At 40.8% G+C, this 57,671-nt stretch carries 52 protein-coding genes and 1 pseudogene (1 of these 53 running past the window's edge); 25 read left to right on the top strand and 28 right to left on the bottom strand.

Annotated elements, in window-relative coordinates; all coding sequences use genetic code 11:
* Window positions 1-64: 64 nt before the first annotated feature.
* Window positions 65-127 (top strand): annotated as a pseudogene (locus PNIG_RS20385) (Mobile element protein); the annotation flags it as partial.
* A gap of 73 nt (window positions 128-200) precedes the next feature.
* Here the strand turns inward: PNIG_RS20385 and PNIG_RS08385 are convergent.
* The 4 genes from PNIG_RS08385 to PNIG_RS08370 form a co-directional block, all read right to left on the bottom strand.
* Entirely contained in the window at window positions 201-407 is a 207-nt protein-coding gene (locus PNIG_RS08385; protein ID WP_089368250.1) for a hypothetical protein, read from the bottom strand.
* 139 nt (window positions 408-546) lie between these two features.
* Entirely contained in the window at window positions 547-834 is a 288-nt protein-coding gene (locus PNIG_RS08380; RefSeq protein ID WP_089368249.1) for a hypothetical protein, read from the bottom strand.
* Between the two features lie 39 nt (window positions 835-873).
* A complete protein-coding gene (locus PNIG_RS08375; protein ID WP_089368248.1) occupies window positions 874-1,209 on the bottom strand; it encodes a hypothetical protein in 336 nt (111 codons plus the stop codon).
* A gap of 76 nt (window positions 1,210-1,285) precedes the next feature.
* Entirely contained in the window at window positions 1,286-2,086 is an 801-nt protein-coding gene (locus PNIG_RS08370) for a DODA-type extradiol aromatic ring-opening family dioxygenase (protein WP_086994183.1), read from the bottom strand.
* Window positions 2,087-2,746: 660 nt separating this feature from the next.
* On the opposite strand from PNIG_RS08370, the gene PNIG_RS20160 reads away from it, so the two are divergent.
* Both PNIG_RS20160 and PNIG_RS08365 read left to right on the top strand, forming a co-directional pair.
* Window positions 2,747-3,097, top strand: a complete 351-nt coding sequence (locus tag PNIG_RS20160) for a reverse transcriptase family protein (RefSeq protein ID WP_244181028.1) — start codon at window positions 2,747-2,749, stop codon at window positions 3,095-3,097.
* Window positions 3,094-4,101: a reverse transcriptase domain-containing protein gene (locus PNIG_RS08365; protein WP_244181029.1), complete on the top strand. Its 1,008-nt coding sequence runs from the start codon at window positions 3,094-3,096 to the stop codon at window positions 4,099-4,101. Before PNIG_RS20160 ends, PNIG_RS08365 begins: the two co-directional genes overlap by 4 nt.
* 68 nt (window positions 4,102-4,169) lie before the next feature.
* Here the strand turns inward: PNIG_RS08365 and PNIG_RS08360 are convergent, their stop codons facing one another.
* Complete coding sequence (locus tag PNIG_RS08360; RefSeq protein ID WP_089368247.1) at window positions 4,170-4,556, bottom strand: hypothetical protein; 387 nt, start codon at window positions 4,554-4,556, stop codon at window positions 4,170-4,172.
* 245 nt (window positions 4,557-4,801) lie between these two features.
* Between PNIG_RS08360 and PNIG_RS08355 the strand changes: the two genes are divergently transcribed.
* A complete protein-coding gene (locus PNIG_RS08355) occupies window positions 4,802-5,764 on the top strand; it encodes an integron integrase (protein ID WP_089368246.1) in 963 nt (320 codons plus the stop codon).
* Between the two features lie 74 nt (window positions 5,765-5,838).
* Here PNIG_RS08355 and PNIG_RS08350 read toward each other — a convergent pair whose 3' ends face one another.
* The 7 genes from PNIG_RS08350 to PNIG_RS08320 form a co-directional block, all read right to left on the bottom strand.
* The gene (locus tag PNIG_RS08350) at window positions 5,839-6,609 is read right to left on the bottom strand and encodes an SDR family oxidoreductase (protein WP_089368245.1); all 771 of its coding nucleotides are present in this window, start codon (window positions 6,607-6,609) and stop codon (window positions 5,839-5,841) included.
* A 9-nt stretch (window positions 6,610-6,618) separates the two neighbouring features.
* Window positions 6,619-7,509 carry a 3-hydroxyisobutyrate dehydrogenase gene (gene mmsB / locus PNIG_RS08345; protein WP_086996141.1) on the bottom strand — a complete coding sequence of 297 codons (891 nt, stop codon included), beginning with the start codon at window positions 7,507-7,509 and terminating at the stop codon, window positions 6,619-6,621.
* Window positions 7,510-7,513: 4 nt separating this feature from the next.
* The gene (locus PNIG_RS08340) at window positions 7,514-8,656 is read right to left on the bottom strand and encodes an enoyl-CoA hydratase/isomerase family protein (RefSeq protein WP_089368244.1); all 1,143 of its coding nucleotides are present in this window, start codon (window positions 8,654-8,656) and stop codon (window positions 7,514-7,516) included.
* Window positions 8,656-9,453 carry an enoyl-CoA hydratase gene (locus PNIG_RS08335; protein ID WP_011328137.1) on the bottom strand — a complete coding sequence of 266 codons (798 nt, stop codon included), beginning with the start codon at window positions 9,451-9,453 and terminating at the stop codon, window positions 8,656-8,658. The genes PNIG_RS08340 and PNIG_RS08335 overlap by 1 nt, the downstream gene beginning before the upstream one ends.
* 10 nt (window positions 9,454-9,463) lie before the next feature.
* A complete protein-coding gene (locus PNIG_RS08330) occupies window positions 9,464-10,621 on the bottom strand; it encodes an acyl-CoA dehydrogenase family protein (RefSeq protein ID WP_011328136.1) in 1,158 nt (385 codons plus the stop codon).
* 127 nt (window positions 10,622-10,748) lie between these two features.
* Window positions 10,749-12,239 carry a CoA-acylating methylmalonate-semialdehyde dehydrogenase gene (locus PNIG_RS08325; RefSeq protein WP_011328135.1) on the bottom strand — a complete coding sequence of 497 codons (1,491 nt, stop codon included), beginning with the start codon at window positions 12,237-12,239 and terminating at the stop codon, window positions 10,749-10,751.
* Window positions 12,240-12,323: 84 nt separating this feature from the next.
* Window positions 12,324-13,505: a thiolase family protein gene (locus PNIG_RS08320; protein ID WP_089368243.1), complete on the bottom strand. Its 1,182-nt coding sequence runs from the start codon at window positions 13,503-13,505 to the stop codon at window positions 12,324-12,326.
* 330 nt (window positions 13,506-13,835) lie between these two features.
* Between PNIG_RS08320 and PNIG_RS08315 the strand changes: the two genes are divergently transcribed.
* The 9 genes from PNIG_RS08315 (at window position 13,836) to PNIG_RS08275 (ending at window position 23,446) form a co-directional block, all read left to right on the top strand.
* On the top strand, window positions 13,836-14,270 hold the full coding sequence (locus PNIG_RS08315; RefSeq protein WP_086996125.1) for a MerR family transcriptional regulator: 435 nt from the start codon (window positions 13,836-13,838) through the stop codon (window positions 14,268-14,270).
* Between the two features lie 39 nt (window positions 14,271-14,309).
* Complete coding sequence (locus PNIG_RS08310; protein ID WP_011328132.1) at window positions 14,310-15,485, top strand: isovaleryl-CoA dehydrogenase; 1,176 nt, start codon at window positions 14,310-14,312, stop codon at window positions 15,483-15,485.
* A 10-nt stretch (window positions 15,486-15,495) separates the two neighbouring features.
* On the top strand, window positions 15,496-17,103 hold the full coding sequence (locus PNIG_RS08305) for a carboxyl transferase domain-containing protein (protein ID WP_086996122.1): 1,608 nt from the start codon (window positions 15,496-15,498) through the stop codon (window positions 17,101-17,103).
* Between the two features lie 12 nt (window positions 17,104-17,115).
* On the top strand, window positions 17,116-17,886 hold the full coding sequence (locus PNIG_RS08300) for an enoyl-CoA hydratase/isomerase family protein (RefSeq protein ID WP_011328130.1): 771 nt from the start codon (window positions 17,116-17,118) through the stop codon (window positions 17,884-17,886).
* Between the two features lie 8 nt (window positions 17,887-17,894).
* Window positions 17,895-19,898 carry an acetyl/propionyl/methylcrotonyl-CoA carboxylase subunit alpha gene (locus PNIG_RS08295; RefSeq protein ID WP_089368242.1) on the top strand — a complete coding sequence of 668 codons (2,004 nt, stop codon included), beginning with the start codon at window positions 17,895-17,897 and terminating at the stop codon, window positions 19,896-19,898.
* Window positions 19,898-20,794, top strand: coding sequence for a hydroxymethylglutaryl-CoA lyase (locus tag PNIG_RS08290; RefSeq protein ID WP_089368241.1), 897 nt, complete (start codon window positions 19,898-19,900; stop codon window positions 20,792-20,794). The genes PNIG_RS08295 and PNIG_RS08290 overlap by 1 nt, the downstream gene beginning before the upstream one ends.
* 88 nt (window positions 20,795-20,882) lie before the next feature.
* Entirely contained in the window at window positions 20,883-21,581 is a 699-nt protein-coding gene (locus PNIG_RS08285; RefSeq protein WP_011328127.1) for a CoA transferase subunit A, read from the top strand.
* 17 nt (window positions 21,582-21,598) lie between these two features.
* Window positions 21,599-22,255, top strand: a complete 657-nt coding sequence (locus PNIG_RS08280) for a 3-oxoacid CoA-transferase subunit B (protein WP_089368240.1) — start codon at window positions 21,599-21,601, stop codon at window positions 22,253-22,255.
* A 297-nt stretch (window positions 22,256-22,552) separates the two neighbouring features.
* Window positions 22,553-23,446, top strand: coding sequence for a LysR substrate-binding domain-containing protein (locus PNIG_RS08275; protein ID WP_089368239.1), 894 nt, complete (start codon window positions 22,553-22,555; stop codon window positions 23,444-23,446).
* Window positions 23,447-23,773: 327 nt separating this feature from the next.
* On the opposite strand, the gene msrA is transcribed toward PNIG_RS08275, so the two are convergent.
* The gene (gene msrA / locus PNIG_RS08270) at window positions 23,774-25,057 is read right to left on the bottom strand and encodes a peptide-methionine (S)-S-oxide reductase MsrA (RefSeq protein ID WP_089368238.1); all 1,284 of its coding nucleotides are present in this window, start codon (window positions 25,055-25,057) and stop codon (window positions 23,774-23,776) included.
* 251 nt (window positions 25,058-25,308) lie between these two features.
* Between msrA and pxpB the strand changes: the two genes are divergently transcribed.
* The 5 genes from pxpB to PNIG_RS08245 all read left to right on the top strand — a co-directional run bounded on the left by pxpB (window position 25,309) and on the right by PNIG_RS08245 (window position 30,337).
* The gene (gene pxpB, locus PNIG_RS08265) at window positions 25,309-25,971 is read left to right on the top strand and encodes a 5-oxoprolinase subunit PxpB (RefSeq protein ID WP_086996106.1); all 663 of its coding nucleotides are present in this window, start codon (window positions 25,309-25,311) and stop codon (window positions 25,969-25,971) included.
* A complete protein-coding gene (locus PNIG_RS08260) occupies window positions 25,968-26,906 on the top strand; it encodes a 5-oxoprolinase subunit C family protein (RefSeq protein ID WP_089368237.1) in 939 nt (312 codons plus the stop codon). The genes pxpB and PNIG_RS08260 overlap by 4 nt, the downstream gene beginning before the upstream one ends.
* A gap of 108 nt (window positions 26,907-27,014) precedes the next feature.
* Window positions 27,015-27,683, top strand: a complete 669-nt coding sequence (gene pcp, locus PNIG_RS08255; protein ID WP_089368236.1) for a pyroglutamyl-peptidase I — start codon at window positions 27,015-27,017, stop codon at window positions 27,681-27,683.
* A 157-nt stretch (window positions 27,684-27,840) separates the two neighbouring features.
* Window positions 27,841-29,514 carry an asparagine synthase B gene (gene asnB / locus PNIG_RS08250; RefSeq protein ID WP_089368235.1) on the top strand — a complete coding sequence of 558 codons (1,674 nt, stop codon included), beginning with the start codon at window positions 27,841-27,843 and terminating at the stop codon, window positions 29,512-29,514.
* The gene (locus PNIG_RS08245) at window positions 29,498-30,337 is read left to right on the top strand and encodes a PhzF family phenazine biosynthesis protein (protein WP_089368957.1); all 840 of its coding nucleotides are present in this window, start codon (window positions 29,498-29,500) and stop codon (window positions 30,335-30,337) included. The genes asnB and PNIG_RS08245 overlap by 17 nt, the downstream gene beginning before the upstream one ends.
* 4 nt (window positions 30,338-30,341) lie before the next feature.
* Here the strand turns inward: PNIG_RS08245 and egtD are convergent, their stop codons facing one another.
* Together egtD and egtB are read right to left on the bottom strand one after the other, a co-directional pair.
* Window positions 30,342-31,328 carry an L-histidine N(alpha)-methyltransferase gene (gene egtD, locus PNIG_RS08240; protein WP_086996097.1) on the bottom strand — a complete coding sequence of 329 codons (987 nt, stop codon included), beginning with the start codon at window positions 31,326-31,328 and terminating at the stop codon, window positions 30,342-30,344.
* Window positions 31,325-32,599 (bottom strand): ergothioneine biosynthesis protein EgtB, encoded by a 1,275-nt coding sequence (gene egtB, locus PNIG_RS08235; protein WP_089368234.1) that lies wholly within the window; start codon window positions 32,597-32,599, stop codon window positions 31,325-31,327. The genes egtD and egtB overlap by 4 nt, the downstream gene beginning before the upstream one ends.
* Window positions 32,600-33,095: 496 nt before the next feature.
* Between egtB and PNIG_RS08230 the strand changes: the two genes are divergently transcribed.
* The gene (locus PNIG_RS08230; protein WP_011328116.1) at window positions 33,096-34,676 is read left to right on the top strand and encodes a BCCT family transporter; all 1,581 of its coding nucleotides are present in this window, start codon (window positions 33,096-33,098) and stop codon (window positions 34,674-34,676) included.
* Between the two features lie 90 nt (window positions 34,677-34,766).
* Here PNIG_RS08230 and PNIG_RS08225 read toward each other — a convergent pair whose 3' ends face one another.
* The 3 genes from PNIG_RS08225 to trhO all read right to left on the bottom strand — a co-directional run bounded on the left by PNIG_RS08225 (window position 34,767) and on the right by trhO (window position 38,545).
* Entirely contained in the window at window positions 34,767-35,477 is a 711-nt protein-coding gene (locus PNIG_RS08225; RefSeq protein ID WP_011328115.1) for a 3'-5' exonuclease, read from the bottom strand.
* 7 nt (window positions 35,478-35,484) lie between these two features.
* The gene (locus PNIG_RS08220) at window positions 35,485-37,380 is read right to left on the bottom strand and encodes a putative nucleotidyltransferase substrate binding domain-containing protein (RefSeq protein ID WP_011328114.1); all 1,896 of its coding nucleotides are present in this window, start codon (window positions 37,378-37,380) and stop codon (window positions 35,485-35,487) included.
* Window positions 37,381-37,537: 157 nt separating this feature from the next.
* Complete coding sequence (gene trhO / locus PNIG_RS08215) at window positions 37,538-38,545, bottom strand: oxygen-dependent tRNA uridine(34) hydroxylase TrhO (RefSeq protein WP_089368233.1); 1,008 nt, start codon at window positions 38,543-38,545, stop codon at window positions 37,538-37,540.
* A gap of 196 nt (window positions 38,546-38,741) precedes the next feature.
* Here trhO and PNIG_RS08210 point away from each other — a divergent pair, with 196 nt between their 5' ends.
* Together PNIG_RS08210 and PNIG_RS08205 are read left to right on the top strand one after the other, a co-directional pair.
* Window positions 38,742-40,064 (top strand): DEAD/DEAH box helicase, encoded by a 1,323-nt coding sequence (locus PNIG_RS08210; RefSeq protein WP_011328112.1) that lies wholly within the window; start codon window positions 38,742-38,744, stop codon window positions 40,062-40,064.
* Between the two features lie 2 nt (window positions 40,065-40,066).
* Window positions 40,067-40,897: a CvfB family protein gene (locus tag PNIG_RS08205; protein ID WP_058373336.1), complete on the top strand. Its 831-nt coding sequence runs from the start codon at window positions 40,067-40,069 to the stop codon at window positions 40,895-40,897.
* A gap of 65 nt (window positions 40,898-40,962) precedes the next feature.
* Here the strand turns inward: PNIG_RS08205 and PNIG_RS08200 are convergent, their stop codons facing one another.
* From PNIG_RS08200 to gyrA, 10 genes are all read right to left on the bottom strand, one after another.
* A complete protein-coding gene (locus PNIG_RS08200) occupies window positions 40,963-41,337 on the bottom strand; it encodes a hypothetical protein (protein WP_172459228.1) in 375 nt (124 codons plus the stop codon).
* Window positions 41,338-41,430: 93 nt separating this feature from the next.
* Window positions 41,431-42,135, bottom strand: a complete 705-nt coding sequence (gene pyrF / locus PNIG_RS08195) for an orotidine-5'-phosphate decarboxylase (protein ID WP_011328109.1) — start codon at window positions 42,133-42,135, stop codon at window positions 41,431-41,433.
* Window positions 42,136-42,180: 45 nt separating this feature from the next.
* Window positions 42,181-43,317, bottom strand: a complete 1,137-nt coding sequence (lapB, locus tag PNIG_RS08190) for a lipopolysaccharide assembly protein LapB (protein ID WP_086996072.1) — start codon at window positions 43,315-43,317, stop codon at window positions 42,181-42,183.
* A gap of 2 nt (window positions 43,318-43,319) precedes the next feature.
* On the bottom strand, window positions 43,320-43,601 hold the full coding sequence (locus PNIG_RS08185; protein WP_011328107.1) for a lipopolysaccharide assembly protein LapA domain-containing protein: 282 nt from the start codon (window positions 43,599-43,601) through the stop codon (window positions 43,320-43,322).
* A gap of 22 nt (window positions 43,602-43,623) precedes the next feature.
* A complete protein-coding gene (gene ihfB, locus PNIG_RS08180) occupies window positions 43,624-43,911 on the bottom strand; it encodes an integration host factor subunit beta (protein ID WP_011328106.1) in 288 nt (95 codons plus the stop codon).
* A gap of 63 nt (window positions 43,912-43,974) precedes the next feature.
* Entirely contained in the window at window positions 43,975-45,642 is a 1,668-nt protein-coding gene (gene rpsA, locus PNIG_RS08175) for a 30S ribosomal protein S1 (RefSeq protein WP_011328105.1), read from the bottom strand.
* A 95-nt stretch (window positions 45,643-45,737) separates the two neighbouring features.
* The gene (gene cmk, locus PNIG_RS08170; protein ID WP_011328104.1) at window positions 45,738-46,448 is read right to left on the bottom strand and encodes a (d)CMP kinase; all 711 of its coding nucleotides are present in this window, start codon (window positions 46,446-46,448) and stop codon (window positions 45,738-45,740) included.
* A gap of 105 nt (window positions 46,449-46,553) precedes the next feature.
* Complete coding sequence (gene aroA / locus PNIG_RS08165; protein WP_011328103.1) at window positions 46,554-47,831, bottom strand: 3-phosphoshikimate 1-carboxyvinyltransferase; 1,278 nt, start codon at window positions 47,829-47,831, stop codon at window positions 46,554-46,556.
* A complete protein-coding gene (gene serC, locus PNIG_RS08160; RefSeq protein ID WP_011328102.1) occupies window positions 47,831-48,913 on the bottom strand; it encodes a 3-phosphoserine/phosphohydroxythreonine transaminase in 1,083 nt (360 codons plus the stop codon). The genes aroA and serC overlap by 1 nt, the downstream gene beginning before the upstream one ends.
* Before the next feature lie 324 nt (window positions 48,914-49,237).
* A complete protein-coding gene (gene gyrA / locus PNIG_RS08155) occupies window positions 49,238-51,937 on the bottom strand; it encodes a DNA topoisomerase (ATP-hydrolyzing) subunit A (protein ID WP_011328101.1) in 2,700 nt (899 codons plus the stop codon).
* A gap of 177 nt (window positions 51,938-52,114) precedes the next feature.
* Here gyrA and ubiG point away from each other — a divergent pair, with 177 nt between their 5' ends.
* The 4 genes from ubiG to nrdB form a co-directional block, all read left to right on the top strand.
* Window positions 52,115-52,825 (top strand): bifunctional 2-polyprenyl-6-hydroxyphenol methylase/3-demethylubiquinol 3-O-methyltransferase UbiG, encoded by a 711-nt coding sequence (ubiG, locus tag PNIG_RS08150; RefSeq protein ID WP_086996055.1) that lies wholly within the window; start codon window positions 52,115-52,117, stop codon window positions 52,823-52,825.
* A complete protein-coding gene (locus tag PNIG_RS08145; protein ID WP_089368232.1) occupies window positions 52,825-53,505 on the top strand; it encodes an HAD family hydrolase in 681 nt (226 codons plus the stop codon). Before ubiG ends, PNIG_RS08145 begins: the two co-directional genes overlap by 1 nt.
* Window positions 53,506-54,579: 1,074 nt before the next feature.
* Entirely contained in the window at window positions 54,580-56,862 is a 2,283-nt protein-coding gene (gene nrdA / locus PNIG_RS08140; RefSeq protein WP_011328098.1) for a class 1a ribonucleoside-diphosphate reductase subunit alpha, read from the top strand.
* Window positions 56,863-56,929: 67 nt separating this feature from the next.
* On the top strand, window positions 56,930-57,671 hold the 5' portion of the coding sequence (gene nrdB, locus PNIG_RS08135) for a class Ia ribonucleoside-diphosphate reductase subunit beta (RefSeq protein ID WP_011328097.1). 389 nt of this gene lie beyond the right edge of the window; only the first 742 of its 1,131 coding nucleotides appear in the window; it begins with the start codon at window positions 56,930-56,932; the stop codon falls past the right edge of the window.

Raw genomic sequence — 57,671 nt, 5'->3', positions numbered from 1 at the left:
ACTGTTATTTAACGATAACCACCAGCGAATGGCAAGAGCTAAATAGTGAGAAATAGACCGAAGGAAACCGCATAACAGCATTATTAGATCACAGGCATTTAAATGGATAAGGATCGTGTTTAAGTGTTGAAAAACGAATACACCCTACGATGAATCGACGTATTTAGCAGCTTCAGGGCGTGTTGTTAGCACCGATGTTGCTAATCATCGTTTATTTTATTCTCACGTTTTACGCGCCATTTATCAAATTCCTCTTGACTAGATGAACCCGATTTTGCGGCATAAAATCTAGCAACTGATACCACTATTAAAATAAAACCTATTCCAATATTGAGAATAGATTTTTCAACAATACCTAAATAGAAAAGAAATACAGCCAAAATAGCTAAGAAAATTTGAGCAAACATAAAAATCCTTTTTAATTAATCAATACAGGCTAATAAAACTCTAATGATTTAAGCCTGCTAACGCTTGCAAGCACAGGCGAGCGAAGAATGAGCGAGTCCGGCACAGTTTGCTGTGCGGTTGTGCCTTGCTTTGTTATGCCTAAATATCACTAAGCTCTCGCCTCATTTGATTTAATAGCTCTTTTGAATTCTTCTGAATCTCAGCGCCAAGCTCTGCTGCCTTCACTTTAAAAGCTTCTGTTTTTTCATTTTGTTGGTTAAAAATAATTTCTGTAAAATTATTCATGTATTCATTAGTACAATCCATTGACTCTTGAGTTAATGCCTCAAGTCGGTCAAATGTTTCAAGCATTTCATCAGTAGCAATCAGTTTGAGTCGATTAGATTCAGATTTCAGTATTAGGACATCTTTCAAACCTTCTTGCATTAACCCGGATATTTGCGAACTAAGCCAACCAATTACTATTCACTCCTGTTCTTTATCCTCAGCTTCGGCAGCAGCTAGATAGCGCTGAAGATACTCGTCAAAAATAGGCTGCATTCGCTCAGGCATCTCAATTTCATTTTTTCTACCAAAGGCATCCAAGTCTGTAACGTACTTACCGTATTCAGACGCTTTTAGATCAAATATTTTTAGCCTCCTGCCTGCTCTGTAGCGTAAGTCTTGTTCTAGTTGTTTAAGATTCTTTTCATGGGTTTGTTTATTGAAATAAACAAAACCTAGCCACAACGCATTAATCACCCCGAATACCCATATGTAATATTCAGGGTTTTCCTGTATTAGATCGTATATGAATTGCATAGATTCCTTTTAGGCATAACGCCCGGGTAATAGGCAAGAGCTTGCGAGCGTCCTAATTGACGCGTTTGTTAGCATTTTATGACCAGATGTACATGCTCGATTTTTTATTTAGAATCTTTAGCTCAAACGACTTAGTGCAAACACTATTAGCTATTCCATAGCAAACGTGCAACGGCAATAAATGCTCTTCTCTTGGGTGACAGTAACGAGCACCGGGGGCTTTTTCCCATTGGATAAATCTTTGTTCTCTTTCTTCTTCAGTAATACTACTGTTAGTGCAAGTCTCTAGCAGCCACGCTTCAAAAGATTCATTTAAAGTTTTTGATTCACTGGTTTCAGATGAAAAAAATGCTTTCATATTATGAAAGGAGAAACCAGAACCAATTATAAGTAAATTTTCATACTCCAAGTCTTGGATTGCTCGCCCTATCCCGACATGAGCTGCTGGACTGAGATTATCGACAAGAGAGAGCTGAATGCACGGAATATCTGCCTCCGGGTACATGATTTTCAGAGGAATAAATAGACCGTGGTCAAAACCGCGCTGCTCATCAAGTTTTGCGGAAATACCTGAATGCTCCAGCCGCTTATAGGTCTGCTCCGCCAGTGATGGCTCTCCCTGACAAGGATAGGTAATACTATAAGACTTTTCTGGAAATCCATAGTAATCGTAAATAAGGGAAGGGTTGGCGCCCGAAGTAATGGTTGGGATTTTTTCTTCCCAGTGCGCACTTACCACTAAAATGGCTGATGGCTTACGCAAAATAGATGAGATTTTTTGCAAGCAATCAATCATTTCTTTATGCCCAACATCACCTAGAAGTGGCATCGGCCCGCCGCCATGAGACAAAAATAATATTTGAGGTTTAGTGTTCATCACGATCCTCTTAATAGGAGAATGCTAACGCCCTGTTAACAGGCAATAAAATAGTTTGCTAAAATGTTGAGGAACGAAAACAGCAAACTGTTTTTTGTCCTTGTTTAACAGCTTGTGTACGCCCGACATGGGCATTGACTTATGGGGTGAAAGTCCTCTGTAGGAAGATCACCGTTTAAATAACACACTGTTATTAAACGATAACTACTAGCGAATGGCAAGGGCTAAATCGCGAGAGATAGTCTAGAGGAAGCCGCTAGCAAATCTGTGAGCTGATGAACAAAAACATCATATGAGGCGTAGGCTGGAGACGAGCTAGCACAAGATAGCGAAGTCATGTGATCTAACGGCCACCGTAAATGATGCAGTTGTGCAGAGAAAGTCGATGCACCTTATTCGGGGAGATCTGATAAACACGCATCCGCGCTAACGCTTGGAGATTACCAGTTAGGGACTGGTTGTTCAACCCTTGGCGCTTTGGTTGCTGCGACCTACAGCGAGCGAAATAGCAGTAAACAAGCGTTAGTTTCGACGCGCTTTATCGAGTAATCGCTAGAGTGATTTATCAGAAGTCAGCAGACGGCATAGTAGCCAAACGCCCATCGTAATGGAGGGGACACGGTGAAGGCCTGAACATCTTAACCAGAGGAGATACTACAAATGAACTTGAATTCACATAGATCACCGTGTTGTGATAGTGATGAACAGCGTTCGACTGTGAATAATACCTCGAATGAATACAACCAAACAGATCGTGACCTGATGGCAAGGGTACTGAGCAACCACAATATTGGTGCAGCATGGCAACATGTTAAGCGCAATAAAGGGGCTGCGGGTATTGATAATATGAGTATTGAGGAATTTAATCACTTCGCTAAGTTACATTGGCTGGGTATTAAACAACAATTACTTAGCGGCACTTATCAACCCTTGCCAGTCAAACGCGTGATGATACCCAAACCCGATGGCGGTGAGCGAATGCTTGGATCCCTTCTGTTATCGACAGAGTGATCCAACAAGCTATTGCTCAAGTGATTAGCCCTTACTTTGAGCCTCTATTTTCACCACATAGTTATGGTTATCGCCCTCATAAAAGAGCCAGCCAAGCAGTAAATCATGTTCAATCTTGTGTTAAACAAGGTTATAAAACAGCAGTTGATATTGACTTGTCTAAGTTCTTTGATGAAGTAAACCATGACATGCTGATGAATCGTGTTGGTCGTAAAGTCAAAGACAAAGCACTCATGCGCCTACTTGGTAAATACCTCCGAGCGGGGATCGCAGAGCGCGAAACGGGTCTGTGGTTTGAGTCAACCAAAGGAGTCCCTCAAGGTGGGCCATTATCCCCTTTACTTTCCAATATTTTACTCGATGAATTAGATAAGAAGCTAACCTACAAACACCTTAAGTTTGCACGTTACGCTGATGACATAATCATTTTAGTAAAAACGAAAAGCGAAGGACTCATAATCCAACGGGAAATTACTGCGTTTATCACTCAGCGATTAAAACTCAAAGTGAATGAATCGAAAAGTCGAGTCGGTCCCGTATCAGGCTCGAAATTTCTCGGGTTCACATTCCGTTACGCTCAAGTGCAGATCCACGAACAGGCGCTAAAGAAATTTAAAGCAAATGTAAGAGAACTCACTAACCGCAACTGGGGGATCTCAATGACCCTACAAATTCATAAACTCACGCAGTATTTACGCGGCTGGGGACACTACTACCTAATAGCCAACGCTTATCAACTAACAGTGGATTTAGATCATTGGATCCGTCGTAGGATAAGAATGTGCTACTGGCGGCAATGGCGTAAACCTCGCACCAAAGTACGCAGTTTAATGAAATTGGGTGTTAGCGAGCGACTCGCCATAGCCTGTGGTATCACCAGTAAAGGCCCTTGTAGAAGCTCAAAAACAAAAGGAATTAACATTGCGCTAGGTAATGACTATTTAGCATCACAAGGTTTAGTGTCATTGAAAGATATTTGGATCAATATTCATTACGGGAGATGAACCGCCCATTGCGGACCCGCATGATGGGTGGTGTGGGGGCTGGAGGTTAGAGACCTCCGGCTACCCGATTATGTGCACTTGTTGACTGTTGCTAAACCTAAATCAATATTTGCAACAATATAGCCATACTCTTTCTTAGTTAACTTTTTAGACTGATATTGTTGCTTAGCTAATTCGTGAGTCCAAGCTTTTTCACATGGAGCTAAGGGAATAGCTGTATCAACCATTAAAAGGTGTTCTTCCTGAATCACACCGCCTTTTTTGACAATGCTTTTAGCGCAAAGGCTTAAAGCATATTCAACAGCAAATTTATCGACACTTGGCATACCTACAAATTCTGCTTTACAACCAAGTTTCTCATTACCTTTAGCATCAACATAATAAAGCTGACCTGACGTAGTACAACCAGAGATAAATAAGATAATAACGAGTAATAAAAAATGTCTGATGTTCACTTTGTCTCCTTGTGCACATAACAGCTTATTGAACACCACTTTGGGGGTTTATAACACCCCAAAACGGCGTATATTACATGGCTCAATAGTTCCACTAAATAACTACAATGTAAACAAGTAATTACGTATGTTATAAAGTTACCGTAGTTAAAATACCCCAAAACGACTTTTAATAATGTTATTGGACAAAATACAAATAACTGTCTATATATACAGTGTCGAGTTTAAATAATTGAATATCATTTATGAAATCTCTCTTTCTAACCATGATTAAAGATCATATGTATAGCAAGCGTTATGCAAAGAGCACTATTGAAGCTTATTTGTTTTGGATAGCTGCCTATATCCGCTTTAATAATATGCAACACCCAAGCTCTATGGGGGATACTCAAGTGGAATTATATTTAAATCATTTAGTAAACTCGCAAAATGTAGCGCAAGGCACACAAGCCCAGGCATTGAATGCGCTAAGTTTTCTATATAAGGAAATAATTAAAAGTCCTCTCTCATTATCATTAGATTTTGTAAAAAGTGAACGCCCTAGAAAATTACCTGTTGTGCTTACACAAACAGAAGTTTCAGCGTTATTTAAACACTGTATTACAAAGCATTATTTAGCGTGTGCACTACTTTATGGTAGCGGTATGCGGTTAATGGAGGTACTACGTTTGCGGACACAAGATATTGATTTTGATTATAACTGTGTTCGAATTTGGGATGGTAAAGGGGGCAAAAATCGTGTTGTAACGCTTGCAGGAGAACTGATACCACAAATACGAACACAAATTCAATTAGTCGATAATTATTTACAATTAGACCTAAATAACCCGCTGTTTTGTGGCGTGTATATGCCGCATTTATTACGTAAAAAATATCCAAATCATAACAAACAGCTGGGTTGGCAATATTTATTTCCATCTTATAAACTCAGTATTGATCCTGAGAGTAAACAGCTAAGGCGCCATCATATTGATGAAAAGCAATTACAGCGCGCTGTAAAAAAAGCGGCTTTTAATGCACACATTAATAAACACGTTACGCCACATACTTTGCGCCACTCATTCGCTACGCACTTACTGCAAAGCGGCGCTGATATACGCACAGTACAAACACAACTCGGGCACAGTGACGTTCGTACTACACAAATATATACCCATGTTTTACAGCAAGGTGCTAATGGTGTTATTAGCCCTTTTTCAAGATTATAAACTTCTCTATTTAAAACAAAAAAGCACAACCCACACGAGTTATGCTTTTTTAATTAATCTTAAACCAACTCATTTTACAAACGAATGCCGCCGTCTATTTCTACTACGCGACCGGTAAAAAAATCGTTTTCGATAATATATTGTGCGGTATGGGCTATTTCTGCAGTTTCACCTAAACGCCCTACTGGGGTTACGCTAAGCATGCGCTCTTTAGCTTCTGGTTTCATTACGTCGGTCATTGCGGTGCTTATAACACCTGGTGCAATTGCGCCTACGCGAATACCAAAACGGCCAAGCTCTTTAGCCCATGTAGTAGTAAGCGCTACAACGCCTGCTTTAGAGGCTGCGTAGTTTGTTTGCCCTATGTTTCCGGCGCGCGCTACGCTCGACATATTTACAATAACGCCACCTTTGCCCGACTCAATCATATGGCTGGCAGCTTCTCGGCCTGCCAAAAACACGCCAGTAAGGTTTACGTCTATTACTGATTGAAATTGCTCAAGCGACATTTTTTTAACTACTATGCCGTCTTTAGCTTTAATAAACATGCCATCGCGTAAAATACCGGCGTTGTTGATCAATACACCAATATGGCCAAAGTCGCTATTAATGGTGTTAAATACCGCTTCCATTTCGCTCTCGTTGGTAACGTTGGCAGCGTAGCCTTGAATACGCGTAGTTACGCCGTCAAGTTGACTTAATTGCTCAGTTGCTGTGTTAAGTGCATCTTGCGCCATATCGATTAGGGCAATGTTTGCGCCCATTTTTGCAAACTTTTGCGCCATGGCAAAACCCAAGCCTTGTGCGCCACCGGTTATTACTACCGTGTTATTTTTAATTTCCACGCGTTACCCCTACTTCGAAAATAATTTAAATATGGCACTAAAATCTTCAGTACCCGCACCTTGGTGCTGCAATGTAGCGTATAAGTCGTTGGCCATTGAACCCATTGGCGTGGCTGATTTACTTTGTTTTGCTGCTTCCATTGCCAAGCCTAGATCTTTCGCCATTAGATCGACCATAAAGCCTGGTTTGTATTCGTTACTTGCAGGAGCCGACTCCATTACACCCGGACACGGGTTATATAACTCTAACGTCCAGTTACGCCCTGAGCTTGCGGTCATTATGTCGCTAAGTACTTTAGGATCTAGGCCATTATTTATGCCCATTTGTAGTGCTTCGCTGGTGCCTGCCATTAAAATGCTCAACAGCATGTTATTACATATTTTTGCAACTTGCCCTGCGCCAATGTCGCCTGCATGAAAAATATTTTTGCCCATATCAACCAGCACAGTATTGGCTTTGTCGAACGCGGCTTTATCGCCGCCTACAATAAAGGTAAGTGTGCCGGCGGTTGCGCCTGCAACGCCACCCGATACCGGTGCATCTACAAAGCTAATACCTTGCTGTGCTAACTCTTTACCAACCACGCGCGCCGATTCGGCATCTATGGTTGAGCAATCAATAACTAAGGTGGTTTTGCTTAAGCTGTTAATTAGCCCGTTTTCGCCCAAATAAAGCGCTTTAACATGCTTGCCAGCAGGCAACATGCTAATAAGTATGTCTACGTTGTTGGCACATTGCGTTGCATCTGCGGCTGCGTTTGCACCTTTGCTTTTTAGCTCGTTAACTGTATTTTGGTTTAAGTCGAACACACTTACTGTGTGCCCTGCTTTAATAAGGTTTGCCGCCATGGGCCCACCCATGTTGCCTAAACCAATAAATCCTATATTGAGTTTGCTCATAGCTTTAGCCTTGTTGTAATTGTTTAAGTGGGTGGTTATTGCCATAGCGATCTTCAAAAAAGCTATCTACCACTGAGCTTGGCACGTCGCTGAGTGTTTTGTATTGCCAGTTTGGCGCACCGTCTTTGTCGATTAACAATGCACGTACACCTTCTTGAAACTCACCCACTTCGCCGGCACGTACCGACATACCTAGCTCCATTCTAAAACACTCAGCAAGGCTTTTGCCTTTACTGGTTTTTAATTGGCGACTTACTAACGCACAACTTAGCGGACAACCATGCTTAAGCGATTTTTGCGCTTTTAGTAGCCATTTGTCGTCTGTGTTTAAGTTTAAAATATAGTCAACCTGTTGTTGTAGCGTAGTAAACTCAGCAAGTTCTTGAATAGTTGCCAAATTTGCTTTGATATTACCTTTAGGCAAACGCCCTGATTGCTGATCTAAATCAGTTAACAGCGTAGTAAGTTTTTCGTGATTTAAACTGGCCGTTTTACCCCATTTAATGCTGAGTAAACCCACTAAAAGTGCATCGTATTTGTCTGCTTTTACATAGTGATCGGCAAGGGCAACAAAACGGGCATCGTCGCAATTTATAGACGCTGACGTAAGCCCTAAAAACAACCCAACACTGTGAGGCATTTTATGTAAAAAATAACTGCCGCCAACATCTGGGTATAAGCCAATAGTTTGCTCAGGCATTGCTATACGCGATGTTTCGGTTACTACGCGGTGGCTTGCACCAGCCATTAAGCCTAAACCGCCGCCCATTACAATACCGTTACCCCACACTAATAATGGTTTTTCGTAACAATGAATTAAATAGTCAAGGCGATACTCTTGCGTAAAAAAATCCTCTACTAAGTCGCTTGCGCTGCCTTGAGCCATAGCGTGGTGCAAACTTACAACATCGCCGCCAGCACAAAAGGCTTTGTCGCCTGCGCCTTTTAACACCACCATGGCAATACTGCTGTCTTGCGCCCAAGCTTTTAGTTGCGGCTCTAATAGTTTGATCATTTCAAAATTAAGGGCGTTTAACGACTTTGGTGCATTTAGCGTAGCAAACGCTATTAAAGCACCGTTTGACGCGGTTGCCGTTTCGAATACGACTGCGTCATCTGCATGATTTAATAATGTTAAGCCGCTCATTAGCCGTTCACCCAATTTGCACGACGCTTTTCTAAAAAGGCACTTACACCTTCTTGCTGATCTTCGGTGTCAAATAAGGCCACAAATAACTCACGTTCTAGCGGTAAAATGCTCGCCATAGGCTGATGACGCCCTTTTTGAATCAATGTTTTACATGCTGCAACCGAAGACGGACTTTGATCGGCCACTTGGTTAGCTAGTTTAAGTGCTGCAGCAAAGCTTTCGCCTTGTGGAACAACTTCTTCAATTAAGCCAATTTGCAGTGCTTTGTCGGCTTTTAAGCGCTCGCCACATAAAATCATGCGTTTTGCCCAGCCTTCGCCTACTAACCATGCTAGGTTTTGTGTACCACCAGCACACGGTAGTAAACCTACTTTAGCTTCAGGAAGCGCCATTTGTGCTTGCTCTTCAGCAATACGAATATCACACGCGAGTGCTACTTCTAAACCACCGCCCATGGCATAGCCATTAATAGCCGCAACCGACACGCCCCTAAAGTTACTAAGTGCTTCAAATGCTTCGCCAAATACGCGCGACATTTCGGCGGCTACGCCTTTATCGCCACCGGCAAACAAGTTTAAGTCGGCACCGGCACTAAAAAACTTTTCGCCTTCGCCGGTAAGCACTAGTGCATAAATATTTTTATTTTTGTTTAGCTTATTAACGGTGTTTTTTAAGGCAATTAATGTGTCTTTGGTCCAGGTATTTGCTGGCGGGTTTGACATAGTTAATATGGCTACATGACCTTCGGTCGTTAATTCAATGCTAGGATTAGACTTAGTATTTGACTCTGACATAAATAACTCCTTATAAAACTTCGCTGGCTGACTCTGCTAAAATACGACGCGCTATAATAACGCGCATAATTTCGTTAGTGCCTTCTAAAATTTGGTGTACACGTACATCACGTACATGGCGCTCTAATGGGTATTCTTTAATATAACCATAGCCACCATGAATTTGCAGGGCGTCGTTACATACGGTAAAGCCCACATCGGTTGCAAAACGTTTTGCCATAGCACAATACGTGGTTTTTTCGCTGTCGTTATTATCAAGCTTAAACGCAGCCAGCCTTACCATTTGGCGCGCGGCTACAAGCTCGGTGTTCATATCGGCAATTTTAAACTGCAGCGCTTGAAACGCGGCCAGTGGTTTACCAAACTGAGTACGTTCTTTTAAATATTCGCGAGCCGTATTAAGCGCCGCTTGCGCCGTGCCAATTGAACAGGTTGCAATATTTATGCGCCCGCCATCAAGGCCTTGCATAGCAAATTTAAAACCTTCGCCTTCTGCACCTAATAAGTTATGCGCCGGAATACGCACATCTTCAAAACTAATTAAGCGTGTAGGTTGTGCGTTCCAGCCCATTTTCTCTTCGGCTTTACCGTATTCAACACCTTTAGCGTCGGCAGGTACTATAAAGGCCGAAATACCTTTAGGGCCATCGCATCCGGTGCGCGCCATCACGACTAATACTTCGGTTTCGCCCGCGCCCGAAATAAACATTTTTGAGCCGTTAATTACGTATTCGTCGCCATCGCGTACTGCTTTAGTTTTTAGCGATGCGGCGTCTGAACCTGAGCCTGGCTCGGTTAAACAATACGATGCCAGTAAATCGCCAGTAACCAGTTGTTCGCAGTATTTGTCTTTAGCGGCGTCAGTACCAAAGCTTGCTACCATCCAAGTGGCCATATTATGTATGGTTAACATGGCTGTTGTTGCGGTACAGCCCATAGCAAGTTGTTCAAATATAATGCTTGAATCTAAGCGCGATAAGCCAAGGCCACCGGCTTCTTCTGGCGTGTAAAGGCCACAAAAACCTAGTTCGCCTGCAGCTTTAATCGTGTCTTTAGGAAAAATATGTTCGCGGTCCCACTTAGCAGCGTAAGGTGCGAGTTCTGAGTCAGCAAACTGACGTGCTGTTTGAGCAAATGCTTGCTGATCATCTGATAAATTAAAGTCCATATAGACCTCTTCAATTAGTTATGTGTTGTCTAGGTGATTAGTGAAGAGCAACGAAGGTAATAGGAGTTACCTTCGTGCCCTTCTTTATTATTAATTATGCTTTTTATAAACTATTTATTATGAGTAATTACTTTAAGTTAATGCTCATATTTGGACCCGACGCTATGTCGTCTTCAAACCAACGTGAAGTAATGGTTTTAGTTTCGGTATAAAAACGAATACCTTGCTTACCGTAAGTGTGAGTGTCGCCATAAAACGAGCCTTTCCAACCAGTAAACGAAAAGAACGGCAGTGGCACCGGAATTGGCACGTTAATACCTACTTGGCCTACTTCAATTTCGTGTTGGAACTTACGTGCAACTGCGCCGCTTGAGGTAAACAGCGATGTGCCGTTACCGTATGGGCTGTCGTTTATTAGGGCAATGGCTTCATCTAATGTATCTACAAACATACACGCCAGTACGGGACCAAAAATTTCTTCTTTATATAAGTCCATGTCTTTAGTTACATCGGTAAACAAGGTTGGGCCTACCCAGTTACCTTGCTCGTAGCCTTCAACCGTAAAGTTTGAGCCGTCAATTAAACATTTAGCACCTTGCTCTTTACCACCGGCAATAAGCGATAAAATACGTGCTTTGGCAGCCGGTGATGTTTGCGGACCATACGCTGCGCCTGCATCATCCCATACGCCTGGGCGTACACCTTCAAAACCTGCTTTAATTTCATCAACCCAGTCTTTTGCTTGGCCAACAAATACCGCAACCGAGATACCCATACAGCGCTGGCCAGCTGCACCAACCGACGCGCCAACTAAGTTATTTACCACATGCGATTTGCTGGCATCTGGCATAATAACCATGTGGTTTTTAGCACCCACACACGCTTGTACGCGTTTAAGATTTGCTGTGCCTTTTGAATAAATATAAGCGCCAACGCCACACGAGCCAACAAACGAAATAGCGCGTACTGCTTTGTCCTCTAATATGCGATCTACTTGTGGTTTTGTACCATGTACTACTTGTAACACGCCTTTTGGCGCGCCAGCTTCCATAAATAACTCAGCTAAGCGCATTGGCGTAAGTGGATCTTGTTCAGACGGTTTTAAAATAAAGGTGTTACCACACACAATTGCCAGCGGAAACATCCATAATGGGATCATTGCCGGAAAGTTAAACGGCGTAATACCCGCACACACACCTAAGGGTTGCATGTAAGAATAAGTATCGATTTTACGCGCTACGTTTTCCATGGTTTCGCCCATCATTAATGACGGTGCGTTAGCCGCTTGCTCAACTACTTCAATACCACGCCATACATCGCCTTTAGCGTCTTCAAAGGTTTTACCCAGCTCATGACAAATAATAGTGGCAAGCTCGTCGTGGTGCTCTTTTAATAGCGCAGCGTATTTCATCATAATGCGCGCGCGCTCAGTAATTGGCACATCTTTCCACGTTTTAAACGTTTCTGAAGCCGAGGCAATAGCTGCATCCATTTCTGCATCTGTGGTGCAAGGTACTTGGGCTAGCACTTCTTGGTTGGCTGGGTTTATTACGTCAATAAGTTCTTTTGAGCTTGATTGAATAAATTCGCCATTAATCAGTAGTGGTACTTGGTGCATAATTAAATCCTGTTTTATAAGAGTGTTAGTGCAGCTTTATTATTATAATTAGCGCTGCATTGATTATTATTTTGTGATGAAAAATTAAAGTGTTTCTACTGCCATGGCAACGGCTTCACCGCCACCAATACATAAAGACGCTACGCCTTTTTTAAGGCCGCGATTTTTAAGTGCATGAATAAGCGTTACTAATATACGTGCGCCGCTTGCACCAATTGGATGGCCCAATGCACAAGCACCGCCATTTACGTTTACTTTGCTTTCATCTAGTTTAAGCTCGTTAATAGCAAGCATAGTAACCATGGCAAACGCTTCGTTAATTTCCCACAGGTCAACATCGGCTGTAGTCCAACCGGCTTTTTCTAGTACCTTGTTCATTGCGCCCACTGGCGCTACTGTAAATTCGCTTGGTTTTTGAGAATGTGTGCTGTGCGCTACAATTTTACAAAGCGGGGTTAAGCCCTGCTCTTTGGCTTTTGACTCGCTCATTAAAATAAGTGCTGCGCCACCGTCTGAAATTGACGATGAGTTAGCGGCTGTAATAGTGCCGTCTTTTTTAAATGCAGCACGCAGGCTCGGGATTTTTTCTGGGCGGGCATTACCTGGCTGCTCGTCAATGGCAACGGTAACGTCGCCTTTGCGTGTTTGCATAGTGTGCGGTGCAACTTCGTTATTAAAGCTGCCGTTTTCAATTGCGGCTTTTGCTTTGGTAAGCGAGCTTAGTGCAAAGTTATCCATTTGTTCACGGCCTATACCGTATTCATCGGCGGTGTCTTGTGCAAAACAACCCATAGCTTTGTTGTCGTAAGCATCTTCAAGGCCATCGCTCATCATGTGATCTTTAATTTCGCCATGCCCCATGCGCATGCCGCCGCGAGCTTTGGGAATAAAGTACGGTGCATTACTCATACTTTCCATGCCACCAGCCACTGCTGAGTTTATAGAGCCCGCTTTAATTAGATCATGTGCCAACATTGCCGCTTTTAAGCCAGAGCCACACACTTTATTTATAGTGGTAGCGCCCGTGCTAAGTGCTAGGCCTGCTTTTAACATTGCTTGACGAGCAGGCGCTTGGCCTACACCAGCAGGTAATACACAGCCCATAATTACTTCATCAATAGCATCTGTGCTTAGGCCTGTTTCTGCCAATGCACTAGCAATAGCGGTTGCCCCCAGCTCAGTTGATTGCGCATCATTAAGTGCGCCCATAAATCCACCCATAGGGGTGCGTTTTGCTGCTACAATAACAACGGCTTCAGTAGTCATAAAAAGGCTCCATTTAGTAATTGGCACCGTGCAATTTAATGCGCTGAACCAAACAATTTATTTATAATCTGTTTACGAGCATACATAATATTTACGTTTACGCCAACGTAAATCTAAAATCAACTTTTAGTTGACTGTAAAAACTGTAAACTTATTTGTATTATGTTTCATTACACTTCAGTAAAAACGCCTACGCAGGCTTTAAAGCCTAACTTTAATGAAAGTTTACTCGCCATTTTCATTAGTCTAAAGTATTACACAAACATCTTACTTTACCTTTACGTAAACTTCACTTATATTGGGGTTATTCGAATGAGGTAAAACACTATTATGAAACCAGATAATCAATCAAGCTTTGCAACGTCGGCCACTGTGCCTGCCAATAACGAACAAACTTTTAGTATTAGCGAACTCGCAAAGGAGTTTGACATTACCACCCGCTCTATCCGCTTTTATGAAGACCAAGGGCTTGTTACGCCAAGTAGAAATGGCCAAACCCGTATTTACTCTAAACGCGATAAAGTACGCTTAAAATTAATTTTACGTGGTAAACGCTTAGGTTTTACGCTGGCAGAAACAGGACGTTTGTTTGAACTTTACGACGCCGACAAATCAAGTGCTAAGCAGCTGGTAACTATGCTGGACCTTATTAGCGAGAAAAAAGCCGACCTATCACAACAAATGGACGACATTAAAGTTGTTCTTATGGAATTGGTAACAGCCGAGCGCCGTTGCCGCGACGCACTTAATAAAATAGATGAGTAATACGCGGTATTAACTTAATCAATCACACAGGAATGAATCATGAGCACTATTTCACTATATAAAGAAATGAACTTTGGCCTTGGCGAAACCGCCGATATGATCCGCGGACATGTAAACAGCTTTGCCAGCCAAGAAATTGCCCCACTAGCCGAAAAAACTGACCTTGATAACGCTTTCCCAAATCAACTTTGGCCACAAATGGGCGAAATGGGTTTATTGGGAATGACAGTAGCTGAAGAATTTGGCGGTGCTGGTTTAGGTTATTTAGAGCATGTTATTGCCATGGAAGAAATTAGCCGTGCAAGTGCTTCTATTGGCCTAAGCTATGGTGCGCATTCAAACCTGTGTGTAAACCAAATTAATCGTAACGGCACGCAAGCCCAAAAAGAAAAATACTTGCCTAAGCTTATTAGCGGTGAGCACATTGGTGCCCTTGCTATGAGCGAGCCAAATGCGGGTTCAGACGTAGTTTCAATGAAACTTAAAGCCGAGAAAAAAGGCGATAAGTACATTTTAAACGGTAATAAAATGTGGATCACCAATGGCCCAGATGCGCATACTTTAGTTATTTACGCTAAAACCGATTTAACTGCCGGCGCAAAAGGTATTACTGCATTTATTGTAGAGAGCGACTTTCCTGGTTTTTCAACCGCGCAAAAGCTCGACAAACTTGGTATGCGTGGCTCAAATACCTGTGAACTGGTATTTGAAAACTGCGAAGTACCCGAAGAAAACATTTTAGGTAACTTAAACGAAGGCGTTAAGGTATTAATGAGCGGCCTAGACTACGAGCGCGTAGTACTTGCAGCAGGCCCACTGGGTATTATGCAAGCGTGTATGGATATTGTTGTACCTTATATTCATGAGCGCAAACAGTTTGATACGCCTATTGGTCAGTTTCAGTTAATTCAAGGTAAAGTAGCCGACATGTATACGCAAATGAACGCCGCACGCTCGTATGTATATACAGTGGCTCGCTCGTGTGATCGCGGTGAAACCACCCGTAAAGATGCTGCCGGTGCTATTTTATATGCAGCCGAGCTGGCAACTAAAATGGCGCTAGATGCCATTCAAATTTTAGGTGGCAATGGTTATATAAATGAATACGCAACGGGCCGCCTATTACGTGACGCCAAATTATATGAAATTGGTGCAGGTACCTCAGAAATACGCCGTATGCTAATTGGCCGCGAACTTTTCACTGAAAGCCGTTAAGGATTAAATAATGACGATTTTAACATCGAGCGTTAATCCTCACGATCCAACGTTTGTACAAAACCATAAAAATATGTCGGCGTTGGTAGATGATTTACGTAATAAAGTGGCAACCATTAGCCAAGGTGGCGGCGCTGCATTAAAAGAGCGCCACGAAGGCCGCGGTAAATTATTTGTACGCGACCGTATTAGCACTTTAATTGACGAAGGTTCGCCATTTTTAGAAATTTCGCAATTTGCCGCCTTTGGTGTTTACGAGCAAGAAATTGCGTGTGCCGGTGTAGTAGCAGGTATTGGCCGTGTTAAAGGTGTTGAATGCATGATTATTGCAAACGATGCCACGGTTAAAGGCGGTACTTACTTTCCGCTAACGGTTAAAAAGCATTTACGCGCGCAAGATATTGCTGAACGTTGCCATTTACCTTGCATTTATTTAGTTGATTCGGGCGGTGCAAACTTGCCAGAGCAAGATGATGTATTTCCAGATAAGCTGCATTTTGGCCGTATATTTTACAACCAAGCCCGTATGTCGGGTAAAGGTATTCCACAAATTGCTGTGGTTATGGGTTTATGTACCGCAGGCGGTGCCTATGTACCGGCCATGGCCGATGAAAGCATAATTGTAAAAGATCAAGGCACTATATTTTTAGCGGGTCCGCCTCTTGTTAAAGCTGCAACCGGTGAAGTAGTAACCGCCGAAGAGCTTGGTGGTGCCGACGTGCACTGTAAAACATCGGGGGTTGCCGATCATTACGCGCAAAATGACGAACATGCGTTGTCGATTGCGCGCCAATGTATAGCGCGTATTAATTACACCCGCCCTACTGCGCCGTTGCTAGAGGAAGTTAAACCACCTCGTTATGATATTAACGAGCTTTACGGCATTGTTGGCACCGATCTTAAAAAGCCATTTGATGTACGCGAAGTAATAGCGCGCACAGTTGATGACTCATCGTTTGACGAATTTAAACGCTACTTTGGCGAAACCCTAGTAACGGGGTTTGCGAGTATTTATGGCCACCCAGTGGGCATAGTCGCTAACAACGGTATTTTGTTTAGTGAGTCGGCGCAAAAAGGCGCGCACTTTATTCAGCTATGTACGCAGCGCAACATTCCTTTAGTGTTTTTACAAAACGTAACCGGCTTTATGGTAGGTAAAAAATACGAAGCCGAAGGTATAGCTAAACACGGCGCTAAAATGGTTATGGCGGTATCGTGCGCCGATGTGCCTAAATTTACCGTACTGATTGGTGGCTCATATGGCGCAGGTAATTACGGCATGTGTGGCCGTGCATTTGAACCTACCATGATGTGGATGTGGCCCAATGCGCGTATTTCTGTAATGGGCGGCGAGCAAGCAGCCGGTGTAATGACGCAAGTTAAGCAAGACGGTTTAGCCCGTAAAGGCCAAAGCATGAACGAGCAAGAAGTAAGTGACTTTAAACAGCCAATTATTGCTCAGTACGAAGAGCAAGGACATCCGTATTATGCCAGCGCCCGCTTATGGGATGACGGCATTATTGATCCTGCCGACACACGTAGCGTTTTAGGACTTGCCTTAAGTGCCGCTAGTAATGCACCAGTGCAAGAGTCAAAATTTGGCGTATTTAGAATGTAATCGGAGCGTAAAATGTCAGTTACTCTACAAATAACAAAATCAAATGTGGCGGTACTCGTTTTAAGCCGCCCCGAAAAACGCAATGCATTTAACAGCGAAGTCATTCAAGAGCTTATAAAATGTATTGAACATGCTAATACGCTCGATATTCGCGCCTTGGTGTTAAAAACTGAGGGCAAACATTTTTCAGCCGGTGCCGATTTAGCCTGGATGAAATCGATGGCAGATAACAATGTTAACGATAATTTAGCCGATTCAATGCAGTTAGCTAAATTAATGCAAGTGTTAGCAACAAGCCCGCACCCTACTATTTGTGCCGTGCAAGGCGCTGCGTTTGGCGGCGCTTTAGGTTTAATTGCCTGTTGCGACATTGCAATATGCCAAGACAATGCACAATTTTGCCTAAGCGAAGTAAAGCTGGGGCTTATTCCTGCGGTTATTAGCCCTTATGTAATTAAAGCCATTGGTGAACGTGCAGCGCGTAGATACTTTTTAACTGCTGAGGTATTTGATGCGCATACTGCTAAGCAACTTGGGTTAATTCATCAAGTAACCGGTAATTTAGAATGTGCGCTCGACGCTATGCTGCAAACATTGATTGATAATGGCCCGGTTGCAGTAAAAGCGGCAAAAGCACTTATTAACGATGTAGCAAATAAAGAAATAACCGATGAGCTAATTGAGCTTACCGCTCATCGTATTGCCAAAATTCGTGTATCGGATGAAGGCCAAGAAGGCTTAAGCGCTTTTTTTGACAAACGTCCACCACAATGGCAACTGTAGGATTAATTATGAACGTAAATAAATTACAAAAAATACTCATTGCTAACCGTGGTGAAATAGCATGCAGAATAATGCGCAGTGCTAAATTAATGGGCTTAACCACAGTTGCTGTGTATTCCGATGCTGATAAACACGCGCAGCATGTAAAAATGGCTGACGAAGCCTACCACATTGGCCCAGCGCCAAGTAAAGACTCGTATTTAGTTGCCGATAAAATACTGCAAGTAGCAAAAGACAGCGGCGCAGATTGTATTCACCCTGGTTATGGGTTTTTGTCTGAAAACAGCACGTTTGCCAACGCATGTGAAGCAAATAATATTGTATTTGTTGGACCACCAGCAAGCAGCATTGAAGCTATGGGCTCTAAAACGCGTGCTAAAGAAATTATGGCCGCGGCTAATGTGCCATTAGTACCTGGTTATTATGGCGACAAGCAAGATCCTGCTTTTTTACAAGCAGAGGCCGAAAAAATTGGCTACCCGGTACTGATCAAAGCAGCATTTGGTGGCGGTGGTAAAGGCATGCGCGTGGTAAATAATGCTAATGAATTTATTAGCGCACTTGAAGGCGCACAGCGTGAAGCCGTTGCTGGTTTTGGTAATGACCTTGTATTGCTAGAGCGTTACGTTAACCAACCACGCCACGTAGAAGTACAAGTGTTTGCCGATAACCACGGTAACTGTGTTTATTTAGGCGATCGTGACTGCTCGTTGCAACGTCGTCATCAAAAAGTAATTGAAGAAGCCCCTGCCCCGGGTTTATCAGACGAGTTGCGCAAAGAAATGGGTGAAGCCGCGGTGCGTTGCGCTCTTGCAATAAACTATCGCGGTGCAGGTACAGTTGAGTTTTTACTGTGTGGCGATGAGTTCTTCTTTATGGAAATGAACACGCGTCTGCAAGTAGAGCACCCGGTTACCGAAATGGTTACTGGTGTTGACTTAGTTACGTGGCAAATTAATATTGCGGGCGGGCAAACACTGCCATTCAAACAAGCTGATATTAAATTGCAAGGCCACAGCTTTGAAGCGCGTATTTACGCTGAAGACCCTGCTAATGAGTTTATTCCGTGCTCAGGCACAATTGAAGCACTTTATACTCCGCTAAACAGTGAGTTTGTGCGCATTGATACTGGCATTGCAGCCGGCGACGAAATTAGCCCATATTACGACCCCATGATAGCCAAGTTAATTGTGCATGATGATAATCGCGAACAAGCGCTGAGCCTTTTACAACACGCGCTTGAGCAATTTCACTTAGCGGGCTTTAGTACTAACATTGGCTTTTTACATAACTTAGCTGTGCACCCTAGCTTTAAACAAGGCGCGCCTAGCACTCACTTTATTGCCGAGCAAGGCGATTCGTTAGTGGCGGTTGATCAATCTCTGCGCCAAGCAAGCCAGCTTATTGCAGCCTTTACTTATTTAGAGCAGCTAGTTAGCACTCAAGAAGCGCCAAATACAAGCCCTTGGCAACAACTCAGTGGCTTTGCTCTAAATGCACCGCAAAGCGTTAAAATTGCGTTTGTTGATTTAACCCTTAATGCGGTTAAAACGAATAATGGCTACAGTATTACCCATAATGAGCACGTATTTAATGTTCAAGGCAGTTTAAATAATGGCCTTTGTAGTGTATTTATAAACGGCGAAAAACACACAGCCCACGTAAGTCGCGTTAATAACGTGATCACCGTAATGCACAAAGCACTACAAACTCGCCTAGAGCTAGTAAATAAGCACTATATTAGCGATCACCAAAGTGATGCCCTGCCTTTAGCTGCGCCACTTAATGGTACGGTAGTAAAACACTTAGTTGAGCTGGGCAGTAGTATTACCAAAGGTGACCCTGTGGTTATTATTGAAGCGATGAAAATGGAATATACGCTCAACGCCCCGCACGATGGTATTTTACAAAGCTATTGTTTTGCCGAAGGTGAACTGGTAAGCCATGGCGCGTTATTGGCTATTGTTGAAGATACGACAGCTGCAAGTGACCCTACTGAGGGAGGCGCATAATGAGCGTTTTTCCGCAAAAAGTGCGTATTGTTGAAGTAGGCGCGCGCGATGGCCTACAAAACGAAAAAGCAGTAACCACTGCCGACAAAGTAGCGCTTATTAACGCGCTTGCTGCTGCGGGTTTAAAAGACATTGAAGCCGGTGCGTTTGTATCCCCTAAATGGGTGCCGCAAATGGCAGACTCAGCTGATGTGATATCGGCTCTTAATTTGCCCGATGTAAACTTAAGTGCGTTAACCCCTAACTTAAAAGGCGCACAAGCTGCGCATGCCGCTGGAATTAAAGAATTTGCCATATTTACAGCGGCTAGCGAATCGTTTTGTCAAAAAAACATTAACTGCAGTATTGAGCAAAGTATTGAGCGTTTTAGCGACGTTATGGAGTTTGCTAAAGCGCATAACATTAAAGTACGCGGCTATGTAAGTTGTGTTTTAGGTTGCCCGTATGAAGGCGAAATAGACCCTCAAGCTGTACTTTATGTTAGCCAAAAGCTACTCGCACTGGGCTGTTATGAAATAAGCCTTGGCGATACCATAGGTGTAGGCACGGCTAAAAAGGTAACTGAGTTACTTACTTTGCTATTACAGCACATTGATAAGTCGCAGCTTGCAGTGCATTTTCATGACACTTACGGCCAAGCGCTCACAAATATTTACGCGGCACTAAACTTAGGTATAGCAACGGTTGACGCGGCAGTAGCAGGCCTTGGTGGTTGCCCTTACGCTAAAGGGGCGTCAGGAAATGTTGCCACCGAAGATGTAGTTTACTTACTGCAAGGGCTTGGCATTGAGCACGCAATTGATTTACAAAGGCTTAGTGATGCAGGATGGCAAATAACAAAAGCGCTTGGCAAACAACCCGTAAGTAAAGTGTCGATTGCATTGCAAGCGAAATAACATCCCCAATAATTTTTATACAAAGTATTTATAAACTAACTATCATATAGTTAGTTAAACAATTTAAGCACACAATGAGGAGTGACTCATGGCCGGATTTGATAAGGTAGTTTCTAGTTACGAAGCTGCAATGGCAGGATTAAAAGACGGCGATACCGTAATTGCCGGTGGTTTTGGTTTATGTGGTATTCCTGAGGGCTTAATTAAACAAATTAAGCAAATGAAAACCAAAGAGCTCACTGTGGTGTCTAATAACTGCGGCGTTGATGACTTTGGTTTGGGCATTTTATTACAAGACAAACAAATTAAAAAAGTAATTGCCTCATACGTTGGTGAAAACGCCCTATTTGAGCAACAGTTACTCAGTGGTGAAATTGACGTAGAGCTTACACCACAAGGTACATTGGCAGAAAAAATGCGTGCTGGTGGTGCGGGTATTCCGGCGTTTTACACCGCAACAGGTTACGGTACGCCCGTTGCCGAAGGTAAAGATGTAAAAGAATTTAATGGTCGCCCTTATATTTTAGAAGAGTCGATAACCGGTGAATTTGCTATTGTTAAAGCATGGAAAGCCGACCGTTACGGAAATTTAGTGTTTCGCCACACTGCAATGAACTTTAATCCACTTGCCGCAACCGCTGGTAAAATTACGGTAGCCGAAGTAGAAGAAATTGTAGAGCCGGGTGAACTTGAGCCAAGCCAAATTCATACCCCTGGCATTTATGTAAACCGCGTTATTAAAGGCAACTTTGAAAAACGCATTGAGCGTGTTACTACACGAGATTAAGCAGGAGCATTAATATTATGGCATTATCACGTGAACAAGTTGCAATGCGCGTTGCACAAGAGCTAGAAGATGGCTATTACGTTAATTTAGGCATAGGAATTCCGACACTCGTCGCAAACTATGTTCCAGACGATATTGAAGTTATGTTACAGTCCGAAAATGGCTTGTTAGGCATGGGACCATACCCGACTAAAGCAGAGCTAGACGCCGATATGATTAACGCGGGTAAAGAAACCGTGACAGCTGCGAAAGGTGCAGCCATATTTAATAGTGCAGATAGTTTTGCCATGATACGCGGTGGTCATGTAGACTTAACAGTTCTGGGTGCTTTTGAGGTAGATCAAAACGGTAGCATAGCGTCGTGGATGATCCCTAAAAAGCTAATTAAAGGCATGGGCGGCGCAATGGACTTAGTTGCAGGCGCACAAAATATAATTGTAACCATGACCCACGCTAGTAAGCACGGCGACTCAAAGCTATTAGAGGCCTGCACATTACCGCTTACCGGCGTTAATTGCGTTAAAAAAATAGTCACAGATTTAGCCGTACTAGAAGTTAAAGACGGCGCATTTCATCTGTTAGAGCGTGCTCCGGGCGTATCTGTAGATGAAATTATTAGTAAAACAGCAGGTAAATTACTTGTTGACGGTGAAGTACCAGAAATGGTGTTTTAAGCCCTAGGTTTAAACTTTACCTTGTACCGACCTCATTCCCAGTGCCAATGGCGCTGAGTTACCCAAAATCCCTCGCAAGAGGGATTTTTTTTGCCTATTTTTCTGAGTTTTATTATTATTTAAGGTGCTGAAATTTAGCGCTAACTTGTAACTCCCCTGCACCACCTTGTTACCTTGTTGCACCATTATTGTGAACTTATTGCAGTAAAAGTTTCAACCTTCTGATATTATTGATTTTAATAATTGGTTCAGTTATTGCCTTATATAGGCGACTCAAACAACTTTATATTGGAAAACATGCAAACTCCTATACGTGGTCTTCGTTCATTTTGCTTCGCGGCGCGAAGTTTAAGCTTTAAACATGCAGCAAATGAGCTGTATTTAACGCCTTCGGCTGTAAGCCATCAAATTAAACAACTAGAAGAACAACTTGGCATTGAGCTTTTTGTGCGTAAAACCCGCTCGATTAGTTTAACTGCAGCTGGAAAGGACTTTTTTGAAGCTATATCGCCAATAGTTAGTACGCTTGAGAGCACAATTAATGAATTTAGCCAAATGCAGCAAAATACAAATTTAACGATTACCTTGCCTGAGTTTTTTGCAAGCGAGTTGCTAATGCCTAGATTGCGCGAATGGACGTCGGCGCACCCTAATATTAATTTACAAATGGATACGCTTAAAACCCGTAAAGAGCTAACCCGACATAGCGACTTATCAATAGTGCTGTCCTCGAATAAGCCAACCGAAGGCGTTGTAACAGAGCTGTTTAACTTAGAGTATATACCTGCTTGCAATAAAAATTTGTTAGCACAATGGAAGGATGATCATTGTAAAGCCCTTAATCAAGTGCCGCTTATATTACACAAAGCACGCCCTTGGGCATGGCATCAGTGGGCCGAGAAAGCCGGAATAGTTGACTTTTCGCCAACTCAAATTATACAAATTGACAGCATGTTTGGTGTAGCACGAGCAGCGCAGCAAGGTATGGGGATTGCGCTTATTCCTCTGCCTATAAGCCAAAGCTGGCTAGACGAACTCTGGTTATATAAACTATTCGAGCGCCCGCTGACCACTAAAGACAAGTACTATTTAGTGCAACACGAGCCAAGTAATGTAAATCATCCGCTTGATTTATTTGCTAAGTGGGTTATAGCTACTTTTAAAAATACACAAACCAAACCTATAGATTAATTTATTTCACTCATTGGGTGTATTTTTATCGTTTGTGATTAATGCTCAATAAATCTAAAGTTCACCTATCGAAAGTATCGCAGCTTAATTTAAGGTTTGATAATTAAGCTGGTAAAAGAATCTTATATTGTGTGTGTAAGATGTTGTCAGTGTAAAAAACGGTTCAAGTTAGGTGGTGACTTGGCTTGAACTGTTTTTATTTTTAGGCAATCCACATAATATTTACTAAAAATAAATTAGGCTTTAATACTGCTTTTTAGCTACAGCCTTAATTAAAAAGCCCAGTAAAAGTTAAGTTTACTGGGCTTTTGTATATCTCACGTATTTTTAATCCCTTGGTATAAATTCAAGAACCGTAGCATTGATACAATAACGGTCTGTACTGCGTGGGCCTTCCCCGGGGAATAAATGCCCTAAGTGTATGCCAGTACTTTTAGAGCGCAGCTCAATACGAGTCATTCCCCAGCTACTGTCGTCATGTTCAGTAACGCTACTTTTTATTGGATGCGTAAACGATAACCAGCCAGTTCCAGAGTTAAACCTATCGCGGGTATCAAATAGCGGCTCGCCACTGAGCTTATCGACAAAGGTGCCATCGGGTGTATTTTTAAAAATTTTGTATTCTTTGCAATAAGCGCGATCGGTTTTTGAATTAAATGCAACTTTATAGGCCTCACTATCGCCTAGTTTAAATGCGCCAAGGGCTTTATAAAACACCTCTGGGCTTGCATAGCCTTGACGTCCGTATACTTCAGTGCCATTTTCTAAAAATAAAATAGTGGGGGTTGCCCAGGTTGCCGACTTAATGGTTAAACCTTGGAGTTGATCGGCGTGGCGAAAGCTCATAGCAATACTGCCTTTGTAGTCGTTAGCTACAGTGCTTTTAAATTTTTCACAGTATGGGCAGTATTCGCGTGAGTCTAATACCACTATTTGTTTACCCATTAGTAAAGCGGAGTTATCTACTTGTTCGGGCGGTTTTTTGTTAAACACCACGCCAGTTGAGTGATCGGGACAATAGCCATTTGGATTTTTTTCTAAATAATTTTGATGATATTCTTCTGCTGCATAAAAAGTGTCAAGTGGCTTAATAATAGTGGCTATAGTGCCGTACTCTGCTTGCGTAAGCAGTTGTTGATATTGCGATTTAACTTGCTTTGCTACTTTCGCTTGCTCAGTGGTGGTAGTTAAAATAATTGAGCGATACTGAGTGCCTACATCGTTACCTTGGCGATTTTTTTGTGTTGGGTCGTGGCTTTCAAAGTAGTTTTCGAGTAGCTCCTTTGCGCTAATAATATTGCTGTTATAGGTAACTTGCACAACTTCGGCGTAATTGTCCTCGTCAAAGCGACGTGATTGACTGGTTATATTGCTGTAAGTGGCTTTAAAGCCGTTTCCATCGGCATAACCTGACTCAGCATCAATAACACCATTAAGTGCTTCGTAGCGTTTTTCAGCGCCCCAAAAGCAACCTGAGCCAAGTACTAGTGTTTCTACGTGCATAGTCGCTTGAACATTACTTTGCACGACTTTTTCCATTGATAAAGCAACACTGCTTGCGCTAAATAAAATAGCAACGCTAGATAAATAAATTAAACCCTGATACGACATAAACTACCTCTTAAATAAATGCTAAGGCCGGTTACTGTTGCGAATGTATTTTTAACAAAAAATAGTAACAGGCTTTAATAAAGACCTTACCTGTTGAATTATTATTTCAACTTGGTAAGTAATTAAATACGAGTGAGCGGCCTATAAGGTTTATATTTTATCTCTTAATCCATTTTGCTGGTCGCAATGGTGTAAATAAATCAATATAACTATGTTAGCTTTGAAACATGTTGTATTAACAGGTTTGTTTTATGAGTTCGGCTCCTATAATTTATGCACTTAGTAACAATAGCTTATTGATAGATGCAGCACATTTAGACGCAAACAATGTATTAACTATACAAAAAAAAATTTGGGCTTTAGCTGCGCACTGTAAAAACACCGCAGAGTTTACCGACTTAGTTGCAGGAATGAATTCCCTCACCTTGTATTTAAAGTCATCTGCGGGCTTAACTAAATGGCTAGAGGCATTACCATTATTATGGGATGAGCTTAAAAGCAGTACTTTTACTGGTAAACACCATTTAATAGAGACCCTATACGAGGGTGAAGATCTTGCTTATGTAGCCAGCTTTCATAATTTAAGTATTGATGAGGTAATTAGTATACATAGCAAAGCTCAGTATCACGTTTTGTTTTTAGGCTTTCAGCCCGGATTTGCCTATTTACATGGTTTAGATACACGCCTACATACCCCAAGGCGCGCTGAGCCTCGCATTAAAGTACCTAAAGGTGCGGTGGCTATTGGCGCTGCCCAAACCGGTATTTACCCTAGCGACACTCCCGGTGGCTGGCATATTATTGGCCATACCAATACCACATTATTTAATAGCTCTCATTCGCAACCTTGCTTAATGCAACCAGGCGATACCCTTGAGTTTGTAGCGCTAAAAAACCAAGGAGCAGGCGCATGATAAAAGTACTAAAACCAGGCGTACAACTCACTATTCAAGATTTTGGCCGAATTGGCTATCGTCATTTAGGAGTAAGTAAAGCTGGCAGCTTAGACCCCTGTGCACAATTAATAGCTAATCGACTCCTTGGTAATAACGACAACGATGCGGTGCTTGAAGTAACTGTGGGCTTATGTGAGCTTGAATTTAACTGCGATACTGTCATTGCCATCCAAGGCGCTGATTTACAGGCAAAGCTTGATGAACAGCCGATTTACCCAGGTTGGACATACGCTATTAAAAATAAACAAGTATTAAGCTTTGCCACAGGACGAGCGGGGTTAAGAGCATATATTGCAGTAAAAGACGGCGTGCAGTGCCCACTAATAATGGGCTCTCGAGCAACTGATTTAAATGCATGCTTTGGTGGGCTCGATGGCAAAGCACTCAGCAGTGGTGACTGCATTCCAATTAAGCCTTTTAATGGCCCTTTTATAAAAATGGGGGCTATTGCTCCACCGCAACGTAAAATTATCCGCTTGCACCCTAGCCCACACGCAAAGTTATTAGGTAAAACACTTTTGCATAGCTTTACTTCGGGTAAATTTAAAGCCAGCCCTAACAGTAATAGAATGGGCGTAAGGTTAGTAAATAATACAGATAATCTGATGCACACACATTCATTACCTTCTGTGGCTGTGAACCCAGGGAGCATACAATTGCCCCCCAACGGAGAGCCCATAGTATTACTTAATGATGGCCAAACTACCGGCGGCTATCCGCTACTAGGTACAGTGATCAGTGCTGACTTACATCAATTTGCACAGTTTAGAGCAGCCGATAATATAGAATTTGAATATGTAACCCTAGAGCAAGCACGCACAGCCCAACATAAACAAAATGCTCATTTATATCAGCTCAGTTTAGCACTCAATAATAGCAATAATAAAAAATAGGACGGTTATGCTCGATTTAAATATAGATACCGTGTAATAAAAGTACAAATTCCTACGGCAGTAACCTTACTTGCCGTTAATATTATTTAATGTATAGCGTGGTGTGCAATGACTAAATCAACTTACCCTATGGCGTGCGTGTTAATTACCGGTTTTGCTCCTTTTGATGGCGAAAGCATTAACCCCTCTTGGCAAGCAGTGCAAAAACTCGACGACCATATAATAATGAAGCATAGAGTATGCGCTATTGAATTATCGTGTGAGTTTAATACCTCTATTGCACAACTACACCACGCGATAGAAGCGCATAATCCGGCGATAGTTTTATGTGTTGGCCAAGGCGGTGGACGCAGCGAAATATCTATAGAGCGCATTGCGATTAATATAGACGACGCTCGCATTAAAGATAATGCCGGTAAGCAACCTATTGATACCCCAATTGCAAAAAATGGCCCCGATGCTTATTTTAGCAATTTACCAATAAAACGCATGTTAAGCGCCTTACATGAAAGCGATATTCCCGCGGCCATTTCTAATACTGCCGGTACTTATGTGTGTAACCATGTGATGTATGGTTTGCTGCATTATATAAACGAAAACTATACAAAAATGAAAGGCGGCTTCATTCATATTCCTTATTTTCCAAGCCAAGCTGTGCACCACAATGGCGCACCAAGCATGAGTGAAGAAGCGGTAATAAATGCGCTAAAAGTAATGATAGCCGAAGCTTTGAGTAATGAGCGCGATGTAAAAATAGCAACCAGCACCACACATTAATCATTTTGGTGCAATACGGGCTATATTGGTGCATAAATTATTCTTATTATTTTGTAAATGCGGTGTGACTTACGTTATTAATTCTGCTAAAACAAAGGTGAGTCGCAGGGCTATTTTGCTTTGCAATACACATAAAAACAAGAATGAGGGGTAGTCTATGTGTTCAATTTTTGGGGTGTTAGATATTAAATCTGATCCCGTACAGTTACGTACGCAAGCCATCGAAATGTCGAAGTTATTAAGGCACCGCGGCCCTGATTGGTCGGGTGTTTATGCATCGAAAAAAGCAATTTTAGTACATGAACGCTTAGCTATTGTAGGGGTTTCTAGCGGTGCACAGCCTTTATATAATCCAGAAAAAACACATATTTTAGCGGTAAACGGTGAAATTTATAACCATAAAGAATTAGCGGCAAATTTAACCACCGATTTTACCTTTCAAACAGAATCTGACTGCGAAGTTATTTTAGCGCTTTACAAACAAAAAGGTGCCGACTTTTTAGATGACTTAAATGGCATTTTTGCCTTTTGTTTATACGATGAAGAAAATGACAGTTACCTTATTGGCCGCGATCATATTGGTATTATTCCGCTTTACACCGGACACGATGAACACGGTAACTTTTACGTGGCCTCAGAGCTAAAAGCCCTTTCACCAATTTGTAAGCACATTGAAGAATTTCCGCCTGGGCACTACCTAAGCAGTAAAGATGGCAAGCTTAAAGCGTATTACAAACGCGATTGGCAAAGCTTTGACGCCGTTAAAAATAACAGCGCAAAGGCCGAAGATGTGAAAAGCGCACTAGAGGCTGCCGTTAAACGCCAGCTTATGTGCGACGTGCCTTATGGCGTATTACTCTCTGGTGGCTTAGATTCGTCGCTTATATCGGCTATAACCCAGCGTTTTGCGGCAAAACGAATTGAAGATAACGACGAAAGCGATGCATGGTGGCCTAAATTGCATTCTTTTTCTGTTGGCCTTGAGGGCTCACCTGATTTAGCCGCGGCTAAAAAAGTAGCCGATATGATAGGCACTATTCATCACCCTATTATATTTACTATTGAGCAAGGTATAGATGCCCTGCGCGAAGTGATTTATCACATAGAAACATACGATGTAACCACTATTCGTGCCTCTACTCCTATGTATTTAATGGCCCGACAAATTAAAGCCATGGGTATTAAAATGGTGCTATCGGGCGAAGGAGCAGATGAACTGTTTGGTGGCTATTTGTATTTTCATAAAGCGCCGAATGCACAAGAGTTTCATGAAGAGCTTAACCGTAAAGTATCTAAACTGCATATGTTTGATTGCCTACGTGCCAATAAGTCGATGGCAGCATGGGGAGTTGAAGCTCGCGTACCATTTTTAGATAAAGAGTTTGTGGATGTGGCAATGCGTATTAACCCACAAGCTAAAATGTGTACAGAGGGAAAAATAGAAAAGCAAATTTTACGCGAAGGCTTTGCAGATTATTTACCAGAGGAAGTATTATGGCGTCAAAAGGAGCAGTTTTCAGACGGTGTAGGTTATAACTGGATTGATACCTTAAAAGTGTTTGTAAACGAGCAAGTGAGCGATCAAGAGCTTGCCAATGCAAAGTTTAAATACCCTATAAATACCCCCGATTCTAAAGAAGCATATTATTACCGCGCTATTTTTGAATCTCACTTTCCTGGTGATGCCGCCGCTAAATGTGTGCCTTATGGCAAATCGGTAGCGTGCTCTACGCCCGAAGCGCTGGCATGGGATGCGTCGTTTCAAAATAATGCTGACCCTTCTGGACGTGCCGCGCTTATTCATAACGATGCGTATGCTAGCAAAAGCTAAGCGAATTTGCTTAGCGCCACACAAGCCAGCATGGCTTGTGTGGCGCTTTATAACACTCGCATCGTCCCAAGCTGTTTTTTATAACCACACAGCTAACTTAGCCGGTTCAAGTGCTTTAATTGTTATTTATAAAAAGGGCTTAACCTCTAAATTAATGCAATATATTGCGTCAAAATCGAATCATCCTGCGACTGTATTTTTAAATCAAAATGAGATAACTCAACCTTATTGTAAAATTCGCTGGTTTAACCAAACAAGTGAAATTAAGCGCTGTGGGCATGGCACTTTGGCTGCAGCTAACTTTTTACTTCATTATTTTTCTTATTGCCCACAGGTATTTATTACAAGCTGTAATGAGCGTTTTAAAATAAAAATTAACAGGCAACAGGCTCAGTTGGTATTAGCAAGTATTGAGTCGATAAAGTCCCCCTGCTACTGTAAATTACAGCGAGTATTTTCATTATCAATAAAAGCCGCGTACAGCAGTGCCAATAAAAACGGTTACACCTTGTTATTGTTCAATGCACAAGACGATTTAACACGCTTACAAGTTGATTTTAATGCCCTAAGTCACCTGCATAAAAATGCGGTTATTGCGCTAACAGTACAAAATACTCAAGCACAAAATGCCATTGCACATTTTAGATACTTTGCCCCGCAGTTTGGTGTAAACGAAGATACCGCAACGGGTTCAGCAGTATCGGTTATTGCACCCTTATTATTTAGACTATACGGTTTAAATAAAGTTACGCTTATACAGCAATCGCCTAATGGCGCGTTGTTAAACTATGAACTTAACAACGGCCAAGTTGTTATTTACTAATAATTTATAGCGGCCTTAATAAGCATAAGGCAAAGTAATTATTATCGTCTTGCCATGTTTGCTCTAAACTTAAATTAGCTTGTGCCGCAAGCTGTTTAAACGATTCTAGGGTGTACTTATGAGAATTTTCGGTATGAATACTTTCACCTTGTTTAAAATTAATTTGTTGGTTATTAATTATCACTGTTTGCTCGCAAAGGCTCACTAAGTGCATTTCTATGCGGTTATGCTGCTCGTTATAACGTGATTCATGGTTAAAATTGGCTAAATTAAATGATCCATTTAGTTCGTCATTGATTCGTTGTAATAAGTTTTTATTAAATGCAGCGGTTACACCGAGTTTATCGTCGTATGCATCTAACAGTACTTGGCGCTGTTTTACCAAGTCAATCCCGATTAAAACATAGCCATTTACACCACATAAATGCTGAAAGTTTCTCATTATTTCAATGGCTTTAAGCGTGTTAAAATTACCTAAGGTGGAGCCCGGGAAATACACTAAATTAGTTTGGCTATCGAGGGCGGTTTCTTTAATAAGCTGTTTAACCATTGCGCTATCGGTAAAGTCGCCTAATAACGGAGCAATAACTAGTTCAGGGAATAATGGCGATAAATGCGCTAATGAATAGTTAAGCATTTCTGTAGATATTTCGAACGGTACAAACGTTTTTACTTTGCTCATATGAGCTAATAAGTGGGCAATTTTTTTGCCTGAACCACAACCGGGTTCTATTATTGATAAGCTTTCAGGTAGGATTTGTGCAATCTCTTTTGAGTACCTTTCTAAAATAGCCAGCTCAGTACGGGTTACGTAATACTCTTGCAGCCTTGTTATTTGCTCAAATAATGCAGCCCCCTTGTCGTCATAAAAATATTTACAGGGGAGTGATTTTTGTTGCTGGGTTAAGCCACTTATTACATCTGTTAAAAACTCACAGTTGCTTATAGAGGTATTTATACTGCACTGCTTTATTGTTGTCATTTGGCTCATGTTTTATCCTTAGCGAGTCTTATACCACTACACATCCAGGCTTGATGGGGATAATAAAAGTTTCTGTAGGTTGTACGTAAATGATTAGCAGGAGTTAACACACAACCGCCACGTAATACCATTTGATTGCTCATAAACTTACCATTGTACTCTCCTGCCACGCCTGCAATTGGCTTAAAACCTGGGTAAGGTAAATAAGCACTGTTTGTCCATTGCCAGCAGCTATCTGTAAGCTGCCCAATAGCAGCGCTACTATCGGCCATATTTGGCAATAAAAGTGACGTGTGCGCTGTATTACTTGGTGCGTGTTGCTGGGCTGCATATTCCCATTCAAACTCTGTGGGCAGGCGTGCATTAACAAAACTTGCATAAGCGCTGGCCTCATAATAACTAACATGACAAACCGGCGCGGCTAAGTTAAGGGGTAATAATCCGTAATGGGTAAACTCAAACCACTCCCCGTTTATATAATGCCAATACAATGGCTGTGTTAAATTATTAGCCTGTATATGTGCCCAGCCGTCACTTAGCCAATGTTGCGGGTTGCTATAGCCTGAGCTATTAATAAAGCCTAAATACTCTGCATTAGTCACTAATCTATTAGCAAAGCTAAATGGATGAACCAGCACAGAGTGCTTAGGTTGTTCGTTATCGTAGGCAAATTGGTTTTCAGCATTGCTCCCTATATTTATAATTGCTTGGTCAAAGTTTATAAACTTTATAGCGGCACTGGATTGCTGGTTTGGTACTTGAGTTGGCTTTAGTGATTGGTACGCAGGAAATATTGGGTTAATAGAAAAGTTATACTTAATATCCATCAACATTAGCTCTTGGTGTTGTTGCTCGTGATTTAGGCCAAGAGTAATTATTTGCTCTATTTCTGGGGTTATTGCAGTATTTAACACGCTTATAACAGCTTCATCAATATATCGTCTGTATGCTATTACGTCATCAAGACTCGGCCTCGATAGGCTGCCTCTGTTGCCCCGCTTAAATTGCTCACCAATTCCGTTGTAGTAAGAATTAAATAATATTTTAAACTCAGGGTTAAATACTTTGTAATTACGGCTATGAATGCAGAGTAAAAATGTTTCAAAAAACCAACTGGTATGCGCAAGATGCCATTTACTTGGGCTTACGTCGGCCATTGCTTGTAATTGACAGTCTTCTGCACTTAACGCACTAATGAGTGATAGGCTATATTTACGTACCGATTTAAAATGCTCACTAAGCTCATTTTTTCCAACTAAATGTTTAATATCATTAGTCATAGTCGCAATTTACTCCTTTAACTACTTTACTGTTAAAATATAACCTAATGTTAAATCATATACTAAGTATTCCTAGGTTAAAGGGGCGTTTATATTAGGCACCTTTAATTAGCAGCTTATTAGTATTTACATACTCCGTGACAGTAATTATTTACCTATGTGTTTTTATAATTCTGATTTCGGATAATATGCGCTGATTTATAAGTGTTCTCGTATATGTATTAGTAAATAGTAAACTAATTTAACAAGTTAGAGAGTGTTTGTTTTTTATACTTAAAAGCAACAAATATCATCATTTTGACTATAATATCAGCAGTCTAAATACAAAATCATTTACATTTAGTATTTAACTCATACACTAGTAAAGTTAATGATCAAAAATCAGATTAGTTAGTCTTCTAATTATTTGTGTTTAAACTAATATAATTACAAGACTAATATAATTAATTACGACACTGGGTAACATCCAGGGTTAGAACAACAAATGAGGTATTGCATGAGCGAAGAGCATGACAAATATAGTATTGATAGTACGGACTATACCGTAGGTCAAGACAACGTACAAAAATGGGGGTTAGATATACATAACTCTGTTTTCGGCATAAGTGCTGGTCTGATTGTCATCTTTTTGATCGCTATTTTAGTTACCGATCCACAAACAGCTAAGTCTGCACTTGATAGTATAAAAACAGATATTATTAATAACTTTGATGCCTTATTTATGTGGGCTGCTAACTTTTTCGTTATTTTTTGTTTAGCACTTATTGTATCGCCTTACGGTAAAATACGTTTAGGGGGAGATGATGCAGTACCTACTCACTCTCGCCTTTCATGGTTAGCTATGTTATTTGCTGCAGGTATGGGTATTGGCTTAATGTTTTGGGGTGTTGCAGAACCGCTTGCTTATTATACTGGCTGGTTTGAAACACCTTTAAATGTAGCTCCTAATACACCAGAGGCTGCAAAACTAGCAATGGGCGCAACTATGTTCCATTGGGGTCTACATCCGTGGGCTATTTATGCAGTTGTCGCACTTTCACTTGCATTCTTTACTTATAACAAAGGCTTACCACTGTCTATCCGTTCTATTTTTTATCCTATTTTAGGTGATAGAGCGTGGGGATGGCCTGGCCACCTTATCGACATTTTAGCTGTGCTTGCAACACTCTTTGGTCTTGCAACTTCACTAGGGCTAGGAGCACAACAAGCCTCTGCAGGTATAGATCATGTATTTGGTACCTCTGGTGGTGTTGGTTCACAAATTTTAGTTATTATTGGGGTTTCACTTTTAGCTATTATTTCGGTAGTTAGAGGGATTGATGGCGGAGTAAAAGTACTTAGTAATGCCAATATGTTAATTGCCTTGGTTTTACTTGTGTTTGTATTTTTAGTTGGCTTTGCTGTTGCTATAGGTAATGTTCCTACTACCATAATGGGCTATGTAGAAAATATTATTCCCTTAAGTAATCCTCATGGTCGTGAAGATGAAACTTGGATGCATGGCTGGACTGTATCGTACTGGGCATGGTGGATTTCCTGGTCACCGTTTGTAGGTATGTTTATTGCGCGTGTTTCTCGTGGTCGTACTATACGTGAATTTTTAATTGCGGTATTACTAGTGCCTACTGCTGTTACTATTTTATGGATGTCTATATACGGCGGTATTGCTATTGATCAGGTGGTTAATAATGTAGGTGAGCTAGGTACTAACGGCCTTACTGAAGTACCACTTGCTATGTTCCAAATGTTTGATGCATTACCTTTGTCTAACATTTTATCGTTTGTAGCGATTATTTTAGTATTGGTGTTTTTTATTACGTCATCGGATTCTGGTTCATTGGTAATTGATTCGATCACGGCTGGTGGCAAAATTGATGCACCTGTACCACAACGTATCTTTTGGGCTGTAACCCAAGGTGCGGTAGCTGCCGCACTACTTTGGATAGGTGGAACTGAAGCTATACAAGCGCTGCAAGCTGGCGCTATATCTGCCGGGTTACCTTTTACTATTGTATTGTTGTTTATGTGTTTAAGCTTACTGTTGGGCTTACGTACTGAGCCTCGTACTAAAAAGTAACCGTACTTACTACCCTTACTGGTAATTATAAAAAGTACTAATAAAAACGCCGCAAATTATGCGGCGTTTTTTATAGCTATAAAATAAAGTTTATATCCACAAATCATCTATCGGCGTATCTAAGCGATAATGATGACTCAGCTGTGCTTGTAACAACTCAGCTGTGGCTAATGCATCAGTTAGGGCATTATGGTTATTATAGGCAGGAAGTGAGTAGCGCTTACGACAATCATTTAATCGCAACGAGCCTATTTTAGAGTTAAATAACCGCCCTATTAAACCCTGGCGTGCTGTTAATGCTCTTTTTTCAATATCCATAGTATCAACTAACGCAAACTCTATGCCTTCGTGCAGCCTAAGTAACAACGCATTATTTAAAAATGGCCGCTCAATTGCTGCATAATGTACCACCACGACTTTACCGCTTAGCGCGGCAAGCAAAGGCTCAATAATACGATTAAAGTCTGGTGCATCATCAACCTCTGAGTGCGTAATACCATGAATGATTATTGATTCTTCATGTAAGTTTCTGCGCGGTTGTACTACCCAATGGCGGCTGTGCTTGCAGTATATTCGCTGTAAGTTAAAAGGCACTAAACCCACACTCACTATGTCATCTGCTTCGCTATCTAAGCCGGTGGTTTCAAAATCCATCGCTACAAATGGCACATCAGCTATTGCTGCAGCAGGCTGATTAAAAGCCGATGCATAAAATTGCTGTAACAATGCATTTTCACTGCTATTTGCTAATTGCTGATACCTAAGCGACCAGTCAACTATTGCTTGCTTTTGCTTGCTCATAGAAAAATCACTTCACATTTGTATTTGAAATAAAGCTAAATTTTAGATAGTTTTGCGCTTTTTCAAGAATCGCAAATGCCTCTTTTAAATTACGCTGCTCAAACGGTGAAAGTTGATGCGGATCTAAATTATTATCGGGCTCTTCACCTTGCTCTATTTGTAATGCTTGATGACGAATTCGCATCATAGCTATATACTCCAGCGCATCTCGTAAATCTTGTGCTTTACCCTCGGGTAAACTTTTTGCGGCAATTATATCCTCAAGGCGGTCAAACGAGTTTTGTTTGCGTGAACCAATCGCTAATGCATGCACCCGTATAACATCCGAAAGTGGTGCGGTACCACGGCGTTTTAAGTTCATTGAGTGCTTATGCTGGCCGTTATGCTCTAAAACAAAACCTTTGAAGAACCCAAGAGGCGGCGTTCGATTACGTGCATTAGCAGCCATATTTGCCAAAAACACCCTATTTGCTTTACTTTGTTTAGCAACAAAGACTTTGAGCTCATCGGCCCATTTTGTTTTACCCCAAACGCCGTCCAAATCAAAAAATATAGAGCTGTGTAATAACGTTTGTGGTTTTGGTTTTGCTATCCAATCTGCAAATTGCTCAAACCATTGAGAGCGAGTTTTACGCCACTTTTTAAATGACGCCATAATTTCGCCATCGCAATAGGTGTAGCCGCATTGTGCTAAACCATCACAAACAAAATCAGCAATGTTTTGAAAGTACTCGTTATGTAACTCATCGTTGTAACTGTCATCTAAAATAAGCGCATTATCTTGATCCGTTACTATAAGTTGCTCATCGCGCGCCATGGAGCCTAAAGCAATAAAACAATAAGGCACGGGAGCTGGCCCATACTTTTCTTCAGCTAATATTAATAACCTTTGCTTAAAAGTACGGCCAATCACTGCCATGGCTGTACCAACCATATGAGAGTTTGCATCTTCGTTAACCATACGCACAAATACATTAGGTAACTGGCGGGCATAATGGGTTAAGTCTTCCACTGATTGCTGGGCCAAAATACCACGCACTAATAACAAGCTACTTTGCGACTCGTAACGTAAAATATCAGACAGTGATATTACCCCAATCGGCCTGCGTTTTTGCACTACCGGCAAATGATGCAGGCTGTCTCTTAACATAGCTAATACAGCTTCGAAAACGTAGGCATTAGCATCTAAAATTACTAAGTTAGTAGACATAATATGCTGTGCTTGAGTATCAAACGACAACCCTGGCGCAACCACTTTATTACGTAAATCTCGGTCGGTAATTATGCCAACTACTTGGCCATCATCCTCTTCCGGGTCGTCGTTAACGGGCTTATTTATATCTGTAACCAGTACTGATGAAACCGCTTCTTCACTCATTAATTTAGCAACATCTTGCACCGTAGAAGTGGTTAATACCGTCACTACATCACGATGAATAAGCGACTTTACTTTTGCTGTCGTTAAATCGTTACTGTCGGCTTGCTCAACAATAGCTTGGTGCAAACGTACATTGCCATCGGTTTCAAAGTAATCAGCAAATGCATCAAACTCATCGCAATAACGATTAAACAGTTCAACATTAATGCAGTAAACCAATGTGTCTTCTAGTGCAGTGGCCGGAAAACGCACTTTGCGGTTCATCAATAGGCCCATTTGGCCAAATATTCCACCCACGGCTAAACGATTATAAAGCTCGCCATTACGGCGATACATTTCTACCGAGCCGCTTCTTATAACGTACAAGTCGGCAATATCTTGGCCTAACTGTAAAATCTCTGTTTGCGCTCTAAAGTAAGCAACTTCAACTTGTTGCGCCAGCTCGTTAAGCGCTTTAATGGGTAAATCGTTAAAAGGGGGATGCTGTGCTAAAAACTGCGCTATTTCTATTTGTTCGGCTTGCATAGTTGCTTCCTACATAGCGATATTATGATGTGTTTTATACTAATTTAATGCAATTGGTATTACCTAAAGACTAACATTACCAATCTTAGGTTAAAACATATAGTGGATACAAAAAAAGAGTCAATAATGACTCTTTTTAAATTAATTTAATAAAATATTATTTACTACGTTGGGCTTGTTTTTTAGCGTTTTTAGCCTCTTTACGTTGCTGTAAAATAGCTTGTGCTTCATTACCAATGTGGCCTTCGCCACGCGCTTGTGCAAGCTCTATTTGCTTTTGTCGCTCAGCAAAACGTTCTCTCTGCTCATCGCTTACATTATCAATACAATGGTGACACGACACGCCTTCCATATATTCAGCTTTTAACTTTTCGTCTTCGGTGATTGGCATACGACACGCATGACATTGGTCATACGAGCCTTTTTGTAAGTCGTGATTAACCGCTACACGATTATCAAATACAAAACATTCGCCTTCCCACATGGTTTCATCTTTTGGTACTTCTTCAAGGTATTTTAAAATACCGCCTTCAAGATGGTACACTTCATCAAAGCCTTGCTCTTTCATATACGCTGTTGATTTTTCACAGCGGATACCGCCAGTACAAAACATAGCTACTTTTTTATGCTTGCTTGGATCAAGGTTTTCTTTAGCCCACTGCGGAAATTCACGGAATGTTTTGGTGTTAGGATCAACTGCGTTTTGAAAGGTACCTATTTCAATTTCGTAATCGTTGCGGGTATCTATAAGTATCACTTCTGGGTCTGAAATTAATGCGTTCCATTCATTTGGCTTAACATAACTACCCACTACTTTTAGCGGATCGATGCCCTCAACCCCCATAGTCACAATTTCTTTTTTTAGTTTTACTTTGGTGCGGTAAAATGGGCATTCGTCATCGTAAGATTCTTTAGTAACAATGTTATTAAGGCTTGGCTGTTGTTCAAGCCATTTAAGAAGATTATCTATGCCAGCACGTTTAGCTGAAACCGTACCATTAATACCCTCAGAGGCGATTAGTAAAGTACCGCGAATTTCATTTGCCTCCATTACATCTAGTAATGGTTTTCTAAGCGCTTCAAACTCAGGTAATGCTACAAATTTATACAGTGCACACACTATAAAGTGCTCGCTGGTTAAATTGTCTTTATGAACAGCCGTCATATTTATTCCTATTTTGCTTTTTAATATATACCGAATCGTAAATCCGGCGCATCTTGGGCGCGTATTTTACGCTTTTTGTGATTAAATGCAAAAATTAGCCTTATAATTTGCATTTTACTGTTAGCCATACGCCTCTGTGGGCTATAATGCGCCGATAGAATTAAGATATAACTTGCTCATTTTGGAGAAACACACCTTGCACTTTACTGATCTTGGGATTGATAATCGCCTTGAAACACAACTAGCACATCAAGGGATCACCCAGCCTACCGACATTCAAGCACATGCAGTGCCTACAGCACTTGCAGGGCATGACATTTTCGCCCAGTCTAAAACAGGGTCAGGCAAAACCTTGGCGTTTTTATTACCCGCTGTTCAACGAGTAATGAAACAAAAAGCACTCAGTAAACGCGATCCTCGGGTACTTATTGTTGCTCCAACACGTGAGCTTGCTACGCAAGTATTTACACAACTGCGTTTATTAATCGCAGGTACAAACATTAAAGCCGTAAAAATACTCGGCGGCGAAAATTTTAATGACCAAATTAAAGCGCTTAGAAACGATCCGCAGTTTGTAGTTGCAACACCAGGTCGTCTAGCCGATCACCTTACAAAGCGTACGTTACAATTGAGCGGTCTTGAGCTACTTATTTTTGATGAAGCAGACCGTATCCTAGATTTAGGCTTTACCGAACAACTTAAAATGATTAATGACTTGGCCGATCATCGCCTGCGCCAAACATTATTGTTTTCGGCTACACTAGATCATGCACAAGTAGATGCACTATCACGCAACTTATTAAAAAAGCCTAAGCAAATAATGCTCAGCGCTGCAAACGAGCAACACTCAGATATTAAACAAAGCTTATATCTTGCTGATCATCTTGATCATAAAGAAGCCTTACTTGAGCACTTTTTGAATCAAGACGATGTTGGCCAATGTATTATATTTACAGCTACCCGTGCAGATACCAGCCGTTTGAGCGAAGCGCTTTGCGCTAAAGGTTTTAAAGCACAGCCATTAGCAGGTGATTTAGCACAAAATAAGCGTCTCGATATTATGGATGCATTTAGCCGCGAAAACTTCAAAATATTAATAACCACAGATGTTGCGTCACGTGGCTTAGATTTACTCAGTGTTACCCATGTTATAAATTTTGATTTACCTAAACACGCTGAAGAATATGTTCACCGAATTGGGCGTACAGGTCGAGCTGGTTTTAAAGGCAGCGCACTGTCGTTAGTAGGCCCTAAAGATTGGCCAAGTTATTTAGCAATTAAAGCATTCTTAAATGATGAATTAAAGTTTGATAGCGTTGATGGTTTAAAAGCTAAATTTAAAGGGATTAAAGAAAAGAAACCAGTTGCAGTTTTAGCCACAGAAAAAACAGTAGCAGCTAAAAAGCCAGTGTTTAAACGCAAAGCTAAGCCTAAAAAACCATCAGCTCCCATTAAAGCCCCTATTAATATTGATGGCGATACTCCTATGCGCCGCAGAAAAAAGCCTGAACAGGAATAATTATGAGTTACCTTGGAACCACACAAACCTTATTTGTAAAAGAAGTTAGTAACGAAGGTGCTTACCTAGACGGCCACGATTTAGGCGAAGTATTTTTACCAAAACAAGAAATAAAACATGAGCTTGAAGCTGGTGATAGTATTAGCGTATTTATATTTTTAGATAATGCTAATTTACCTACAGCAACAATTAAAAAGCCTCATGCACAAGTAGGTGAATATGCCCTACTGCGTGTTAAAGAAATTAATAGTATTGGTGCCTTTTTAGATTGGGGCTTAGAAAAAGATGTACTAGCGCCGTTTAATGAGCAAAAACCGCGTATGCAAGAAGGTCATTCGTATTTAGTGCGTTTGTACCTAGACAATGCCAGTAAGCGTATTTGTGCATCAAATAACTTTAATCGTTTTTTATCTAAAGATGAGCCGCAATACACCCATTTACAAGAAGTCGATTTGATCATAGCGGGTAAAACTGACATTGGTTACAAAGTCCTTATTGAAGAATCTCACTTTGGTGTTATTTTTTACAATATGGTATTTAAAAGCTTATTTGTAGGTCAAAAACTAAAAGGCTTTATTCAAAAAGTACGTGAAGATGGCAAAATTGACGTTGTATTAGAAAAACCAGGTATGGCTAAAGTTAGTAATCTTGGCGATGTTATAATGGAAAAGCTAAAAGAGGAAGGTGGCGTTATTGCTTTAGGTGATAAGTCTGATCCTGAAACAATTAAGAAAATATTTTCGACCAGTAAAGCTAATTATAAAAAGGCAATTGGTGGATTATTTAAACTAGGATTAATAGAAATTGAAGCGAAATCCATTCGCTTAAAATAACAATTTATTATTATGCGTTGAGTGTAGCCTAAGTGCTGCACTTAGCGCTTATAACTAACCTTTCACTACCCAATAATATATTTATACGGCAAAGTACATTGTGTATATTGCTTAGCGTAATTGAGCACTTCTTCTTTATTTTGCAAATTTAATGGCGCTAAACGAAATACTTTATCTTCACAATCTCGTTTAAGGCTATCATGGCTATCTACACATTCGTGTGAAGTTACATGCTGTTGACTTAATCTATCCTCATTTTTATAACAAAGGTGATAAGCGTAATTTTGCAATGTTTGTTTAAAATCGAATATATTTACGGGATATATAGCAACAATATCCGTAACTGTCGTTACTCCATCATACACTTTACTAGAAAAAACATATTTGTTTACTGAAAATCCAGCAACAATAATCACTATAGAACCTAACATTAGTCTCAAAATAAAACCCTTACTGCATTTTGATTTTATTAATGTAACATAAAACAAACATCTCGCAAGGGTTCTGGCAATAAAGTCTGAACTTTTGTTAAATTATTCTATAGATTTATTAACATCTGCCAAAACAGCAACAGGATTGTCTGCTTGAGTAATTGGACGTCCGATCACCAAGTAATCGCTGCCTGCATCTATAGCTTGTTTAGGAGTCATAATGCGTTTTTGATCGCCAGCATCACTCCCTACTGGGCGAATACCAGGCGTTACTAGCTTAAAGCCTGCGCCTAACTCTGCTTTTAATTGTTGTGCTTCTTGAGCAGAGCAAACAACACCATCAAGTCCTGCTTCTTTTGCCAACTTCGCTAAATAAATAACTTGCTCTTGTGGTGTTTTTTCTACGCCTAAACGCTTTAACTCTGTCTCATCCATACTCGTTAGCACGGTAACAGCAATTAATAATGGGGCTTTATCGCCAAATGGAGCTAGTGCTTGTTTAGCTTTGCTCATCATCTCAAAGCCACCACTTGCATGCACATTAACCATCCATACACCCATTTTTGCCGCCGCAGTCACTGCTTTTGCCACTGTGTTAGGAATATCATGAAATTTTAAATCTAAAAATACATCAAAACCTAAATCAATTAACTCTTTTACAAATGCAGGGCCAAAGTAAGTAAACATTTCTTTGCCTACTTTAAGGCGACATGAATCGGGTGATAGCTGTTTTACAAAGTCTAAAGCGGCTTGCTGATCATCGTAATCGAGTGCAATAAGAATTTTTTTTGATTTTTCGAAAGGCATAACTATCCTACTTTATAGCGAAAGTGTTATTTGAAAACTAAAAGATTAAAATCCGTCTAAGCCCTTGCTTGGTACAGTAGTTTCCCAATGCTTACAAGAAGGACAATTCCAATAAATTGTATAACTAGTAAAGCCACAATGCTGACATTGAAAGTCTGGTTTGGTGGCAATATAAGAAGTGACCAGTTTATCTATTTGGTCGAGCACCTCTTTAGTATTTTTATCTTGAGCGCCCATTAGTTGTAATAAAAAACTAAACCCGCGTATGGTTGGTTGGCGCTTTAAGCTATCAGTTAAAAACTCAAAAGCTTGCTCTGTATTACCTTGCTCTAACAAAGCTTGGCAATGTTGTATTTTTATTAGCACTCCACCTTTGTCGAGTAACTCACTGATCAGCTGATGAAATTGATGAGTTAAATTTAGATGCTTATAACAATGTGCTAATTTATCGACAAATAAAGGAGCAAAAAATGTAAATTGGCAAATTAATTCGCGCCAATAGTAAATTGCCTTTACGTAGTCTTCTTTAGTATATGCAGACAAACCAAGTTCATATAAAGGACGTATCGCTTTATGATTCAAACTAATGGCTTTGCGCATTAATGAGGGGTTATTATCACTTAACGCCAGCTCACAGTAAAAGTTAGCTATGGCTTTAAAGTGTTGTTCTTTTGAAAATAATTCACTATGCGCTTCAAACATATTAATCCCTTTTTGCCACTCTCGGGTTTGCGAATATAGAGTGATAATAGGATCTAATGCTTCACTGTGGTCCATTTTAACAAGCCAAACTAAATGCTCTTCGGCACTATCTAATAGCCCAGCCATAACATAATCTTCTGCTAATTCTAAACGACTAGCAGCAGCTTGTTGCTCATTAAGGCTTGGGTGTTTTAAAAGGAGTTCGTGAATTTTTATTGCGCGGTCTAGCTCGCCTCTGCGGCGAAACATAGTTGCAAGCGTTGAATAATGTTCAACCGAGTCAGCTGCAACTTCTAGTAAATTAATTAAATGTTCAAGGCCTTGATCTTCTTCCCTGTCGAGTAAAAACTTTAAGCCTTTACTATATTCAGAGGTGATCTGCCGATTAAATTGATGAGCTTGATTTTTAGCACTGTTTTTTCCCATTATCCAGCCGTAACCGGCAGCCACAGGAAGTAGTAAAAATAACAGCTCAATCATAATTATGAGTCTTTATCAGCAGCAGGCTTTTTTTTATTTTGTTCAGGTGCTAACTGTTTTTTTAAACGATAATTTTGCCACTTAAGTTGTGAAAACAATTTAAAGCTTACAAAACAACCAATTACAACACCTAATAAAAAGCAAATACTTATTATAACGGCTAAAGGCAATGTATTGCTGGCTATAATATAGTTTATTTGTACTAATTGTGGATTTTGAGAACCCAATACAAATGCACTGATCAAGCAAAGTGCAACCAGAATAATTTTTAATACCTTAAACAAGTACCCTACTCCAATAAGTTAACTAGGCAATGCTCTCGTTTACACGATCACGTAATTCTTTACCTGGTTTAAAATGTGGTACATGTTTACCATCTAGCTCTACTGTTTCGCCAGTCTTAGGGTTACGACCGGTACGTGGAGCGCGATAATGCAAAGAAAAACTACCAAAACCTCTGATCTCAATACGATCTGAAGAAGATAATGAGCCGGCCATTTGTTCAAGAATTTCTTTTACTGCATTTTCAACATCTTTCACTGGAACGTGTGCGTGTTGCTGTGCAAGTGTTTCTATCAGTTCTGACTTAGTCATAGCATTTCCTTAAAAGAAATAATGGAAGGGCATAAACTGCCCTTCCAATTAAAGACTGATTAATTAGTCTTTTTGTGCATTTGCGAAAGCAGCAGCCATTGCGTTTTCAAACACTGGCTCGTCTTTCTTAAGCTTTTCTATTACTTCTTTCTCTTCAGCTTCGAAAAGAGCTTTAACAGATAAGCTTAAAGTGCGGTTCTTGCGATCAACACCAACATATTTAACTTCAATTTCGTCGCCTACAGAAACAACAGTAGTTGCATCTTCAACGCGCTCTTGAGCGATATCAGCTACACGGATGTAACCTTCAACGCCTTCGATAAGTTCAATAGTTGCGCCTTTAGCATCAACTTCAGTCACTTTACCTTTAACAATAGCACCTTTTTTGTTTGCATCAAGGTAGTTATTGAATGGGTCAGCTTCGATTTGCTTAACACCTAGAGAGATACGTTCGCGCTCTGGGTCAACTTGCAATACGATAGCAGTGATTTCGTCGCCTTTCTTGAATTCACGTACAGCGTCTTCGCCAGGTGTATTCCAAGAAATGTCTGAAAGGTGTACAAGACCATCAATACCACCGTCAAGACCGATAAAGATACCGAAGTCAGTGATTGATTTGATCTTACCAGTAACTTGGTCGCCTTTGTTTTGTAGACGAGCAAATTCCTGCCAAGGATTAGCAATACATTGCTTAAGACCAAGAGAAATACGACGACGTTCTTCGTCGATTTCAAGAACCATAACTTCAACGCTGTCGCCAAGGCTAACAACTTTTGAAGGATGGATGTTCTTGTTAGTCCAATCCATTTCAGAAACGTGAACTAAACCTTCAACGCCTTCTTCGATTTCCACGAAACAGCCGTAATCTGTAAGGTTAGTAACACGACCAGAAAGTTTAGAACCTTCTGGGTAACGACCAGCGATAGCTGCCCATGGATCTTCGCCAAGCTGTTTAAGGCCTAGAGATACACGAGTTTTATCTTTGTCGAATTTAAGAACTTTAACTGCGATTTCGTCGCCAACATTAACGATTTCTGAAGGGTGCTTAACACGCTTCCACGCCATATCAGTAATGTGTAGTAGACCATCAACACCACCAAGGTCAACGAATGCACCGTAGTCAGTAAGGTTCTTAACGATACCTTTAACTTCTTGGCCTTCAACAAGGTTAGCAAGAAGCTCTTCACGTTCTTGTGAGTTTTCAGATTCGATAACTGCACGACGTGAAACAACAACGTTGTTACGTTTTTGATCAAGCTTGATTACTTTAAATTCAAGCTCTTTGCCTTCAAGGTGAGTTGTGTCACGTACTGGACGAACATCAACAAGTGAACCAGGTAGGAAAGCACGGATTGAATCAACTTCAACTGTGAAACCGCCTTTAACTTTACCGTTGATAACACCAGTAACAGTTTCTTGCTCTTCACATGCTTTCTCAAGACGGATCCACGCTTCGTGACGCTTCGCTTTCTCACGAGAAAGGATAGTTTCACCGAAACCGTCTTCAATTGCATCTAGTGCAACATCTACTTCGTCGCCAACAGCAACTTCAAGTTCACCAGCAGCATTTTTGAACTGCTCAGCAGGGATAGCACTTTCTGATTTAAGACCAGCATCTACAAGTACAATGTTGTTCTCGATTGAGATTACTGTACCTTTAACGATAGAGCCTTGCTCTGCTTCAAAACCCTTTAAGCTTTCTTCAAATAACTGCGCAAAATTTTCTGACATACGAATATACGTCTCTATATATTATACCAATAAGCAACCATGCTGCATGGGGTTGTTAAAATAGCACTGGCATCCTGCTGGTGCATAAAATGTGTTTAGCTTCGTTTAGGAAGCCGACCTTCAGAGATAGCCGTATCCAATAAAGTTAATACCTTATCATATACTTGCTGTGCATTAAGCTCGCTAGTATCAAGCTCAATAGCATCCTCTGCAGGCACAAGTGGCGCAACGGCACGATTCATATCGCGATCATCACGCTCTTGAATGTCTTTTAATAGACCACTCAGTGTAACATTAAGACCGCGAGCATTCAACTCAACAAAACGTCGTTTGGCGCGTTCTTGTGCACTGGCGGTTAAAAATATTTTTAGCGGTGCATCTTTAAAAACCACAGTACCCATATCACGACCATCAGCAATTAGACCTCGTTCAGTTCTAAATGCGCGTTGGCGACGTAATAACGCTTCGCGTACGCGAGGTAGTGCTGCTACTTTTGATGCTGCAGCCCCTACTTCTTCGTTACGGATTGTAGTGGTTACATCCTCACCTTCTAAAACAACCTTTGCTGCATTAGTTTGACTATCTACCAAAAACTGCACATCTAAGTTAGCAGCTAAGGGAACTAATGCATCTTCGTTATCTAATGCGATTTGATGGTGAAGTGCCGCTAGAGATAAAACGCGGTAAATTGCGCCACTATCAAGTACATCCCATCCCAACTTTTCGGCTAACAAGCGACAAACAGTTCCCTTACCTGAACCACTTGGGCCATCTACGGTGATCACGGGCATTAATAACGCCTGCATTTAAACCTCCTACAATGCACACCTAAGTAAACCGCAATATTATACGTCAGTTATTTAAATAGATCGCTATTAGTGTGTAACTTTTTATTAATTAACATCAAAAACCTACTCACTAACTGATGCTAATACATTGAAAAATGTCGGAAATGTTTTATAAGTACACTTAGGATCATTAATCGTGATTGGCTTCCCACCTACGGCAACCATAGCAAAACACATGGCAATGCGATGGTCATCGTAAGTATCAATTGCTACATCGTTAAAGTGTTTCGGGGGAGTGATTTCTATAAAATCGTGCCCTTCTACAACTTCTGCGCCCACTTTTCTGAGCTCAGTTGCCATAGCGTGTAGTCGATCGGTTTCTTTTACGCGCCAATTATAAATATTACGAATAGCCGTTGGCCCTTTAGCGAACAGAGCCACAGTGGCTAATGTCATTGCTGCATCAGGTATGGCATTTGCGTCAATATCAACACCGTTTAATTGGCCTTTACGAACAACTAAGCGCTCATCATACCAATCTATTTTAGCGCCCACTTGTTCCATTACTTTAGCAAAGCCAATATCGCCTTGCACCGATTTAGCACCAACACCTTTAATTTCAATTTCGCCACCGGCAATTGCAGCTGCAGCTACAAAGTAAGATGCAGAAGACGCATCGCCTTCAACCATAATACGTTCAAGTGACTGGTACTGTTGACCACCTTTTACGGTAAAAGTTGCATAATTACTATGCTCAACTTCTATTCCAAAGCGTGCCATTACATCAAGGGTAATATCAATGTAGGGTTTAGATACTAAAGTGCCTTTAATCGTTATTTTGGTATCACCATTAAACAGTGGTGCAGCCATTAGTAATGCAGTTAAAAATTGACTTGATATACTGCCGTCAATTGCAACTTCACCACCGTTAATTTGCCCACCTATAATTTTAAGCGGTGGGTAATCTTTATTTTTGCTGTAAGTAATATCACCGCCAAGTGCTTGCAGCGCATCGACTAAATGCCCTATTGGGCGCTCTTCCATGCGTGGCTCGCCAATCAGTTCGTACTCACCTGCAACCGCAGCAAGTACAGCGGTTAAAGGACGGTAAGCTGTGCCTGCATTACCTAAAAACAAAGGCTCTCTTGGGGTTTTAAATACCCCACCAACACCTTGTACTGTAGCAACTGTTCGCTCTTGGTTTAAACTAACGTTAACACCTAATAATTGTAACGCGCCCAACATATGGCGTATATCGTCGCTATCAAGTAAGTTTTCAACAACAGTAGTGCCATTTGCTAATGCCGCTAATAACAATATACGGTTTGATAAGCTTTTTGAACCCGGCAGAGTGACGCTGCCATTAACACGCGAAATAGGTTCTAAGCGTAATTGTTCCATTAGCTATTTTCCTTTGCAAAAGCAGCCATAAAATCAACAAGCGCTTGCACGCCCTCAAGTGGCATTGCGTTGTAAATACTGGCGCGCATTCCACCTACAATTCTATGGCCTTCGAGTGCTAGCAAGCCCGCTTCGTTTGATTGAGCAACAAACTTACTGTTTAAGCTTTCATCATTTAACCAAAAAGGGACGTTCATACGCGAGCGACTATGCTTAGCTACTTTATTAGAATAAAAATCAGAATTATCGATAAAATTATAAAGTAGTTCAGCTTTTGCAATATTTTGTGCTTCCATGGCTTTTACACCGCCATTTTGCTCAAGCCATTGGAATACTTCAGCCGCTAAATACCATGCAAATGTTGGTGGCGTATTAAACATACTGCCCTGCTTGGCCTCTAGTGCATAATCTAAAATACCTGGTTTAGGAAGCCCTTCACGTGCTAGTAATGTTTTACGTACGATAACGATTGCAATGCCCGAAGGACCTATATTTTTTTGTGCGCCAGCGTAAATTAAATCAAATTGATTAACGTCAATTTCACGCGATAAAATAGTTGACGACATATCTGCGATAATTGGCGCTGTTGGATGACTCGGTACATCAAAAATCTCTAAGCCATCAACGGTTTCGTTAGGGCAATAGTGAATGTACGACGCATCTGCAGGCAACTGCCAGTCAGCCACTGCTTTAATCGAAAATTGACCATCGGTATCGTTACGAACATCGATAGCAGTAGTTTGGGTAAACTTATTTGCTTCATCCGTTGCACTTTTTGACCATACGCCGTTTTCGCAGTAAACCGCTGATTTATTTTCCTGATGTAAATTTAATGGCACAGCACTAAATTGACCGCGACCGCCACCATGCATAAACAGCACTTCAAATTCATCGCTAATATTCATTAAACGACGCAGGCTCGCTTCACATTTTTTAGTGAGCGCTAAAAACTCTTTACTACGGTGACTCATTTCCATCACCGATACACCCAAACCTTGCCAATCTATAAATTCTTGTTGTGCTTTTTTCATTACTGCTGGCGGTAACATGGCCGGCCCCGCACAAAAATTATACTTACTCATTACCTTTTCCTCATTCCAGTAATTAAAAAATTAAACACCTGATTACCATTCAATCAGGTTATACACACTAAATTAAAGCTGTGATCATTAAGTGGGCTATAGCCTCACTCATAGTATTAAAGCCTTCATTACCTATAAAGCTGCATTAATGCAGCAAACAGAGCAATATAAAACAATTACTGAGAACAACTATATATATAAATTAACGTCTTGCAATTGAGTCTTTTTGCTATTGTAAAAATTATTTTATTGCGCAGTATTATTAATATTAATTTTATTCAACACCATTAAAAAAAGCGGCCAAGGCCGCTTTTTTAATCTCAATTATTCTGAAGGAGGATTATCATCCGCTACTTCATCAATAACCGTATCAACTGTTTCGACGTCTTCGATATCAATTAAGTCACTTTCGGTAACTTCAATCTCTTCTATACGTTGTAAACCAACTACTTGCTCTTCGTCAATAGTTCTGATCAAAATAACACCTTGCGTATTACGTCCAACCGTAGAAACTTCATTAACACGAGTTCGTACTAAGGTACCACGATTTGAAATAATCATTATTTCATCGTTATCGTCAACTTGTACAGCACCTACAACCGCACCATTACGCTCACTTACTTTAATAGACACTACACCTTGAGTCGCACGACTCTTCGCTGGGTAGTCTTCAAGTAAAGTACGTTTACCGTAGCCGTTTTCAGTCACGGTTAAAATAGCACCATCTGTTTTAGGCACAATTAACGATACTACGCGTTGTCCTTCAGGCATTTTAATACCACGAACACCTGTAGCTGTACGGCCCATAGGACGAACACCTTTGAAGCGAATCTCAGGGTTACCTTCTTCGTCTAGTACTGGGTTACCGTTTTCATCAACAACCGTTGTTTCTTCTGCTTCTTTAAAGCGTACTACTTTACCCGCATCGGTAAACAACATAATTTCGTTGCTGCCATCGGTAACATCAACACCAATTAGGCTATCGCCTTCATTTAGGTTAACCGCAATAATACCGCTTGCACGTTGACGACTGTATGCCGTTAGTGGTGTTTTCTTCACTGTACCAAATGCGGTTGCCATAAAGATGTATTTATCTTCTGCATACTCGCGTACTGGTAATATAGCGGTAATACGTTCATCTGCCTCAAGTGGTAATAAGTTAACAATTGGTTTGCCGCGCGCTGCACGACTTGCAAGTGGTAACTGATACACTTTAAGCCAATATAAACGACCAGCCGTTGAGAAACACAATATAGTATCGTGCGTATTAGCAACTAATAAACGTTCAATGAAATCTTCATCTTTCATCTTCGTTGCCGATTTACCTTTACCACCACGACGCTGCGCTTCGTAATCAGACAGAGCCTGATACTTAACATAACCTTCGTGAGAAAGCGTTACTACTACGTTTTCTTCGGTAATTAAATCTTCAAGGCTGATATCGTGTGCTGCGGCATTTATTTCAGTACGACGCTCATCACCATATTGCGCTTTAATTTCAACTAACTCATCGCGAATAACTTCCATTAAACGCTCTGGTGTTGCCAAAATATGTAAAAGCTCAGCAATTAAATCTAATAACGATTGGTATTCAGTTAGAATCTTTTCGTGTTCTAAACCCGTTAGCTTATGTAAGCGTAAATCTAGGATTGCTTGAGCTTGTTGCTCAGAAATAAAGTATTGACCATCGCGAATACCTAACTCAGCAGCTAACCAATCTGGGCGGGCAACGTTGTCTTCGCCTGCTTTATCAAGCATGGCTTTTACGTTACCTAATTCCCACGAACGCGCTGTTAAAGCAACTTTTGCTTCAGCAGGTGTTGGTGAATTACGAATAAGCTCAATAATTGGGTCGATGTTTGCCAGTGCAATTGCTAAACCTTCTAGCATATGCGCACGGTCACGCGCTTTGCGTAAATCAAAAACAGTACGACGAGTTACTACTTCACGGCGGTGAATAATAAACTCTTCAAGCATTTCTTTTAAATTAAAGCACTTAGGCTGGTTGTTAATTAACGCAACCATATTCATACCAAACACAGTTTGTAACTGCGTTTGCGCATATAAATTATTTAAAATAACTTCGCCTACGTCACCACGTTTAATCTCAATAACGATACGCATACCGTCTTTATCTGATTCATCACGTAGCGCACTAATACCTTCAATTTTTTTATCTTTAACCAGCTCAGCAATTTTTTCAATTAGGCGCGCTTTGTTAACTTGATAAGGTATTTCGTGAACAATGATAGTTTCACGATGCGTTTTTTCATCTACTTCTATTTCAGCGCGGGCACGCATGTACACTTTACCACGGCCAGTTAAATAGGCTTGCTCTATGCCTTTTTTACCGTTGATAATTGCAGCCGTTGGGAAATCTGGGCCCGGGATATAATCCATTAACTCTAAAATAGATAATTCAGGGTTTTGAATGAGTGCTAAACAGCCATTTACCACTTCAGTTAAGTTATGAGGTGGAATGTTTGTTGCCATACCTACCGCAATACCCGATGAACCGTTTACTAATAAGTTAGGAACTCTGGTTGGTAAAACGTCAGGGATTTGCTCAGTGCCGTCGTAGTTAGGAACGAAATCAACCGTTTCTTTTTCAAGATCGGCTAATAATTCATGCGACATTTTTGCCATACGTACTTCTGTATAACGCATTGCCGCTGCTGAATCACCATCAACCGAACCGAAGTTACCTTGACCATCTACTAGCATATAACGCAGTGAGAATGGCTGTGCCATACGTACTATAGTGTCGTAAACAGCACTATCGCCGTGTGGGTGGTATTTACCGATTACGTCACCGACAACACGTGCCGATTTTTTGTAAGGCTTGTTCCAATCATTACTAAGCTCGTTCATTGCAAACAAAACGCGGCGGTGAACAGGTTTTAAGCCATCACGCACGTCTGGTAATGCACGTCCTACAATTACGCTCATTGCGTAATCTAAGTAGGAGTTTTTTAACTCGTCTTCAATATTGACTGGCAGAATGCCATGGGCGAGATCAGTCATTGATATCACATTCCTTCAGTATCAGCTCTTAAACACCCACTATTAGGTATCAAGAGAATTTGTTATTATTGCTAAAGAAACATGCTACCACAATTTATTTAGATTTACAGGCGCAAAACTTTGCGATTTACCAATTTAGCCCTATATAATGCCCCCAGATTGACGAGGAAGTATTTTATGACCGAACATCAAAATGTAGATCACGCAGAAATTGCAAAATTTGAGGCCATCGCAGAGCGGTGGTGGGATTTAGACGGGGAATTTAAACCGCTTCACGAAATAAACCCCTTACGTTTAGACTTTATAGCCAATAAAACTGGCGGTTTATTTGACAAAGAAACACTAGATGTAGGTTGTGGCGGCGGTATTTTAAGCCAGAGCATGGCGCGCATGGGGGCAAAGGTAACTGGAATAGATATGGGGCAAGAGCCTTTAACTGTTGCCAAATTACACAGCCTAGAGACAGGCGTACATGTAGAGTATATTAAAGTACCTGCTGAACAATATGCATCCGAGCACCCTGCTCGCTTTGATGTAGTAACCTGTATGGAAATGCTGGAGCATGTACCCGATCCGGCTTCTATTATTCATGCTGTTGCAGAGCTTGCAAAACCCGGCGCTGATGTGTTTTTTTCAACACTTAATAAAACCCCTAAAGCCTATTTGTACGCCATTATTGGTGCAGAAAAGCTATTAAAAATGGTGCCTGAAGGCACTCACGATCACAAAAAGTTTATTAAACCAGCACAGTTAATTGCCTGGGCTGAACAAGCGGGTTTAAAAGTGCGCGCCAGTGCTGGGTTATCTTATAATCCATTATCTAAGCAGTACTCGCTTAATACCGACGTAAGCGTAAATTATATTCTGCATTTTGAGAAGTTAGCGTAATGGCTAGCTCTCAATCAACGTCACCTACTATAGAGTACGATGCTTTTTTATTTGACTTAGATGGCACTTTACTCGATACCGCTGATGACTTAGGTGCAGCTTTAAATACCGTACTGCGTTCGCAGCAATTAGATACAGTAAGTCGTGAGGTATATCGCGCTGCTGCATCTAATGGCGCAGCAGCCTTGTTAGAGGTCGGTTTTAAAGATAAATGGGGTGAGCAACCGCAAGCACAACTCGTTAAGCAATTAATTGATGCCTACGCGGCTAACATAGCCAAACACACCACGTGCTTTGCTGGTATTGAGCCACTACTTATCGAACTGGAGCGAAAAAACATCAAATGGGGGATCATGACTAACAAACCCGGATTTTTAACCGCTCCTTTAGTAGCCGCGATCCCTGCTTTAAAAAATGCCTGCGTGGTTATCAGTGGCGATACTTTAGCTGAAGCTAAACCTTCGCCTTTACCTTTACTACATTGTGCCAAGCTAATGGGCGTTACGCCTAATCGTTGCTTGTACATTGGCGATGCTTTGCGTGACATTCAAGCAGGTAAAGCGGCAGGTATGCACACCGCAACCGCACTTTGGGGTTACGTGCCTAACTTAACCGAAGTTTTGAGCTGGCAGGCCGATTTTAATTGGCAAAGCCCTATTGAAGGTTTTAACCATATATAGTGCTATGTTAATTATTAAACACTATATATTGTGATTGTGTTAGTTTTCACACAAAGCCTGCTGATAAAAAAAGCAGTCAAAATATATTTTCAAAAAGCGTAAAATTAGTAGATCCTGCGTTTACTTTTGTAAATTTCAACTTAACCGAATGTTAGAAGGTTAATGCCTACTAACACAAATGTGTTATCCCGACGTTATCCACAATTAGGGGCAATTCTGCCCCTTGCAAAACAACGCAGACCACATTATCTTTCTCAGTAACGCTTTGATGAAATTAACATTTTATAAAAGTGGAGGGGCTAACACCATACTGATATATGGTGTTAGTAAAGACACTTGCTAAAATTTCAGCAAAGCGCTTGGTTTTACAAAATTTAGCGTAACTTATTCTGAAATTGTCGGCAAGTACAAGATAAAATTTCGGGTAATTAAAATTGAAAATAAGTATTTCTATAGAAGTTTCGGAAAATGTTATAATGATTGTTTCTAAAGCTATTATAACTCTGTGCAGTTTGTTCATAATCTAAATCTAAATGGGCTAATTTTTAGCCCTTTTTTATATCTAGCATTCCAATACTACTATATCTGTGAAAACAGCCTTGCCTCAATCTTATATATAATAACCAAGTATCTCATACAAAAACTCAGCTCAACCATATATAGTGCTATGTTAATTAATAAACACTATATATTGTGATTAAGTTAGTTTTTACGCAAGGCTTGGTGATAAAAAAAGCAGTCTGAATTTATTTTAAAAATACATAAATTTAGCAGATCATTAGTTGATTTTTGCATATTTCACCTTAAATGATTGTTCGAAGGTGAGTGTCTACTAACACAGAGGCTATATCTCCTCATTATCTACTAATAGAGCTAATTCTACCTCTTGCAAATGAACTCAGACCACACTATCTTGTGATCATTAAATAGAACAGCACCAGATATTGTGGCCAAATGTTATTCAATTAAATTCTCCAATTTAATGTAATTTATACTAAACAAGTATCAACCTTGCTTCAGAGAGGCATAAACATTGGTCAAAATACATAATTCCCAAGGAATACAGGCAAAACTATGAACCAACAGTTATCTGTAAGCAAACGTGACGGCCGTAAAGAGCCACTTGATCTTGACAAGATCCATCGCGTTATTGAATGGGCCGCCGAAGGGTTAAATAACGTTTCGGTTTCGCAAGTTGAATTAAAATCACACATTCAATTTTACGACGGTATTCGTACTAAAGATATTCACGAAACCATCATTAAAGCTGCAGCCGATCAGATTTCAAAAGAATCTCCTGATTATCAGTATTTGTCAGCACGTTTAGCTGTATTCCATTTACGTAAAAAAGCGTATGGCCAATTTGAGCCACCACGTTTATTTGATCATGTAACAAAAATGGTTGGCGACAAACGCTACGACGCTCACCTACTGGTAGATTACACCGAGCAAGAGCTTGACGAATTAGACGAATACCTAGATCACAGCCGTGACCTTAACTTTAGTTATGCTGCGGTTAAACAGCTTGAAGGTAAATACTTAGTTCAAAACCGTGTAACCGGTGAGATTTATGAAAGCGCGCAGTTTTTATATATTTTAGTCGCTGCTAGCTTATTTGCTGACTACCCTCGCGATACACGTATTGCGTATATAAAACGTTTTTACGATGCGATTTCATTGTTTAAAATTTCACTGCCTACGCCAATTATGGCAGGTGTTCGTACGCCAACACGCCAGTTTAGCTCGTGTGTATTAATAGAGTGTGGCGACAGCCTTGATTCAATTAACGCCACCTCGTCTGCAATTGTTAAATACGTATCGCAACGTGCTGGCATTGGTATTAACGCAGGTCGTATTCGAGCTTTAGGTAGCCATATTCGCAATGGCGAAGCGTACCATACGGGTTGTATTCCTTTTTATAAGCACTTTCAAACAGCGGTTAAAAGCTGTTCGCAAGGCGGTGTACGTGGCGGCGCAGCAACCTTGTTCTACCCGCTTTGGCATTTAGAAGTAGAAAACCTGTTAGTACTTAAAAATAACCGCGGGGTTGATGACAACCGCGTGCGTCATTTAGATTACGGCGTACAGTTTAATAAACTAATGTACTCGCGTTTAATTAAAGACGACTACATTACCTTGTTTAGCCCCTCTGATGTGCCAGGCCTTTACGATGCATTTTTTGAAGACCAAGACGAGTTTGACGCGCTTTATGTAAAATACGAGCAAGACGAATCAATTCGTAAAAAACGCATTAAAGCTATTGAACTGTTCTCAATGTTTGCGCAAGAACGTGCAAGTACCGGTCGTATTTACTTACAAAACGTTGACCACTGTAATACGCACAGCCCGTTCATTGCTAAAGTGGCACCTATTCGCCAATCTAATTTATGTTTAGAAATTGCATTACCAACTAAGCCGTTGGATAACGTAAACGACGAAGAAGGCGAAATTGCGCTATGTACACTCTCTGCATTTAACTTAGGGGCTATTGAGTCACTAGATGAACTTGAAGAATTGGCTGAGCTTGCTGTACGCGCTTTAGATAACTTACTTGATTTTCAAGACTACCCAGTACCGGCTGCAAAAAATGCCACTATGGGTCGTCGTACTCTAGGAATAGGCGTAATTAACTACGCATACTACCTAGCTAAAAACGGTAAGCGTTATTCAGATGGCAGCGCAAATGCACTAACGCACAAAACATTTGAAGCGATTCAATACTACTTAATGAAAGCATCAAACGAGCTTGCTAAAGAGCGTGGTGCATGTCCTAAGTTTAACGAAACAACCTACTCTCAAGGTATAATGCCAACAGATACGTACAAGCGAGATCTTGACAAAATTTGTGATGAGCCACTACACCTTGATTGGGATGCATTACGTGCCAGCATTAAAGAGCACGGTATGCGTAACTCAACAGTAAGTGCGCTAATGCCATCAGAAACATCGTCGCAAATTTCTAACGCAACAAACGGTATTGAGCCACCACGTGGTCATATTAGCGTTAAAGCAAGTAAAGACGGTATTTTAAAGCAAGTTGTACCTGAATATGAACGTTTAAAAGATAACTACGAGTTACTGTGGGATATTCCTTCAAACGATGGTTACTTACAACTTGTGGGTATAATGCAAAAATTTATTGACCAGTCTATTTCGGCCAATACAAATTATGATCCTGGTAAGTTTGAAGGCGGTCGCGTACCGATGAAAGTCTTATTAAAAGATTTGCTTAGCGCCTACAAACTGGGTGTTAAAACCTTGTACTATCACAATACCCGCGATGGTGCATCTGATGCACAAGAAGATACACCGGATCTTGAAGATGATGATTGCGCAGGCGGCGCGTGTAAAATTTAATTTTTGAGTTTTTATTTTAAGCGGGCACTAAGCCCGCTTTATTCTGATAGTTTTTTGAGTGATAAACATGTCTTATACTACCTTTAGTCGTAAACATAATAACCAAATGGAAGAGCCAATGTTTTTTGGCCAAACCGTTAACGTATCTCGTTATGATCAACAAAAATACCCTATTTTTGAAAAACTAATTGAAAAGCAGCTTTCGTTTTTTTGGCGCCCAGAAGAAGTAGACGTAAGCAAAGACCGCTTAGACTTTCAAGCATTACCTGATCATGAAAAGCATATATTTTTAAGTAACTTAAAATATCAAACATTGCTTGATAGCGTACAAGGGCGTTCACCAAACGTGGCCCTACTACCTATTGTATCGCTACCAGAGTTAGAAACATGGATAGAAACGTGGGCGTTTAGTGAAACGATTCATAGCCGCTCGTACACGCATATTATTCGTAATGTTACCCAAGCACCTGAACTTATTTTTGATGACATAGTTAGCAATGACAAAATTAGTGAACGTGCCGATGCGGTAACAAAATACTACGATGATTTAATTAACTCAGTGTCGCTTTACAATTTATACGGTGAAGGCAAACACGAGATTAACGGTAAATCTGTTGTTGTTAATTTATTTGAGCTGAAAAAGAAACTTTACCTGGCAATGATGTCGGTAAATATTTTAGAAGCGATTCGTTTTTATGTCAGCTTTGCCTGCTCGTTTGCGTTTGCTGAGCGTGAATTGATGGAAGGTAACGCTAAAATAATCAAGCTTATTGCCCGCGATGAAGCGCTACATTTATCTGGCACTCAGC

Origin of the sequence: Pseudoalteromonas nigrifaciens (genome assembly GCF_002221505.1) — a bacterium.
GTDB lineage: Bacteria > Pseudomonadota > Gammaproteobacteria > Enterobacterales > Alteromonadaceae > Pseudoalteromonas > Pseudoalteromonas nigrifaciens.
This window is presented reverse-complemented; position numbering and strand designations above follow the sequence as displayed.

Coding starts and splice junctions, on each gene's coding strand:
- PNIG_RS08375 (WP_089368248.1), bottom strand. CDS start 1,209: ATGCAATTCATATACGATCTAATACAGGAAAACCCTGAATATTACATA.
- PNIG_RS08300 (WP_011328130.1), top strand. CDS start 17,116: ATGTCAGTTACTCTACAAATAACAAAATCAAATGTGGCGGTACTCGTT.
- PNIG_RS08145 (WP_089368232.1), top strand. CDS start 52,825: ATGGCTAGCTCTCAATCAACGTCACCTACTATAGAGTACGATGCTTTT.
- trhO (WP_089368233.1), bottom strand. CDS start 38,545: ATGACGGCTGTTCATAAAGACAATTTAACCAGCGAGCACTTTATAGTG.
- PNIG_RS08275 (WP_089368239.1), top strand. CDS start 22,553: ATGCAAACTCCTATACGTGGTCTTCGTTCATTTTGCTTCGCGGCGCGA.
- PNIG_RS20160 (WP_244181028.1), top strand. CDS start 2,747: ATGAACTTGAATTCACATAGATCACCGTGTTGTGATAGTGATGAACAG.
- nrdA (WP_011328098.1), top strand. CDS start 54,580: ATGAACCAACAGTTATCTGTAAGCAAACGTGACGGCCGTAAAGAGCCA.
- PNIG_RS08305 (WP_086996122.1), top strand. CDS start 15,496: ATGACGATTTTAACATCGAGCGTTAATCCTCACGATCCAACGTTTGTA.
- PNIG_RS08310 (WP_011328132.1), top strand. CDS start 14,310: ATGAGCACTATTTCACTATATAAAGAAATGAACTTTGGCCTTGGCGAA.
- PNIG_RS08220 (WP_011328114.1), bottom strand. CDS start 37,380: ATGCAAGCCGAACAAATAGAAATAGCGCAGTTTTTAGCACAGCATCCC.
- PNIG_RS08315 (WP_086996125.1), top strand. CDS start 13,836: ATGAAACCAGATAATCAATCAAGCTTTGCAACGTCGGCCACTGTGCCT.
- PNIG_RS08340 (WP_089368244.1), bottom strand. CDS start 8,656: ATGAGCGGCTTAACATTATTAAATCATGCAGATGACGCAGTCGTATTC.
- PNIG_RS08225 (WP_011328115.1), bottom strand. CDS start 35,477: ATGAGCAAGCAAAAGCAAGCAATAGTTGACTGGTCGCTTAGGTATCAG.
- lapB (WP_086996072.1), bottom strand. CDS start 43,317: ATGATTGAGCTGTTATTTTTACTACTTCCTGTGGCTGCCGGTTACGGC.
- PNIG_RS08385 (WP_089368250.1), bottom strand. CDS start 407: ATGTTTGCTCAAATTTTCTTAGCTATTTTGGCTGTATTTCTTTTCTAT.
- PNIG_RS08380 (WP_089368249.1), bottom strand. CDS start 834: ATGCAAGAAGGTTTGAAAGATGTCCTAATACTGAAATCTGAATCTAAT.
- PNIG_RS08280 (WP_089368240.1), top strand. CDS start 21,599: ATGGCATTATCACGTGAACAAGTTGCAATGCGCGTTGCACAAGAGCTA.
- PNIG_RS08285 (WP_011328127.1), top strand. CDS start 20,883: ATGGCCGGATTTGATAAGGTAGTTTCTAGTTACGAAGCTGCAATGGCA.
- ihfB (WP_011328106.1), bottom strand. CDS start 43,911: ATGACTAAGTCAGAACTGATAGAAACACTTGCACAGCAACACGCACAC.
- PNIG_RS08355 (WP_089368246.1), top strand. CDS start 4,802: ATGAAATCTCTCTTTCTAACCATGATTAAAGATCATATGTATAGCAAG.
- aroA (WP_011328103.1), bottom strand. CDS start 47,831: ATGGAACAATTACGCTTAGAACCTATTTCGCGTGTTAATGGCAGCGTC.
- asnB (WP_089368235.1), top strand. CDS start 27,841: ATGTGTTCAATTTTTGGGGTGTTAGATATTAAATCTGATCCCGTACAG.
- pcp (WP_089368236.1), top strand. CDS start 27,015: ATGACTAAATCAACTTACCCTATGGCGTGCGTGTTAATTACCGGTTTT.
- PNIG_RS08330 (WP_011328136.1), bottom strand. CDS start 10,621: ATGGACTTTAATTTATCAGATGATCAGCAAGCATTTGCTCAAACAGCA.
- PNIG_RS08260 (WP_089368237.1), top strand. CDS start 25,968: ATGATAAAAGTACTAAAACCAGGCGTACAACTCACTATTCAAGATTTT.
- PNIG_RS08295 (WP_089368242.1), top strand. CDS start 17,895: ATGAACGTAAATAAATTACAAAAAATACTCATTGCTAACCGTGGTGAA.
- cmk (WP_011328104.1), bottom strand. CDS start 46,448: ATGCAGGCGTTATTAATGCCCGTGATCACCGTAGATGGCCCAAGTGGT.
- egtB (WP_089368234.1), bottom strand. CDS start 32,599: ATGACTAATGATATTAAACATTTAGTTGGAAAAAATGAGCTTAGTGAG.
- PNIG_RS08325 (WP_011328135.1), bottom strand. CDS start 12,239: ATGCACCAAGTACCACTACTGATTAATGGCGAATTTATTCAATCAAGC.
- egtD (WP_086996097.1), bottom strand. CDS start 31,328: ATGAGCCAAATGACAACAATAAAGCAGTGCAGTATAAATACCTCTATA.
- PNIG_RS08205 (WP_058373336.1), top strand. CDS start 40,067: ATGAGTTACCTTGGAACCACACAAACCTTATTTGTAAAAGAAGTTAGT.
- PNIG_RS08290 (WP_089368241.1), top strand. CDS start 19,898: ATGAGCGTTTTTCCGCAAAAAGTGCGTATTGTTGAAGTAGGCGCGCGC.
- serC (WP_011328102.1), bottom strand. CDS start 48,913: ATGAGTAAGTATAATTTTTGTGCGGGGCCGGCCATGTTACCGCCAGCA.
- rpsA (WP_011328105.1), bottom strand. CDS start 45,642: ATGTCAGAAAATTTTGCGCAGTTATTTGAAGAAAGCTTAAAGGGTTTT.
- pxpB (WP_086996106.1), top strand. CDS start 25,309: ATGAGTTCGGCTCCTATAATTTATGCACTTAGTAACAATAGCTTATTG.
- mmsB (WP_086996141.1), bottom strand. CDS start 7,509: ATGAGCAAACTCAATATAGGATTTATTGGTTTAGGCAACATGGGTGGG.
- ubiG (WP_086996055.1), top strand. CDS start 52,115: ATGACCGAACATCAAAATGTAGATCACGCAGAAATTGCAAAATTTGAG.
- gyrA (WP_011328101.1), bottom strand. CDS start 51,937: ATGACTGATCTCGCCCATGGCATTCTGCCAGTCAATATTGAAGACGAG.
- pyrF (WP_011328109.1), bottom strand. CDS start 42,135: ATGCCTTTCGAAAAATCAAAAAAAATTCTTATTGCACTCGATTACGAT.
- PNIG_RS08230 (WP_011328116.1), top strand. CDS start 33,096: ATGAGCGAAGAGCATGACAAATATAGTATTGATAGTACGGACTATACC.
- msrA (WP_089368238.1), bottom strand. CDS start 25,057: ATGTCGTATCAGGGTTTAATTTATTTATCTAGCGTTGCTATTTTATTT.
- PNIG_RS08335 (WP_011328137.1), bottom strand. CDS start 9,453: ATGTCAGAGTCAAATACTAAGTCTAATCCTAGCATTGAATTAACGACC.
- PNIG_RS08370 (WP_086994183.1), bottom strand. CDS start 2,086: ATGAACACTAAACCTCAAATATTATTTTTGTCTCATGGCGGCGGGCCG.
- PNIG_RS08320 (WP_089368243.1), bottom strand. CDS start 13,505: ATGACTACTGAAGCCGTTGTTATTGTAGCAGCAAAACGCACCCCTATG.
- PNIG_RS08245 (WP_089368957.1), top strand. CDS start 29,498: ATGCTAGCAAAAGCTAAGCGAATTTGCTTAGCGCCACACAAGCCAGCA.